The organism is Streptomyces sp. NPDC098781, from assembly GCF_044759995.1.
GTDB lineage: Bacteria > Actinomycetota > Actinomycetes > Streptomycetales > Streptomycetaceae > Streptomyces.
Genome location: NZ_JBIWAK010000006.1, coordinates 505,390 through 556,270 on the forward strand (window position 1 = coordinate 505,390; position 50,881 = coordinate 556,270).

Annotated in this window: 50 protein-coding genes and 1 rRNA gene (1 of these 51 cut by a window edge); 18 read left to right on the forward strand and 33 right to left on the reverse strand. The window is 71.5% G+C overall.

Annotation, left to right across the window (positions count from 1 at the left end):
• Positions 1-595, forward strand: partial view of a sensor histidine kinase gene (locus ACIQWG_RS26765; RefSeq protein WP_404100254.1) — the 3' portion only. Its footprint begins 587 nt before the window's first position; the window shows 595 of its 1,182 coding nt (coding positions 588-1,182); the start codon falls outside the window, past its left edge; it ends in the stop codon at positions 593-595.
• The gene (locus ACIQWG_RS26770) at positions 596-1,273 is read left to right on the forward strand and encodes a response regulator (protein ID WP_404100256.1); all 678 of its coding nucleotides are present in this window, start codon (positions 596-598) and stop codon (positions 1,271-1,273) included.
• A 48-nt stretch (positions 1,274-1,321) separates the two neighbouring features.
• Here ACIQWG_RS26770 and ACIQWG_RS26775 read toward each other — a convergent pair whose 3' ends face one another.
• Positions 1,322-1,798 (reverse strand): hypothetical protein, encoded by a 477-nt coding sequence (locus tag ACIQWG_RS26775; RefSeq protein ID WP_404100258.1) that lies wholly within the window; start codon positions 1,796-1,798, stop codon positions 1,322-1,324.
• A 255-nt stretch (positions 1,799-2,053) separates the two neighbouring features.
• Here ACIQWG_RS26775 and ACIQWG_RS26780 point away from each other — a divergent pair, with 255 nt between their 5' ends.
• Positions 2,054-3,115, forward strand: a complete 1,062-nt coding sequence (locus ACIQWG_RS26780; RefSeq protein WP_404100260.1) for a PucR family transcriptional regulator — start codon at positions 2,054-2,056, stop codon at positions 3,113-3,115.
• A 52-nt stretch (positions 3,116-3,167) separates the two neighbouring features.
• On the opposite strand, the gene ACIQWG_RS26785 is transcribed toward ACIQWG_RS26780, so the two are convergent.
• The 4 genes from ACIQWG_RS26785 to ACIQWG_RS26800 form a co-directional block, all read right to left on the reverse strand.
• Complete coding sequence (locus tag ACIQWG_RS26785; protein ID WP_404100262.1) at positions 3,168-4,706, reverse strand: flotillin family protein; 1,539 nt, start codon at positions 4,704-4,706, stop codon at positions 3,168-3,170.
• A gap of 64 nt (positions 4,707-4,770) precedes the next feature.
• Complete coding sequence (locus ACIQWG_RS26790; protein WP_404100264.1) at positions 4,771-5,280, reverse strand: hypothetical protein; 510 nt, start codon at positions 5,278-5,280, stop codon at positions 4,771-4,773.
• A gap of 95 nt (positions 5,281-5,375) precedes the next feature.
• A complete protein-coding gene (locus tag ACIQWG_RS26795) occupies positions 5,376-6,056 on the reverse strand; it encodes an NAD(P)-dependent oxidoreductase (RefSeq protein ID WP_404100266.1) in 681 nt (226 codons plus the stop codon).
• A gap of 8 nt (positions 6,057-6,064) precedes the next feature.
• On the reverse strand, positions 6,065-7,093 hold the full coding sequence (locus ACIQWG_RS26800) for an EamA family transporter (RefSeq protein ID WP_404100268.1): 1,029 nt from the start codon (positions 7,091-7,093) through the stop codon (positions 6,065-6,067).
• A 79-nt stretch (positions 7,094-7,172) separates the two neighbouring features.
• On the opposite strand from ACIQWG_RS26800, the gene ACIQWG_RS26805 reads away from it, so the two are divergent.
• Both ACIQWG_RS26805 and ACIQWG_RS26810 read left to right on the forward strand, forming a co-directional pair.
• Entirely contained in the window at positions 7,173-8,072 is a 900-nt protein-coding gene (locus ACIQWG_RS26805) for a LysR family transcriptional regulator (RefSeq protein ID WP_404100382.1), read from the forward strand.
• Positions 8,073-8,110: 38 nt separating this feature from the next.
• Entirely contained in the window at positions 8,111-8,716 is a 606-nt protein-coding gene (locus tag ACIQWG_RS26810) for an ABATE domain-containing protein (protein ID WP_404100270.1), read from the forward strand.
• A 267-nt stretch (positions 8,717-8,983) separates the two neighbouring features.
• Here ACIQWG_RS26810 and ACIQWG_RS26815 read toward each other — a convergent pair whose 3' ends face one another.
• The 6 genes from ACIQWG_RS26815 to ACIQWG_RS26840 all read right to left on the reverse strand — a co-directional run bounded on the left by ACIQWG_RS26815 (position 8,984) and on the right by ACIQWG_RS26840 (position 15,085).
• Positions 8,984-10,249: an ArgE/DapE family deacylase gene (locus ACIQWG_RS26815; RefSeq protein WP_404100272.1), complete on the reverse strand. Its 1,266-nt coding sequence runs from the start codon at positions 10,247-10,249 to the stop codon at positions 8,984-8,986.
• A gap of 151 nt (positions 10,250-10,400) precedes the next feature.
• Positions 10,401-11,831 (reverse strand): ATP-binding protein, encoded by a 1,431-nt coding sequence (locus tag ACIQWG_RS26820; protein ID WP_404100274.1) that lies wholly within the window; start codon positions 11,829-11,831, stop codon positions 10,401-10,403.
• Positions 11,832-12,551: a response regulator transcription factor gene (locus ACIQWG_RS26825; protein ID WP_404100276.1), complete on the reverse strand. Its 720-nt coding sequence runs from the start codon at positions 12,549-12,551 to the stop codon at positions 11,832-11,834.
• A 142-nt stretch (positions 12,552-12,693) separates the two neighbouring features.
• Positions 12,694-13,293 carry an FMN reductase gene (locus tag ACIQWG_RS26830; RefSeq protein ID WP_404100278.1) on the reverse strand — a complete coding sequence of 200 codons (600 nt, stop codon included), beginning with the start codon at positions 13,291-13,293 and terminating at the stop codon, positions 12,694-12,696.
• Positions 13,290-14,375 carry an LLM class flavin-dependent oxidoreductase gene (locus ACIQWG_RS26835; protein WP_404100280.1) on the reverse strand — a complete coding sequence of 362 codons (1,086 nt, stop codon included), beginning with the start codon at positions 14,373-14,375 and terminating at the stop codon, positions 13,290-13,292. Before ACIQWG_RS26835 ends, ACIQWG_RS26830 begins: the two co-directional genes overlap by 4 nt.
• A 116-nt stretch (positions 14,376-14,491) precedes the next feature.
• The gene (locus tag ACIQWG_RS26840; protein WP_404100282.1) at positions 14,492-15,085 is read right to left on the reverse strand and encodes a TIGR03086 family metal-binding protein; all 594 of its coding nucleotides are present in this window, start codon (positions 15,083-15,085) and stop codon (positions 14,492-14,494) included.
• Positions 15,086-15,147: 62 nt separating this feature from the next.
• Here ACIQWG_RS26840 and ACIQWG_RS26845 point away from each other — a divergent pair, with 62 nt between their 5' ends.
• Positions 15,148-15,963 carry a DUF6597 domain-containing transcriptional factor gene (locus tag ACIQWG_RS26845; RefSeq protein ID WP_404100284.1) on the forward strand — a complete coding sequence of 272 codons (816 nt, stop codon included), beginning with the start codon at positions 15,148-15,150 and terminating at the stop codon, positions 15,961-15,963.
• 37 nt (positions 15,964-16,000) lie between these two features.
• On the opposite strand, the gene ACIQWG_RS26850 is transcribed toward ACIQWG_RS26845, so the two are convergent.
• A complete protein-coding gene (locus ACIQWG_RS26850; protein ID WP_404100286.1) occupies positions 16,001-16,474 on the reverse strand; it encodes a hypothetical protein in 474 nt (157 codons plus the stop codon).
• Positions 16,475-16,485: 11 nt separating this feature from the next.
• Complete coding sequence (locus ACIQWG_RS26855; RefSeq protein ID WP_404100384.1) at positions 16,486-16,869, reverse strand: nuclear transport factor 2 family protein; 384 nt, start codon at positions 16,867-16,869, stop codon at positions 16,486-16,488.
• Between the two features lie 241 nt (positions 16,870-17,110).
• Between ACIQWG_RS26855 and ACIQWG_RS26860 the strand changes: the two genes are divergently transcribed.
• Positions 17,111-17,887: an SDR family NAD(P)-dependent oxidoreductase gene (locus tag ACIQWG_RS26860; RefSeq protein WP_404100288.1), complete on the forward strand. Its 777-nt coding sequence runs from the start codon at positions 17,111-17,113 to the stop codon at positions 17,885-17,887.
• 3 nt (positions 17,888-17,890) lie between these two features.
• Here ACIQWG_RS26860 and ACIQWG_RS26865 read toward each other — a convergent pair whose 3' ends face one another.
• Positions 17,891-19,084, reverse strand: a complete 1,194-nt coding sequence (locus ACIQWG_RS26865; protein ID WP_404100290.1) for an RtcB family protein — start codon at positions 19,082-19,084, stop codon at positions 17,891-17,893.
• Positions 19,085-19,299: 215 nt separating this feature from the next.
• On the opposite strand from ACIQWG_RS26865, the gene ACIQWG_RS26870 reads away from it, so the two are divergent.
• The 3 genes from ACIQWG_RS26870 (at position 19,300) to ACIQWG_RS26880 (ending at position 22,664) form a co-directional block, all read left to right on the forward strand.
• Complete coding sequence (locus ACIQWG_RS26870) at positions 19,300-20,166, forward strand: DUF3558 domain-containing protein (RefSeq protein ID WP_404100292.1); 867 nt, start codon at positions 19,300-19,302, stop codon at positions 20,164-20,166.
• 137 nt (positions 20,167-20,303) lie between these two features.
• A complete protein-coding gene (locus ACIQWG_RS26875; protein WP_404100294.1) occupies positions 20,304-21,182 on the forward strand; it encodes a DUF3558 family protein in 879 nt (292 codons plus the stop codon).
• A 192-nt stretch (positions 21,183-21,374) separates the two neighbouring features.
• Positions 21,375-22,664, forward strand: a complete 1,290-nt coding sequence (locus ACIQWG_RS26880; RefSeq protein WP_404100296.1) for a DUF2637 domain-containing protein — start codon at positions 21,375-21,377, stop codon at positions 22,662-22,664.
• 39 nt (positions 22,665-22,703) lie between these two features.
• On the opposite strand, the gene lysS is transcribed toward ACIQWG_RS26880, so the two are convergent.
• On the reverse strand, positions 22,704-24,446 hold the full coding sequence (lysS, locus tag ACIQWG_RS26885; protein ID WP_404100298.1) for a lysine--tRNA ligase: 1,743 nt from the start codon (positions 24,444-24,446) through the stop codon (positions 22,704-22,706).
• A gap of 147 nt (positions 24,447-24,593) precedes the next feature.
• Between lysS and argS the strand changes: the two genes are divergently transcribed.
• Complete coding sequence (gene argS, locus ACIQWG_RS26890; RefSeq protein WP_404100300.1) at positions 24,594-26,369, forward strand: arginine--tRNA ligase; 1,776 nt, start codon at positions 24,594-24,596, stop codon at positions 26,367-26,369.
• A 71-nt stretch (positions 26,370-26,440) separates the two neighbouring features.
• A complete protein-coding gene (locus ACIQWG_RS26895) occupies positions 26,441-27,238 on the forward strand; it encodes a DUF4253 domain-containing protein (protein WP_404100302.1) in 798 nt (265 codons plus the stop codon).
• A gap of 25 nt (positions 27,239-27,263) precedes the next feature.
• Here ACIQWG_RS26895 and ACIQWG_RS26900 read toward each other — a convergent pair whose 3' ends face one another.
• Both ACIQWG_RS26900 and ACIQWG_RS26905 read right to left on the reverse strand, forming a co-directional pair.
• Positions 27,264-28,094, reverse strand: coding sequence for an arylamine N-acetyltransferase (locus ACIQWG_RS26900; protein WP_404100304.1), 831 nt, complete (start codon positions 28,092-28,094; stop codon positions 27,264-27,266).
• Between the two features lie 72 nt (positions 28,095-28,166).
• Positions 28,167-29,381 carry a PLP-dependent aminotransferase family protein gene (locus tag ACIQWG_RS26905; RefSeq protein WP_404100306.1) on the reverse strand — a complete coding sequence of 405 codons (1,215 nt, stop codon included), beginning with the start codon at positions 29,379-29,381 and terminating at the stop codon, positions 28,167-28,169.
• 305 nt (positions 29,382-29,686) lie between these two features.
• On the opposite strand from ACIQWG_RS26905, the gene ACIQWG_RS26910 reads away from it, so the two are divergent.
• Positions 29,687-29,875, forward strand: coding sequence for a hypothetical protein (locus ACIQWG_RS26910; RefSeq protein WP_404100308.1), 189 nt, complete (start codon positions 29,687-29,689; stop codon positions 29,873-29,875).
• A 23-nt stretch (positions 29,876-29,898) separates the two neighbouring features.
• Here the strand turns inward: ACIQWG_RS26910 and hemB are convergent, their stop codons facing one another.
• Positions 29,899-30,897 carry a porphobilinogen synthase gene (hemB, locus tag ACIQWG_RS26915; protein WP_404100310.1) on the reverse strand — a complete coding sequence of 333 codons (999 nt, stop codon included), beginning with the start codon at positions 30,895-30,897 and terminating at the stop codon, positions 29,899-29,901.
• A 144-nt stretch (positions 30,898-31,041) separates the two neighbouring features.
• Here hemB and ACIQWG_RS26920 point away from each other — a divergent pair, with 144 nt between their 5' ends.
• Positions 31,042-32,427, forward strand: coding sequence for an FAD-binding oxidoreductase (locus ACIQWG_RS26920; protein WP_404100312.1), 1,386 nt, complete (start codon positions 31,042-31,044; stop codon positions 32,425-32,427).
• Positions 32,428-32,635: 208 nt separating this feature from the next.
• Here the strand turns inward: ACIQWG_RS26920 and ACIQWG_RS26925 are convergent, their stop codons facing one another.
• The 5 genes from ACIQWG_RS26925 to ACIQWG_RS26945 all read right to left on the reverse strand — a co-directional run bounded on the left by ACIQWG_RS26925 (position 32,636) and on the right by ACIQWG_RS26945 (position 38,376).
• Positions 32,636-34,342, reverse strand: a complete 1,707-nt coding sequence (locus ACIQWG_RS26925; RefSeq protein WP_404100314.1) for a uroporphyrinogen-III synthase — start codon at positions 34,340-34,342, stop codon at positions 32,636-32,638.
• Positions 34,339-35,298, reverse strand: coding sequence for a hydroxymethylbilane synthase (hemC, locus tag ACIQWG_RS26930; protein WP_404100316.1), 960 nt, complete (start codon positions 35,296-35,298; stop codon positions 34,339-34,341). Before hemC ends, ACIQWG_RS26925 begins: the two co-directional genes overlap by 4 nt.
• Positions 35,295-37,040, reverse strand: coding sequence for a glutamyl-tRNA reductase (locus ACIQWG_RS26935; RefSeq protein WP_404100318.1), 1,746 nt, complete (start codon positions 37,038-37,040; stop codon positions 35,295-35,297). The genes hemC and ACIQWG_RS26935 overlap by 4 nt, the downstream gene beginning before the upstream one ends.
• The gene (locus ACIQWG_RS26940) at positions 37,037-37,804 is read right to left on the reverse strand and encodes a redox-sensing transcriptional repressor Rex (protein ID WP_404100320.1); all 768 of its coding nucleotides are present in this window, start codon (positions 37,802-37,804) and stop codon (positions 37,037-37,039) included. The genes ACIQWG_RS26935 and ACIQWG_RS26940 overlap by 4 nt, the downstream gene beginning before the upstream one ends.
• A gap of 284 nt (positions 37,805-38,088) precedes the next feature.
• Positions 38,089-38,376, reverse strand: a complete 288-nt coding sequence (locus ACIQWG_RS26945) for a glutaredoxin family protein (RefSeq protein ID WP_404100322.1) — start codon at positions 38,374-38,376, stop codon at positions 38,089-38,091.
• A 131-nt stretch (positions 38,377-38,507) separates the two neighbouring features.
• Here ACIQWG_RS26945 and ACIQWG_RS26950 point away from each other — a divergent pair, with 131 nt between their 5' ends.
• From ACIQWG_RS26950 to ACIQWG_RS26960, 3 genes are all read left to right on the forward strand, one after another.
• A complete protein-coding gene (locus tag ACIQWG_RS26950) occupies positions 38,508-39,428 on the forward strand; it encodes an HAD family hydrolase (RefSeq protein ID WP_404100324.1) in 921 nt (306 codons plus the stop codon).
• A 512-nt stretch (positions 39,429-39,940) separates the two neighbouring features.
• Entirely contained in the window at positions 39,941-40,714 is a 774-nt protein-coding gene (locus ACIQWG_RS26955; RefSeq protein WP_404100326.1) for an ECF subfamily RNA polymerase sigma factor, BldN family, read from the forward strand.
• Between the two features lie 251 nt (positions 40,715-40,965).
• Entirely contained in the window at positions 40,966-42,210 is a 1,245-nt protein-coding gene (locus ACIQWG_RS26960; RefSeq protein ID WP_404100328.1) for a DUF5667 domain-containing protein, read from the forward strand.
• Positions 42,211-42,276: 66 nt separating this feature from the next.
• On the opposite strand, the gene ACIQWG_RS26965 is transcribed toward ACIQWG_RS26960, so the two are convergent.
• From ACIQWG_RS26965 to ACIQWG_RS26985, 5 genes are all read right to left on the reverse strand, one after another.
• Positions 42,277-43,338 (reverse strand): lysophospholipid acyltransferase family protein, encoded by a 1,062-nt coding sequence (locus ACIQWG_RS26965; RefSeq protein WP_404100330.1) that lies wholly within the window; start codon positions 43,336-43,338, stop codon positions 42,277-42,279.
• 14 nt (positions 43,339-43,352) lie between these two features.
• Positions 43,353-44,414 carry an NAD-dependent epimerase/dehydratase family protein gene (locus ACIQWG_RS26970; protein WP_404100332.1) on the reverse strand — a complete coding sequence of 354 codons (1,062 nt, stop codon included), beginning with the start codon at positions 44,412-44,414 and terminating at the stop codon, positions 43,353-43,355.
• 277 nt (positions 44,415-44,691) lie between these two features.
• A complete protein-coding gene (locus ACIQWG_RS26975) occupies positions 44,692-44,790 on the reverse strand; it encodes a 30S ribosomal protein bS22 (protein ID WP_003948845.1) in 99 nt (32 codons plus the stop codon).
• Positions 44,791-44,946: 156 nt separating this feature from the next.
• The gene (locus ACIQWG_RS26980; RefSeq protein ID WP_004984898.1) at positions 44,947-45,159 is read right to left on the reverse strand and encodes a helix-turn-helix domain-containing protein; all 213 of its coding nucleotides are present in this window, start codon (positions 45,157-45,159) and stop codon (positions 44,947-44,949) included.
• A gap of 129 nt (positions 45,160-45,288) precedes the next feature.
• Positions 45,289-46,104: a phosphatase gene (locus ACIQWG_RS26985; protein ID WP_404100334.1), complete on the reverse strand. Its 816-nt coding sequence runs from the start codon at positions 46,102-46,104 to the stop codon at positions 45,289-45,291.
• A 220-nt stretch (positions 46,105-46,324) separates the two neighbouring features.
• On the opposite strand from ACIQWG_RS26985, the gene ACIQWG_RS26990 reads away from it, so the two are divergent.
• On the forward strand, positions 46,325-46,771 hold the full coding sequence (locus ACIQWG_RS26990; RefSeq protein ID WP_404100336.1) for a hypothetical protein: 447 nt from the start codon (positions 46,325-46,327) through the stop codon (positions 46,769-46,771).
• A gap of 30 nt (positions 46,772-46,801) precedes the next feature.
• Here the strand turns inward: ACIQWG_RS26990 and ACIQWG_RS26995 are convergent, their stop codons facing one another.
• The 5 genes from ACIQWG_RS26995 to rrf all read right to left on the reverse strand — a co-directional run.
• Positions 46,802-47,974 carry an acetoin utilization protein AcuC gene (locus tag ACIQWG_RS26995; RefSeq protein WP_404100338.1) on the reverse strand — a complete coding sequence of 391 codons (1,173 nt, stop codon included), beginning with the start codon at positions 47,972-47,974 and terminating at the stop codon, positions 46,802-46,804.
• The gene (locus ACIQWG_RS27000; RefSeq protein WP_404100340.1) at positions 47,943-49,148 is read right to left on the reverse strand and encodes an MFS transporter; all 1,206 of its coding nucleotides are present in this window, start codon (positions 49,146-49,148) and stop codon (positions 47,943-47,945) included. Before ACIQWG_RS27000 ends, ACIQWG_RS26995 begins: the two co-directional genes overlap by 32 nt.
• Positions 49,149-49,214: 66 nt before the next feature.
• The gene (locus ACIQWG_RS27005; protein ID WP_404100342.1) at positions 49,215-49,988 is read right to left on the reverse strand and encodes a VC0807 family protein; all 774 of its coding nucleotides are present in this window, start codon (positions 49,986-49,988) and stop codon (positions 49,215-49,217) included.
• Positions 49,989-50,080: 92 nt separating this feature from the next.
• Positions 50,081-50,725, reverse strand: a complete 645-nt coding sequence (locus ACIQWG_RS27010; protein ID WP_404100386.1) for an HAD family hydrolase — start codon at positions 50,723-50,725, stop codon at positions 50,081-50,083.
• 61 nt (positions 50,726-50,786) lie between these two features.
• Positions 50,787-50,881, reverse strand: a 5S ribosomal RNA gene (rrf, locus tag ACIQWG_RS27015); the annotation flags it as partial.

A 50,881-nucleotide genomic window follows, 5' to 3' on the forward strand; every position in this document is an offset into this window, starting at 1 on the left:
CGACGTGCTCGCGCACCGGATCTCCCTCGTCGCCATGCAGGCCGGGGTGCTGGACCACCGTCGCGACCTCGGGGCCGAGGAGAGCCGCGTACTGGTCCGTGGCATCGCCGAGGGCTCCCATCAGGCCCTGGAGGAGCTACGGGATGTCCTCGGCGTGCTCCGGGCCGACCCGGGTCACCCCGAACCACCACAGCCCTCCCTCGACCGCATCCCCGACCTGGTGGCCGACGCCCACGCCTCGGGACTGGACGTCACGCTCGCCGACGCGGTGACGGGCACACCGCCCGACGTCGTGGGGCGGACCGGCTACCGGGTCGTCCAGGAGGGACTGACCAACGCCGCCAAACACGCTCCGGGCGCACACATACGCATCACCCTCGACGGAACGGTGGGCGGCACACTGGAGGTCGGAGTGCGCAACGGCCCGGCCACCGCGAGCGTGCGACCACCGGCATCGGGCTTCGGGCTGCTCGGCCTCGCCGAACGCGTCGACCTGGCCGGCGGAGAGCTCAGCCATCACCCCACGGCCGACGACGGATACGCCCTCACCGCACGACTGCCCTGGCCCCGCCCCGGCCACGAGAGGAGAGCGTGAGTGGACAGCGAGCGGAAGCCGGTGCGGGTGGTCGTCGTCGACGACGAACAGCTGGTGCGGATGGCGCTGCGGCTCGTCATCGACGGCGAACCGGACCTGACCGTCGTCGCGGAGGCCGCCGACGGTGACGCGGCCATCGCCGTGGTGGACGAGCAGCGGCCGGACGTGGTGCTGATGGACGTGCGGATGCCCGGCCGTGACGGTCTCAGCGCGACCCGGGAACTCCTCGGCCGGCCGACGCCGCCGAGGGTGCTGATCCTGACCACGTTCGACTCCGACGATCTCGTGCTCGGCGCCCTGCGCGCCGGGGCCCTCGGGTTCGTCCTCAAGGACACCCAGCCGCCGCGGCTGCTCGACGCCGTGCGGACCGTCGCCGAGGGCAATCCCGTGCTCTCCCCGGCGGCCACGGCACGGGTGATCGCCGCCGCCACCGGCCCGCAGTCCTCGCACGCCCGTGACACGTCTCGCGAAGCCGCACGCGAACAGCTGTCCCGGCTGACCGAGCGGGAACTCGAAACCGCCCGGGCCATCGCGGACGGACTGGGCAACCCCCAGATCGCCCAGCGGCTGCGCATCAGCGTCGCGACCGTCAAGGCACACACGAGCGGCCTGTTCGCCAAGTTGGCCGTCGAGAACCGGGTACAGATCGCACTCCTCGTCCGCGACGCCGAGGGCTGACCCCGCCCAGAGCGGCGCCGCCCGCGAGTTCGGGCTGTCGCGGCGCCCTCACCGGCACCGAGCGGTGTCCCCTGACCGAGCCCCCCTCGACCGAGCCCCCGTCATGCCCCGCCCGAGTCGCACCCCGTTCCCTCCGCGCGCCGCACCGGGCCGGTCCGGCCCGTCGGTCGCCCCGGCCGGACGTCCCCGGCGATGCAGTGCCCGCGCCGCCAGCCGTGTCAGCCACCAGGCGACCAGCAGCGAGGCGAGCGGGAGCGTCAGCCGCAGTACGCCGGACGTGGGCCCCGAGGGCAGGGCGACGGCCAGGACGCTCGTGGTGCCGACGCTGAGGGACCAGGAGGTCGCCGTCAGCAGGGAGAGGGCGACGGCGACCGGGATTCCGCCCAGGCCCAGGCGGCCCAGGTCCGCGTCCTCGTCGAAGCTGCCCACCGGGGCGAGACCCACGGCGACCAGGAGCCAGAAGCACCCGACCACCACGAGGGCCGCGGTGAGCAGGAGCGTCGGCAGACCCGTGGCGGCTGCCATGAGCGTCCGCACGTCCCGTCCCCCTCCGTCGCGGCGGGCGCCCGAGCCCCCCGTCCTTGCTCCACCACTCGGGTTTCCGGTGCCGGGCCTCTGCCGGGGTCCGGCACCGGAACCATCCGTGGTGCTCCCCGCAAGGGATGATGCACGGCCGACGGCGGCTCGCGCATTGCCGGTTCCCGGCAGGGTTCATTAGGGTCTGGATGCCGGGGAGTGTTAAGAACGCGTCAATAGGGCGTCAGGAGCAACGGGGGCAGGGTGGGCGAGTCGGACGTGGCCGCGCGGTATCTGGACGGGTACGCGGAGATCCTGGCCCAGGTCTCCGCGACCGGGCGGCGTCTCACCCGGGACGAGGTCGACGGACGCCGAGCCCTCGGTGAGCAGGCTGCCGCGGAGGGCGGTCACAGCCTGCGCGGCCTCGTACGGCAGCACCTCGCCGCCACCCGCGCCGACTGGCCCGGCGGCGCCGGTTCCACCGACTGTGTCCTGGCCGCCGTGGAACAGGCCGTCGACGCCTTCGCCGAAGGCTACGAGCGGGCGCAGCGGATGGCCGTACGCGAAGAGGAGGCCGCCCGGCGGGAGTTCATCGACGACCTGCTCTACGGCCGCAGCGACCTGGGGCGGCTGGCCGAACGCGCCGAGCGTTTCGGCCTGGTGCTGTCGCGGGCGCACGCCGTCGCCGTGGCCGAGGGACCGGAGGCCTACGACGACACGGCACCGGTCACCCGCCGGGTCGAGGCGGCGCTGATAGCCCGGTTCGGCGACCGGCGGATCCTGCTCGCCACCAAGAACGGGCAGTTGGTCTGTATCGCCCCCGGCGACGAGGACGACGTCCTCACCCACTTCGCCAAGCAGGCGCACGCCGCGACGGACGGCAGCCGGGTGGCCGTCGGCAGGCCCCAGCCCGGTGCCGGCGGCGTGGTGCACTCCTACGAGGAGGCGCTCAGCGCGCTGGAACTCGCCCGCCGTCTGGGCCTGGACGAGCCCGTGGTGCGCGCAGCCGACCTGCTGGTCTACCCGGTCCTCACCCGCGACCGGCAGGCCATGGCCGACCTGGTGCTCAGCGCGCTCGGGCCGTTGCGCGGCGCCCGGGGCGGCGCGGAGCCGCTGCTGCGGACGCTGGAGGTGTACTTCGACTCCGGCTGTACGGCGGCCGAGGCCGCCCGCCGGCTGGCGCTCAGCGTGCGCGCCCTGACCTACCGGCTGGAGCGCATACACCAGCTGACCGGCGCCAACCCGGCCGATCCGATGCACCGCTACACCCTTCAGACCGCCGTCATCGGGGCACGGTTGCTGGACTGGCCGGCGCAGGAGCTCTGAACGGGAGCGGGGCCGGGCCCGCGTGGGACCCGGCCCGTGCTGCACTCCGCCGTCAACCGGTGATCTCCACCTTCCCGTTGAGCGGAGCCACCGGCTCCACCGGCGCCTCCGTCGGCGTGGCACCGGTGCGTCGCGTGACCCCCTTCAGCAGTTCGGCGAGGTCGACGCCCGTGGTGGCTCCGAGGAGTTCCATGCCCTGGGCGACGTTGTCCGCGACGGCCCGCGGGATGCGGCCCGCTCCGTCGGTGGAGATGACGGTCATCTTCTCCACCGCGCTGAGCGGCTCGGACGCCTTCGCCACCACCTGCGGCAGCACCTCGACCAGCATCTGGAGGATGGCCGCGTCGCCGTACTGTCCGAACGCGTCGGCCTTCTTGCGCATCGCCTCGGCCTCGGCCGCGCCCTTCGCGCCGATCGCCGCCGCGTCGGCCTCGCCCTCCAGCCGTACCGCCTCGGCGATCGCCGCACGCCGGGACCGCTCGGCCTCACCCTGCTTCAGACCCTCGACGGCCTCCGCCTCGGCCAGCGCGCTGCGCCGCTGCTTCTCGCCCTCACCGGTCAGCCGTGCCCGCTCGGCCTCCGCCTGGGCGTCGGCGATGCCCGCCGACTTCTCGGCCTCGGCCTGCTTGACCCGCGCCACCCGCCTGGCCTCGGCCTCCTGTTCGGCGGCGTACCGCTTGGCGTCGGCGGGCTTGCGGACCTGGGTGTCGAGCTGGCGGTCGGTCAGCGCGGCCTGCCGCTCGGCGACCTTCTCCTGCTCGGCGAGGATGTCCTGCTGCCGGGCGGCCTCGGCCAGCGGACCCGCGGCGGCCGCACGGGCCGCGGCCTCGTCGGTCTCGGCCTTGATCTCGGCCTGCTTGAGCGCGAAGGTCCGCTGGGCGACGGCGATCTCCTCCTCGGCCTTGAGCCGGGCCTGCTCGGCGGCCCGCCGGGCCACGGCCTCGGCGATGTCGGCCTCCTGCTTGGCGCGGGCCGCCTCCGGACGTCCCAGGTCCTCCAGGTAGGAGCCCTCGGTGGTGATGTCCTGGATCTGGAAGGCGTCCAGCACCAGGCCCTGCCCGGACAGGCTGGCCTCCGCCTCCTCGGCGACCTGGCCGGCGAACGCGGCCCGGTCGCGGATGACGTCCTCCACCGACATCCGTCCCACGATGGCGCGCAGGGCGCCGGACAGCACTTCCTGGGTGAAGCCGACGATCCCGTCCTGCTGCATCAGGAACCGCTGCGCGGCGGCGCGGATCGAGTCCTCGGTGCCGCCGACCTTGACGATCGCCACACCGTCCAGGTTGGCCTTGACCCCGCGCAGGGTGACCGCGCCGCGCACCGCGACCGGGATGTGCCGGGAGGACAGGTCGAGCGTGAACTTCTGCTGCACGAAGGGCACGACGAACACTCCGCCGCCGACCACGACCTTCTGCCCGCTGTTGTCGGTGAAGACGCGGCCGGTCTCGGGATCGGTGGCCTTCTTGCCCCGCCGGCCGGTGACGATGAACGCCTGGCTGGGACCCGCGACCTTGTAGCGGGTGACGACGACGAGCGCCAGCAGGACGAGGAGTACGACGACTCCCACGACGGCGATGACGACAGGACTCATGGCAGTGCCCCCGAATCACGTACGAAGAAAGGAAGGTCGAGCAGAGAGGGAGGGAGGCCGGGGCTCAGCGGTCCACCGGCCGCACCACGACCGAGGTGGCGGACGGCACGGCCTCCACCCAGACCTCGGCGCCGCGGGCCACCGGCCCGGCGCTGCGGGCGGCGAACTTCACCGGCTGGCCCGCCAGTCGGAGCAGCACCTCGCCGTAGCCGTCCGCCGGGATGGCGGTGACCACGTTGCCCGCGGCGCCCACCAGGTGGTTCCCGTTCGGGGTGAGTGCCGTCTGGTCACGCATCAGGACGCGGCTGAACCGGTACGTCAGCCAGGCCGTCCCCAGCCCGCACACGGCCCCCGCCGTGGTGGCGGCCACGGGGCCCGCGCCCGCCGCCCCGGTGGCGATGGCGCCGCCGAAGCCGGTCATCGCCAGGAACCCGGCGACGACCGGCAGCGACAGCCACCCGTCCAGGGCACCGCCCAGCGCACCGTCGAGCGCGCCGTCCAGCACCCCGTCGAAGACCAGCGACAGGGCGAGCAGCGCGACCCCCGTTATGCCCAGTCCAAGAAACCAGACCATGTGCGCCGTCCCCCTCTCACCCGCCGCCGACCTCCGACTTGTTGGGATCGTGACATGTCATGGGCAAGTGTTTCACTGCCGGATTCCGGCAATCTTTACGCGTCTTTAATGCCGGGTCGCCGCGTGTGGACGACCGTGAAGTGCCGCTCGCCGCCCGGGTTCTCCACTTCGTCGACCACCGCCACGGCCAGGTCCTCCGCACTGATCCAGGAACGGCCGTCGGACCCCGTGAGCAGGGTGTCGGTGCCGCGCCGGTAGCGGCCGGTCCGGGGGCCGGGTTCGAGCACGGCCGGCGGGCTCAGACAGACCCAGTCGGCGTCCGCGTGGTCCTGGCAGATCCCCAACTGGGCCGTGCCGGCGAGCGCCACCGCCCGGTGCTCGTCCGGTACGTACGTCGGGTCGTGGGCCACCAGCAGGTCGGCGGCGCCGGGGCTGCGCAGGGCTCCGGCGCCGCCCACCACGAGCACGCGGGCGCCCAGCCGCGCGGCGGCGTCCAGCACCGTGCGGGTGGCGCCCACCAGGAACTCCCGGTCGGCCGGGAAGGACCGCACGGCCAGCACGACGGCGTCCGCGGCGCCGGTCGGGGCGGGCCCCGCGAGGGCCTCACCCACGGCCGCCGGGTCGGTCACGTCGACCGCGACCGGCGTCACGTTCGCGCGCGTCCTCGCCTCCCCGGGCCTACGGGACAGGGCGAGCGTCCGATGCCCGCGCCCGGCCGCCTCGGCGCTCACCCGGCTGCCGACCATTCCCGTGGCGCCGAGCACGGCGATCGTCATGGCCCTCTTCACCGAACCCGCCCCTCCCGAACCCGCCGCCCCTCCCGAACCCGTACGTCGCCGATCCGTACGTCGCCGACTCCCCCACCGTGCGCCTCACTTCGCCGCGCCCGCCGGCCGGCCACGAGCACCCGCAAGCGGCCCTTCGGGATCTCGAACTGCGCCACCAGCATCGAGGCCAGCGCGAGCAGGAACCCGAACGACTGCGGCAGGCTGAGCGATTCGCCCAGGCCGATGCCGATGACCGTCGCGACCAGCGGCGACAGCAGCACCAGCGGAGCCGACGCGCCCACCGAAAGCCTGCCGATGCCCCGGAACCACAGCGTGTACGCGACCAGGCCGCCCACGCTGCCGAGCCACAGATAGCCGGCCGCCGCCCCGGCGTCGATCCGCTGCGGCACCCCCTCGACCGCCAGGGTGAGCGGCAGCAACAGGAAGCCACCGACGGCCAGTTGCCAACCGGCGAGGGCCAGCGGGCCGACCCCCGGGGGCCGCCCCCAGCGCTTGGTCAGGACGGTCCCGGCGGCCATGGCGCTCGTACCGCCGAGCCCGGCGAGCACCCCGGCGGTGTCCAGCCGGGCCTCGGGACCGAGCACCACCAGTGCGACGCCGGCCAGCCCGAGCACACCCCAGGTCCAGCGCCAGACCGTCGGCCGGACGTGGAGCGCCGCGATGGCCAGCCCGGCGACGAGGAGCGGCTGGGCGGCGCCGAGGGTGGCGGCGACCCCGCCGGGGAGTCGTTCGGCCGCGAGGAACAGCAGCGGGAACAGGGTGCCGATGTTGAGCGCGCCGAGCACCCCCGCCTTCCACCACCAGTCGCCGCGCGGCAGCACACGGGTGATCGCCAGCGCGAGCAGCCCGGCGGGCAGGGCACGCATCAGTCCGGCGAACATCGGATGCCCGGCGGGCAGGAGTTCCGTGGTCACGGCGTAGGTGGTGCCCCAGGCCGCGGGGGCGAGCGCGGTCAGCGCGACGGTGGCCATCGGCTGCGCGTACGTCCGCGGCGGGCCCGGTGCCCGCTCGGTCGAAGGATGCATGTGAAGCAGTCTCCGCGGACCACCACCATGACTCCAACGCATGGTTGTCATCACAGCCATGAACGACAACGATGGATGCGTGGATCTCCAGCAGATGCGCTACGTCGTCGCCGTCGCCGAAACCCGTAACTTCACGCGCGCCGCGGAGCGCTGCTTCGTGGTGCAGTCGTCCCTCAGCCACCGGATCGCCGGTCTGGAACGGGAGCTCGGCGTCAAGCTGTTCGCCCGCTCCAGCCGCCGCGTCGAACTGACCGGCGCCGGGGAGGCGTTCGTGGCCGCCGCGCGCGAGTGCCTGGCCGCCGCCGACCGCGCGGTCGCCGACGCCGCCGCCGCGACCGGGGTGGTGCGCGGCCGGCTCGCCGTCGGTGTGATCGTGACGACGGCCGCCGTGGACGTGCCCGATCTGCTCCAGCGGTATCGGGCGCGCTACCCGGACGTCCATGTGGTGCTGCGGTCCGGGCGCAGCGACGAACTGGCCGCGGCGGTCCGGGACGGTGAGCTGGACATCGCCTTCCTCGGGCTGCCCGAGGGCGAACGGCCGTCCGGTGTGGAGGCCCTCGTCCTCGACCACGACGAGCACGCGCTGGTCGTGTCGGCCGGGCACCGGCTCGCCGGAGCCTCCCGGGTGACGTTGCGGGAGATCGCCGAGGAGACCTTCGTCGACTTCGCGGCCGGGACGCCCGCCCGCGCCCAGTCCGACCGGGCCTTCGCCGCGGCGGGTCTGGTCCGTGACGTCGCCTACGAGGCCGGTGTCGTCGAGCTGATCTCCCGGCTGGTCGCCCGCGGGCTCGGCATCGCGCTGCTGCCGTCGGCGTACGCCCGCCCGCTGGCCGCCGGCGACCCCGAACTGGAGCTGGTCCGCGTGCTCGACGGCCCGCACCGGCTGGAGTACCTGGTGTGGAGCCGGTTCAACCCCACCCCGGCGACCCGGGCGATGCTGGACGTCCTCGGCGTCGCCCGCGGGTCAGCGGCGTCCTGACCGCCGTACCCGTCTCACGGACCCCCGCCCTCCGTACCATGAGAGCCATGACCGAGACCGTCGAGCCACCGCTGCCCCCCGCGCCGGGCGCGGCACAGTACCCGTCGCTCGCGCTGGTCAACAGCGTCATCGCGCTGCCGGGCGGTCAGTACGTCGACCTCCTCGGCACCCCGGCGGCGGCCAACCGGTGGCTCGTCGGACTCGGGCTCGCTCCCGTCGACGCCGGGATGCGGGAGATGTGCGCGGCGCAGCTGCGGTCGCTGCGGGAACAGCTCCGGTCGCTGTTCGACTCACGGGTCGCCGCGCTGCCGGCGCTGCCCGCGGCCCTGACCGCCGTGAACGACGCGCTGACCCGGGTGCCCACGGCCCCGCTGCTGCGGTGGGACGACCAGGACGGCCCGTACCGCGCGGCCCCGCACCCCACCACCGAGATCGTCGACCACGCCCTGGCGACCCTCGCCGCCGACGCCGCCGGCCTGCTCACCTCCCCGGACGCCGCACGCCTCACCGCCTGTGGTTCCGCTCCCTGCAACCGCTATCTGCTCCGGCACGGCCGCCGCCACTGGTGCTCCACCCGCTGCGGCGACCGGGCCCGCGCGGCCCGCGCCTACGCCCGGCGCACCCGGCCTACGGCGGCGGACTGACGGCACGCGATCGCGGTCCACGGCGGTGCGTCCTCGGTGACCACCAGCCAGGCGGCTGGGCGGCAAACGCCGGGAGAGGCCCCGGAGTTCGCGGACGCGGGGGAGCTCGACGGGCTCAGGCGCCGTCGAGCTGGGCCAGGTCCGTCGGCACGAGCGTCGTGGAGGCCGGCAGGGCGCGGAGTGTACGGAGCCGGGGTCCAACAGTGAACGTCTTCACGGGACTTCATACGGACGAGCACAGGACCCTCTCAAGGGCCGCCGCTCACCTCACTTCACGCCGACCGTCCGCAGCACCGTCACAGCCAACGTCCGTGCCACCTCCGCCACTTCGGCGACCGACACCCGCTCCCGCGCGCTGTGCGCCACCCGGATGTCCCCCGGCCCGTACTGAAGGGTCGGGATCCCCTCCCCGGCGTACAGCCGTAGATCACTGCCGTACGGCGCCCCGCACTCCCGCATGTCCGCGGTTCCCCCGGTGTCGGCGCGGGCGCCCCGGATCACGTCGGGCAGCGGATGCCCCTCGGGCATCCGGCCGCTCGCGAACTGCCCGCCCGGCCAGGTCACGGTCGCCGGACGGGCACGCAGCCAGGGGTCGTCGGCGCACGCCTCGGCGACGACGCGTTCGAACGCCGCGCGTGCCTCGGCCGGGTCCTCCCCGAGCCGCACCCCCAACCGCCCCTCCGCGACCAGCAGATCGGGCACGCTGCTCGCCCAGTCCCCGGCGCGCACGGTCCCCACCGACAGGGCGTACGGGATGGGGTGCCCGGCCATCAGCGGATGCGCGTCCCGGTTGCGGTCGGTCTCCAGCCGGGCCAGCGCCCGGTGCAGCGGCAGATACGCGTCCACGGCGCTGACACCCTGGTCGCGTGCGCTGCCGTGGGCCGCCTTGCCGGGCACGGCCAGGCGGAAGGTCAGGGCGCCGGCGTTGGCGGTGACGAGGGCGCCGTCGGTCGGTTCGGTGATGACGCAGACGTCGCCGCGGTGGCCGCGCCGCAGGGTGCCGAAGGCGCCGAGCCCGCCGTCCTCCTCGCCGACCACGAAGTGCACACCGATCCGCCCGCGCAGCCGCACGCCGGCGGCCCGTATCGCGCTGAGCGCGGCGAGGTGGGCCACCAGCCCGGCCTTCATGTCACAGGCGCCCCGCGCGTGCACGACGTCGCCGCGCACCCGTGGCACGAACGGATCGCCGTCCCAGGCGTCGAGGTCCCCCGGCGGTACGACGTCCACATGCCCCTGCATCACGAAGGCCGGCCCGTCACCGCCGTCCGGCGTCACCCCGACCAGCCCCCAGGCCTCCTCCCGCTCCACCTCCGTTCCCGGGAATCCGGGATCCGCGCGCAACGCGTCGAGATCCATCGACCACAGGTCGACGTCCAGCCCGAGCCGCTCCAGCCGCCTTGCCAGCAGATGCTGCAACTCCGACTCGGCCGCGCTCCCGGTCACACTCGGCACGGCGATCAACTCCACCAGCGCCCGCCCGATCCCGGCCTCGTCGATCCCGGCCAGCACGGCGCTCTCCACACCACTGAGCACGATGACGCCCCTCCCTTCAGACAGCGCAGGCAACTGCGCGACAAGCCACAACGAAACCCGCACACTCCGCCCCCTACCCACCCCCGACAGGGGCGCGGGGAACTGCGCGACAAGCCACGACGAGAGCCGCACCTGCGAGACCCGCGTCCGCTCAGCCGGCCCCACCCACCGTGAACCCGATCGCCGTCCCCCCGCCCTCCCGCCGGAAGGCGAACGGCGCGCCGCCGTGCGCCAGTGCCACCTCGCGCACGATCGACAGCCCCAGCCCGGACCCCGGCAGGGAACGCGCGTCGGCGGCGCGGTAGAAGCGGTCGAAGACCCGGATCAGGTCGTCCTCGGCGATTCCGGGGCCCCGGTCGAGCACCTCGACGCGGACCGTGCCGGGGCGGGCGGGGCCGGCGATGTTGATCTCGATGGGCGCGGTGCCGTCCCGGTCGAACTTGGCCGCGTTCTCCACGAGGTTGGTGACCGCCCGTTGCAGCATCCCCGGCCGCCCGTCCGTGGTGGTGTCGCCGCTCGCCCGGACCAGGATCCGCCGTCCCGTACGCCGCCGTGCGAGCCCCGCGACCTCCTCGGCGACGTCGGCGACGTCCACCCGCTGGGCCGGCTCGGTGTCGGACTGCCCGGCCGCCAGATCGACCAACTCGTTGACCAGGTCGGTCAGTTCGCGCGCCTCCTGACCCAGGTCGGCCACCAGCTCGTCCCGGGCGCCCGGCGGCAGCTCGTCGATGCGGCGCAGCAGGGAGATGTTCGTACGCAGGGAGGTCAGCGGGGTCCGCAGTTCATGGCCCGCGTCCTGCACCAGCCGCCGCTGGTCCTCCTCCGACTGGGCGAGCCGCCCCAGCATCCGGTCGAAGGCCCGGCCGAGACGGCCCACCTCGTCGTATCCGGTGACCGGCACCTGGATGCCCAGCCGGCGGGTGCGGGCGACGTCCTCGGCGGCGTCGGTGAGGACGACCAGGCGGCGGGTGATGCGCCGGGCCAGCCACCAGCCGAACAGCCCCGCGAGCGTCACCACGGCCGCCATCAGCAGCAGCGTCCGCTGCTGGAGTGCCCGCAGCAGGTCCTCGGTGTCGCTGAACTCCTGGGCGATCTGCACCGCGCCCCGTCCGCCGCCGAGCGCCACGGTCGCGACCCGGTAGACGTCACTGCCGACGTCGACGTCCTTGTGCTGGACCATCCGCCCGGCGGTCCCGTCGGCCGCGATCCGCCGGTCGTCGGCCCTGACCGGCAGCCCCGGGCGGCCCGGGTCGACGATCGCGCCGTCGGGGCCCAGCACCTGCACATCGGTCCGGGCGGGCCGTACGAGATCGTGGCCGGGCGCGGAGGAGGAGAAGTCCTGCGGCTGCATCGGCCGCTGCCGCACCTCACCGCGCAGATCCTGCACGACCTCGTCGAACACGGACTCCTGGTCCACCCGCACCAGCCGGGCGGCGGCGGTGTACGACAGCAGCCCGACCAGCAGGGTGACCACGGCGGTCACGGCCGCGAAGGACACGGCGAAGGTGCTGCGCAGCGAGACCAGACCGGTCCGCCGCCCCGTCAGCAGCCGCGCGAGCCTACGGCGGGCCGGGCCGCCCACTCAGTCCTCCCGGAGCACGTAACCCACCCCGCGCACCGTGTGGATCAGCTGCGGCGCGCCCGGTTCGTCGAGCTTGCGCCGCAGGTAGCCGACGTAGACGGCGAGGTTCTTGGAGCCGGGGCCGAAGTCGTAGCCCCAGATCCGGTCGTAGATCGTGGCGTGGTCGAGGACTATGCCGGCGTTGCGCGCCAGCAGCTCCAGCAGCTCGAACTCGGTGCGGGTCAGCTCCAGCTCCCGCGCGCCCCGCCAGGCCCGCCGCGCCTGCGGGTCCATCCGCAGCCCGGCCGCCTCGATCAGCCGGCCGGACGGCTCGGGGGCCTGCCTGGGTACGTCGACGGGGGCGCCGTTCGTCTCGCTGGTGCGGCGCAGCAGGGCGCGCAGCCGGGCGAAGACCTCCTCGACGTCGAAGGGCTTGACCACGTAGTCGTCGGCGCCCGCGTCCAGGCCGGCGATGCGGTCCTGGGTCTCCACGAGCGCCGTGAGCATCAGGATCGGGGTGCGGTCGCCCTCGGCGCGCAGCACCCGGCAGACCTGGAGGCCGTCGATGCCGGGCATCATCACGTCCAGCACCAGCACGTCCGGGGGCGTGCGATGGGCCTGCGCCAGCGCCTCCACCCCGTCGGCGACCGCGGTGACCTGGTAGCCCTCCAGGGTCAGCGCGCGCTCCAGGGCGTTGCGGATGGCGCGGTCGTCTTCGGCGAGGAGAACAGTCTGGGACACGCCCTCAGTGTGCCAAGGCCTCCGGCGGTTCGGTCGTGTGAGCGAGCTTCCGATCACCCTTCTTACTGGGATCTCACCGTCACGTGGCCGTCCTGGGGGCTCCGCCCCCAGGACCCCCCTTTCGGCCCGAACGGCCTCGTCCTCAATCGCCGGACGGGCCGGCGAGCGCCGCCAACTGCTCGGTGAAGGGCACCACCGTGAGCTCGCCCGCGGCGGCCGTCCTGACTCCCGACATGCCCCGCATCAGGCCCGTCAGCTCACCCGCGGCCCGCTCGATCCGTCCGTCCAGCCCCTCGGCGCCCCAGTCCTCCGAGGCGGCGTACACGCCGGTCGGGACGACCACGGCCCGCAGATAGGCGAAGAGCGGACGCAGCGCGTGCTCCAGGACCAGCGAGTGCCGGGCCGTGCCGCCGGTCGCGGCGATCAGCACCGGCAGGCCCGCCAGCGCGTCCTGCTCGATCACGTCGAAGAACGACTTGAACAGTCCGCTGTACGACGCCGAGAACACCGGCGTGACGACGATCAGCCCGTCCGCCGAGGTCACGGCGTCGATCGCGGCGGCCAGCCGGCGGCCGGGGAAGCCGTTGGTGAAGTTGTGCGCGATCTCCACGGCGAGGTCGCGCAGCTCGACGACCTCGACCTCGACGGGGCCCTGCCCGGCCACCGCGGCCGCCAGCCGGTCGCCCAGCAGCCGGGTGGAGGACGGGACGCTCAGTCCCGCGGACACGACGACGAGCTTCATGCGACGGTCACCTCCTGGGCGGCCTTGAGGGAAGCGTGGGTGGGGGCCTCGGGGACGCCGGCCGGACGGCCCTTCGCGAACTCCTCGCGCAGCACCGGCACGACCTCCTCGCCGAGCAGGTCGAGCTGCTCCAGGACGGTCTTCAGCGGCAGTCCGGCGTGGTCCATCAGGAACAGCTGGCGCTGGTAGTCACCGGCGTAGTCGCGGAAGGCCAGGGTCTTCTCGATCACCTGCTGCGGGGAGCCGACGGTCAGCGGGGTCTGGTCCATGAAGTCCTCGAGGGACGGGCCGTTGCCGTAGACCGGTGCCACGTCGAAGTACGGGCGGAACTCGCGGATCGCGTCCTGGGAGTTCTTCCGCATGAACACCTGCCCGCCGAGGCCGACGATCGCCTGCTCGGGCGTGCCGTGGCCGTAGTGGGCGTACCGGGACCGGTACAGCTCGATCATCTGCTTGGTGTGGTCGGCCGGCCAGAAGATGTTGTTGTGGAAGAAGCCGTCGCCGTAGTACGCGGCCTGCTCGGCGATCTCCGGCGAGCGGATGGAACCGTGCCAGACGAACGGCGTCACGCCGTCCAGCGGCCGGGGCGTGGACGTGAAGCCCTGGAGGGGCGTACGGAACTTGCCCTCCCAGTTCACGACGTCCTCGCGCCACAGCCGGTGCAGCAGGGCGTAGTTCTCGATGGCGAGGTTGATGCCCTGCCGGATGTCCTGGCCGAACCAGGGGTAGACCGGCCCGGTGTTGCCGCGGCCCATCATCAGGTCCATGCGGCCGTCGGCCAGGTGCTGGAGCATCGCGAAGTCCTCCGCGATCTTCACCGGGTCGTTGGTGGTGATCAGCGTGGTGGACGTGGAGAGCACCAGCTTCTCCGTCCGCGCCGCGATGTAGCCGAGCATCGTCGTCGGCGACGACGGCACGAACGGCGGGTTGTGGTGCTCACCGGTGGCGAAGACGTCGAGCCCGACCTCCTCGGCCTTCAGCGCGATCGCGACCATGGCCTTGATGCGCTCACGCTCGGTCGGCGTACGGCCCGAGGTGGGGTCCGGCGTCACATCGCCGACGCTGAAGATCCCGAACTGCATGGTCGCTCATCCTCCAGGTTGTTGACGGTTCAACTATACCCGGAGAACGGAGACCCAGGCCGGACTATTCCCGGCCTGACCGGACTGCCCCGCCGACTACCGCCGACTACCGCCGACTACCGCCAGTAAGGATCCCTCCCGGTCAGAGCGATCAGCCGCTCGAACGCCGACGCCCCCTCCGGCTCCGGCGCCGGCTCCCCGAACACCCCCATCTTCCTGGCCGTCGGTGCCAGCTGGTCCACCGCGCCGGTCAGCTCCGCCACGACCGCCTCGTCGGCCCCCGGGTACTCCTGGCCCGTCGCCCGCGCCAGGTCCCACACGTGCACCGTCAGATCGAGCAGCGCCATCGAGCCGACCAGCCGCGCGGGCATGTCCATCGCGCCGGTCGTCCCCTCCTCGGCACCGGGCGCGGACCAGGCCGCCACCAGCCGGTCCGCCTCGCCCGCGAGCCGCTCACGCCACTCGGGGCTCTCGGCGACCCGGTCGGGGGTGGTGTCGCCGAAGTCCGACGCCTCCTTCGCGGCCAGCCGCTGGAACTGCACGATCACCTGGAAGAGGTGATTGACCAGCGCCCGCACGTCGTACTCCGCACAGGGCGTGGGCGCGGCGAGCGCGGCGTCGGGAATGCCCCGCACCACCGGAACCGCCCGCTCCCGCGCCATGCCCAACAGCTCACCGATGCCGTTCGTCTTCACAGGGTTCGTGTCCATGCCTCGACCGTAGGGACATCCACGGCCGCGCTTCTTGAACAAACGCGACGTACGATCCGCCCATGGAGGCACCGCGCCACGACACCCGCGGGATCGTCGACCCGTCCGGGCTGCTGAACCACGTGCGCTTCCGCCGCCAGGAGCCCGCCGAGGCCCTGCGCCGGTATGTCGAGTGGTACTGGCTCATCGACTGGGACCTCCCCGCGCCCTACGCCTCCCACGTCGTACCGCACCCGGCGGTCAACCTCACCTTCCAGTGGGACGAGGACGAGGGATCGCCGTATGCCGAGGTCACGGGCGTCGCGCTCGGCCTCTACACCAGGAAGCTGACCGGACGGGGCCGGGTCTGCGGGGTGAAGTTCCGGCCGGGCGGCTTCCGGCCGTACGCCCCGCACGAACCGGTCTCCCGCTGGACGGGCCGCGCGCTGCCCGCCACCGAGGTGTTCCCGGCGGCCACGGCCGAGGCCGCCCACGCGATCGTCACCCCCGCCGACGACACCGCCCGGGTGACCGCCCTGGACGCCTTCCTGCTGGCCCTGCCCCACGACCCCGACCCCCAGGCCGACCTCGCCACGAGCCTGGTCCAGCGCATCCGCGCCGACCGCACGGTCCGCCGCGTCGGCGACTTCGCCGAGGCACAGGGCCTGTCGGTACGGGCGGTGCAGCGGCTGTTCTCGACGTACGTCGGCGTCAGCCCCAAGTGGGTCCTCCTGCGCTACCGCATCCACGAGGCCCTGGAACTGGCCGGCACCCGCCACGACGTCGACTGGGCCGCCCTCGCCACCGAACTCGGCTACGCCGACCAGGCCCATCTGGTACGGGACTTCACGGCGACGGTGGGCGTGTCGCCGACGGCGTACGCGCAGGGCGTGCAGTGACTCGTCGAGCACGGGCCGACCGGTCGGCCGCCGCGCCTCAGAAGTAGTACTTGTCCCCGCTGTCGAGCACCAGCACCCGCTGCCGCTCGCTCCGCCGCCGCTCGGCCACCGCCCCGTCGTTCCCCACCGTGTCGAACTCCAGCAGCACCTCCGACGGCGCGTCCCGCAGCCGTACCCGCAGGCCGAGCCGCTCACCGACGCCGTCGGCCTCCAGCGCCCCGACCCGGCAGGTCACCGCCCGCTCCCCCGCCGGCGCGCACCCGGCCGGCAGCGACTGCCGCTCCGCCAGCGGCTCGGACCAGCGGATCCGCACGGTCGACTCCGGCACGGCGACGAGACCGTGGTTGTGCGGTGTGAACCGTACGCCGACCCGCCCGCCGATCATGTCGGCCGAGCCGTGATAGGCGAGCTCCGCCTCAGGACCGCCCGGCGCCCCGGCGGCCGGAGCCACCCCGCCGACCGCCGTCACCACAGCCGCAGCACACACCGCAGCAACCCTCATCCGCCGCATACGCCCGCTCCTCACTCCACGTGGTCGTACGCATGTATCCCACGCGAGGCGGCGGACAGGCGCCCTCCAACAGGTGACAGTGGCGGCTCAGCCGGCCTCGTCGGGCAGCAGTCCCAGCCGGCCCAGGAACTCCATCTCGTCGAAGTAGAGCCGGTAGTCGGCCGGTAGTCGACGATCTGTCCGCTGTCGTCGACGGTGGCGAAGTCCACCCCGCGGATGCTGATCTCCTTCTGTGCCGGAGGCAGCGTCCGGCCGTCGGGCAACTGGATCGGCCCGGTGTTCCGGCCGCTGAAGACGCCCTCGTCGATGGCGGTGTCGCCGACCTCGTACGCGTGCACCGACTCGTAGGTGCCGTCCGGGACCGACTGGGACATCTGCCGCCAGTACTCGGCGATGTCGTCCCGCCCGTGGAGCTCCCCGCCGTCCGGGGTGACGGCGACCGCGTCCTTACGCGTAGAGCTCGGCGAGGGTCCCGGAGTCCCCCGCGGTGATCGCCGCGGTGAGCCGGTCCATCACTTCACGTGCCTGTCCCATGATCCACCTCCTGCTGTGAGGATCACCCATCTCATCGTCCCCCGCACCGCCCGCCTATCCTGGCCGGACAGTCTCCGGACCCGACCCGCACGAGGAGCAGCCATGGCCACCGCCGCACCGTCCGCCGCCTCCCGCATCGCCGTCATCACCGGTGCGAGCAGCGGAATCGGCGCCGCCACGGCCCGGCAGCTCGCCGCGGCCGGCTACCGGGTCGTGCTGACCGCCCGCCGCAAGGACCGCATCGAGGCGCTCGCCGAGGAGATCAACGCGGCCGGCCACTCGGCGGCGGCCTACCAGCTGGACGTGACGGACCGGGCCGCGGTCGACGAGTTCGCCACCGCGTTCAAGGCGGTCGGCGTGCTCGTGAACAACGCGGGGGGCGCGCTCGGCGCCGACCCGGTCGCGACCGGCGACCCGGCCGACTGGCGCACGATGTACGAGACGAACGTCATCGGCACCCTGAACCTCACCCAGGCCCTGCTCCCCAAGCTGGAGGCGAGCGGCGACGGCACGGTGGTCGTCGTCTCCTCCACGGCCGGGCACGGCACGTACGAGGGCGGCGGTGGCTATGTCGCCGCCAAGCACGGCGCCCATGTCCTCGCCGAGACCCTCCGCCTGGAGATCGTCGGCCGCCCGGTCCGCGTCATCGAGATCGCGCCCGGCATGGTGAAGACGGACGAGTTCGCCCTCACCCGCTTCGGCGGCGACGAGGACAAGGCGTCGAAGGTCTACGCGGGCGTGGCCGAACCGCTGACGGCCGAGGACGTGGCGGAGACCATCACCTGGACGGTGACCCGCCCCAGCCACGTCAACATCGACCTCCTGGTCGTCCGCCCGCGCGCCCAGGCGTCCAACACCAAGGTGCACCGGGAGCTGTGAGGGTCAGCCCTTCACACAGACGACCTGCTTCAGCTTCGCGACGACCTCCACGAGGTCCCGCTGCTGGTCGATGACCTGCTCGATCGGCTTGTAGGCGCCGGGGATCTCGTCCACGACACCGGAGTCCTTACGGCACTCCACGCCCCGCGTCTGCTCCTCCAGGTCCTTCGTCGAGAAGCGGCGCTTGGCGGCGTTCCGGCTCATCCGCCGACCCGCGCCGTGCGAGGCCGAGTTGAAGGACTTGGCGTTGCCGAGGCCCTTCACGATGTACGAACCCGTGCCCATGGAGCCCGGGATGATGCCGTACTCGCCGGAGCCGGCCCGGATCGCGCCCTTGCGGGTCACGAGCAGGTCCATACCGTCGTAGCGCTCCTCCGCCACGTAGTTGTGGTGCGCGCTGATCTCGGGCTCGAAGGTCGGCTTCGCCTTCCTGAACTCCTTGCGGATGACGTCCTTCAGGAGCCCCATCATGATCGTGCGGTTGTACCGGGCGTACTCCTGCGCCCAGAACAGGTCGTTGCGGTACGCCGCCATCTGCGGCGTGTCCGCCACGAAGACGGCGAGGTCACGGTCGACCAGGTTCTGGTTGTGCGGAAGCTTCTGGGCCACGCCGATGTGGAACTCGGCCAGTTCCTTGCCGATGTTGCGGGAACCGGAGTGCAGCATCAGCCAGACGGAACCGGTCGTGTCCGTGCACACTTCGACGAAGTGGTTGCCCGATCCGAGCGTTCCCATCTGCTTCCCGGCCCGCTCCTGACGGAATTTGACCGCGTCCGCGATCCCGTCGAACCGCCCCCAGAAGTCGTCCCACGCGGCCGTACCGAACCCGTGCAGCCGTCCGGGGTCGACGGGGTCGTCGTGCATACCGCGCCCCACCGGAATCGCCTGCTCGATCTTCGACCGCAGCCGCGACAGATCACCCGGCAGGTCGTTCGCCGTCAGCGACGTCCTGACGGCCGACATGCCGCACCCGATGTCCACCCCCACCGCCGCGGGACACACGGCCCCCCGCATCGCGATGACGGACCCGACCGTCGCGCCCTTGCCGTAGTGCACATCCGGCATCACGGCGAGGCCCTTGATCCACGGCAGCGTCGCGACGTTCCGCAGCTGCTGGAGCGCCCCGTCCTCGACCGTCGCCGGGTCGGTCCACATACGGATCGGAACCTTCGCGCCCGGCATCTCCACGTACGACATAACGCCCTCATTCCCCCGGAAAACACATACAAGTCTGAAATCGCAAAACCGGTGCCAGGGTCGATGAAAAGGGACAACGGACCGGCGTCCACGGCAGTGCGTGCGATACACATTGTCTCCAGTGGGCGCCCCCGCGCGGCAAGCGAATAACCAGCGGGGACGCTGAAGACCGGCAACCGACCGACCCCACCCCCACCGTCGAGAGGAGCCTGACCGTGCAGCGGAAGGCCTACGTATCCGGCGTCGCCGCGCTCCTCGCGGCGTTGCTGGCCGGCTGCACCGGCAGCTCCGACACCACCGGCACGGCCGACGACTCCAACCCCGACGACTCCGGTACGGCGGTCGCCACGGCCGAGCCGGGCCGCTACCGCACGCTGCCCGAGCCGTGCGGGGTGATCGACGAGGAGACGCTCGACTCGCTGCTGCCGGGCATCCGGGAGATCACGGACGCCGAGCAGCGCGAGAAGGCGTACGAGGGCACACCGACGCTCACCTACGACACCGACCGCAAGGTCGGCTGCCGCTGGAAGGTCGAGTCGGCCGACGCCACCGACCATCTCTTCGTCGACTTCGAGCGCGTCGTGTCGTACGCCGGCGCGGTCAGTGACGACAGCGAGGCGGAGCAGCTCTTCGCGACCCGGCAGGAGGCGGCGGACCTGCCCGAGCCGGCGAGCACCTCCTCCGTCGACGAGAGCTCCGGGTCCGCCGACCCCAGCGGCTCTCCGTCCTCCTCGCCCTCGAACTCCGCGTCCCCGTCCGTTTCGTCCTCCACCTCCACCTCCCCCTCGGCCTCGACGTCCCCGTCCACGTCCGCCTCCACCGACGGCGCGACCCCGGCCGAACTCCAGCCCCGCGTCCTGGAGGACCTCGGCGACGAGGCCTTCATCGACGACGCGCTCGGCAGCTCGGGTTCGACGGCCCAGCAGCGCACGGTGACTGTGGCGTTCCGCACGTCCAACGTGATCGTGACCATCCAGTACGAGGAGCAGCCGGCCACCGTCGGCACGGTCCCGGACAGCGAGGAAATGCAGGACAGGGCCCAGAAACTGGCCGCACAACTGGCGGACGCGCTGGGGGACTAGCGCCTCCCCCTCGCCTCTCCACGCCCCATTGCGACGTAACCGAAACGAGACCACACACCTTCTTCACCGCGTACCGTGGCCCCTCGGACCCGATCCGACCGCAGGAACCACGAGTGTCAGCCATGAGTGAAGGAACCATGCAGCGAGCAGCAGAGCGAAGCCGGCGTGACCGACATGACCAGCGCGAGCGGCGGGCGAGGGGCCTGCGCCGCGCCCTCGTCTGCGCGGCAGCCGTGCCGGTGATGCTGGTCGCCGCCGGGTGCTCGTCGGACTCCGGCTCGCAGGAGAAGGCCGCCGACAGCGGCCCGCAGGCCTCGAAGTCGCCGTCGGGGAGCGCGTCGCCGACCGTGCAGGCGGCCGCGTACAAGTCGCTGCCGGAGCCGTGCAAGGTACTGGCGAAGAAGACGCTGGAGGACCTGGTCCCGGAGGCCAAGTCCGGCAAGACGGGCTCTTCCGAGGACACGGCCACACGCGGCTCGTGCTCCTGGAGCAGCCTCGACAACAACGGTGTGAAGGGCTCGCAGTTCCGCTGGCTCAACATCTCCCTGCTGCGCTTCGAGTCCGAGGTCTCCCGCGGCTCGGGCGACGAGCGGGCGAGCGAGTACTACGAGACCCAGCTGCGGGACGCGAGGTCGGTGTCCGGCGCGAAGAACACGAAGTCGGACCAGGTCGCCGGGGTGGGCGACGAGGCGACGGCGGTGCGCTACGACCTGAAGAAGAAGGAGGGCTCCTTCAAGCAGGAGACGGTCGTGGCCCGGGTCGAGAACGTCGTCGTGACGCTCGACTACAACGGCGCCGGTCTCGCCGGCGAGAAGACCCCGAGCGCGGACGCCCTGAACAAGCTCGCGCAGAAGGCGGCCAAGGAGGTCGTGGCCGCGGTGGCGAAGGCCAACGGCGGCGGCGACGCGGGCACGCCGAGCAGCGCCCCCTCGAAGTCGGCGTCGAAGTCTCCCTCGAAGAGCCCGTCGAAGGCGGCGAGCGCCTCCCCCTCCAAGTCAGCGGCAAAGAAGAGCTGACCGTCACACCGGCTCACGGCCGGGTCACAACGCGCAGCTCAGCCACGCCCTTTGGGCGAGCCCGTCCCGTCCTGGGGCCGGGCTCGCGCCGTACCGGGAGTACGCCCGCCGTACGGATGTGCCACCCTGTTGCGCGCAACAACACGCAAGGGGAGGGGAATACGAGTGGCCGGGCCACCGCAGCTGACTCGGATGCACCGCGTTCTCATCGGCGTGGTCGTGTTCGGCGCCGTGATCATCGCCGGCATCGGCTTCGCCGGTTCCTACGCAGCCGTCCGAGAGCTGGCCATCAAGAAGGGCTTCGGGGACTTCAGTTATGTCTTCCCGATAGGCATCGACGCGGGCATCTGCGTCCTGCTCGCCCTGGACCTGCTCCTGACGTGGATCCGTATCCCGTTCCCCCTGCTGCGCCAGACCGCCTGGCTGCTGACGGCGGCGACGATCGCCTTCAACGGCGCGGCCGCCTGGCCGGACCCGCTGGGCGTCGGCATGCACGCCGTGATCCCGGTCCTGTTCGTGGTGGCGGTCGAGGCGGCCCGCCACGCGATCGGCCGCATAGCGGACATCACGGCCGACAAGCACATGGAGGGCGTCCGGCTCACCCGCTGGCTCCTCTCCCCCCTGCCGACCTTCCTCCTGTGGCGCCGTATGAAGCTGTGGGAGCTGCGCTCCTACGAGCAGGTCATCAAGCTGGAGCAGGAGCGTCTGGTGTACCAGGCGCGCCTGCGTTCCCGGTTCGGCCGCGCCTGGCGGCGCAAGGCCCCGGTGGAGTCGCTGATGCCGCTGCGCCTGGCGAAGTACGGCGTTCCGCTGGCGGACACGGCTCCGGCCGGGCTGGCGGCGGCGGGCATCGAGCCGGCGTTGCTGCCGCCGGTACGGAAGCAGGCGCTGGACGCCGCGCCGGCGGCCGACGCGGGGGCGCCCGTCCCCGCCGCGGTCGGCCGTGCCGCCGAGCCGGTGCCGGTCCCCCGGCAGGCGGGGCCTGCGGACGAGCGGCGGCCCGAGCCGGCCGGCCCCCCGCAGGCCTTGCCGCAGGAGAACGTGCAGGACTGGTTCAACACCCCGCGGACCGTGGAGTACCAGGGCGCCTACAACCCCCAGTACAACCCGCAGGACCACTATCAGGAGTGGTACTCGGAGCAGGAGCAGGCCGAGCAGTACCGCGACCAGTTCGAGGAGGAGCCGCCCGTCCAGGAGCCCTCCCCGGAGGACACCGGCACCTTTCCGATCCCGGTGACCGGCAACCGCACCCGCCAGCTCGGCGAGGGCGGCGGCCCGCCGGAGCGCCCGGACCCAACGGAGGAGGACTACTACCAGGTCTTCCGTCAGTCGATCGACGGCAGTTTCCCCACGCCCCGCGTCCTCGGCGACAACATCCAGGCGACGTACGGCTCGACTCTGAGCGTGAGCGAGCTGAAGAACCTCACGGAACGCTTCCAGGCCCGCTTCAACACCGAGCTGGAAGAAGACCACATCGCATGAGAAAGGGGCCCTCCGAGAAGGGCCCCTTCGTCGTACCTCTTACTCGCCGAGCAGGCGCCGCACCCGCTCCTGGCCCACGGCCAGCAACAGGGTGGGCAGCCGCGGACCCGTGTCCCGTCCCACCAGCAGGTGGTAGAGCAGGGCGAAGAACGTCCGCTGGGCGGTCTTGATCTCGGCGGGCAGCTCCTTGGGCGTGGCGTCCGCGGAGAACCCGGCCTGCACCTTGGGCACGCCGTAGACGAGGTGGGTCAGCCCGTCCAGCGACCAGTGCTCGGCGAGTCCGTCGAGCAGCAGCCGCAGGGACTGCTGGGACGCCTCGTCGAGGGACTTCAGCAGCTCGGCGTCGGGCTCGGCGCGCACGATGGTCCGCTGGTCGGCGGGCACCTGCGTGTTGATCCACGCCTCGGCCTTGTCGTACCGGGGACGGGCCTCGTCCAGCGTGGCCAGCGGGTTCTCCGGGTCCAGCTCGGAGAGGATCCGCAGCGCCTGGTCGGCGTGGCCGGCGGTGATGTCGGCGACCGACGCGAGCGTCCGGTACGGCAGCGGCCGGGGCGTGCGCGGCAGCTCGCCGCCGGCCGTGCGCACGGCACGCGAGTGCGCGGCGACGTCCGCCGGCAGCGCGGAACCGTCGGCCACCTTGGCGTCCAGCTTGTCCCACTCGTCGTAGAGCCGCTGGATCTCCTGGTCGAAGGCGATCTTGAAGGACTGGTTGGGCCTGCGGCGGGCGTAGAGCCAGCGAAGGAGCTGCGGCTCCATGATCTTCAGCGCGTCGGCCGGGGTGGGCACCCCGCCCCGCGAGGACGACATCTTCGCCATCCCGGAGATCCCCACGAAGGCGTACATCGGGCCGATCGGCTGCGCGCCGCCGAAGATCCCGACGATCTGCCCGCCGACCTGGAAGCTGGAACCGGGCGAGGAGTGGTCGACGCCGCTGGGCTCGAAGACGACGCCCTCGAAGGCCCACCGCATCGGCCAGTCGACCTTCCAGACCAGCTTGCCGCGGTTGAACTCGCTCAGCCGGACGGTCTCGGAGAAGCCGCACTCGTCGCAGGTGTACGTCAGCTCGGTGGTGTCGTCGACGTACGAGGTGACGGTGGTGAGGTCCTTCTCGCAGTTGCCGCAGTAGGGCTTGTACGGGAAGTACCCGGCGGAGCCGGAGCTGCCGTCGTCCTCGCCGGCCGCGCCGGAGCCCTCGGCGGCCTCCAGCTCGGCCTCGTCGACCGGCTTCTGCGACTTCTTGGCGCCGCCCTTGGCCTTGGTGCGGTACTGGGCGAGCACGGCGTCGATGTCGCCGCGGTGCTTCATGGCATGCAGGATCTGCTCGCGGTACACCCCGGAGGTGTACTGCGCGGTCTGGCTGATCCCGTCGAACTCCACGCCGAGCTCGGCGAGCGCCTCGACCATCGCCGCCTTGAAGTGCTCGGCCCAGTTCGGGTACGCCGACCCCTTGGGCGCCGGCACGGAGGTCAGCGGCTTGCCGATGTGCGCGGCCCAGGTCTCGTCGACTCCGGCGACACCGGCCGGCACCTTGCGGTAGCGGTCGTAGTCGTCCCAGGAGATCAGATGCCGGACCTGGCGCCCGCGCCGCCGGATCTCGTCGGCGACGAGGTGCGGGGTCATGACCTCGCGCAGGTTGCCCAGGTGGATCGGTCCGGACGGGGAGAGACCCGACGCGACGACGACCGGTTTGCCCGGGGCCCGACGCTCCGACTCCTCGATGACCTCATCCGCGAAACGGGAGACCCAGTCGGTGGTCTCGGTGCTCTGAGCCACGATCGGCACGTCCTTCTTTCTCCAGGGCAGCCGTACGGTCAACGGCTGGCGCCCCCATTCTCCCAGGCGACCCCGCTTCCGCGAAAACCGCTTTACCCCCCGTGGGATACTGACCGTGTCTATCTGCACCCACGAGGAGAACGGGCACCCACTCCTATGGCCTCGGTCACGTCGCTCACCGATCTCGTCAACCAGCGCCTCACGGACGCTCTCTCGGCCACGCTGCCGGAGGCGGACGCGGACCCGCTGCTGCGACGTAGCGACCGGGCCGACTTCCAGGCGAACGGCATTCTCGCGCTCGCCAAGAAGGCGAAGGCCAACCCTCGTGAGCTGGCGACGCAGGTCGTCTCCCAGGTCGTCACCGGTGATGTGATCAAGGACATCGAGGTCTCGGGCCCCGGCTTCCTGAACGTGACGATCACCGACCGGGCGATCACCGACAACCTCGCCGCCCGGTACGCCGACACGGACCGCCTCGGGGTACCCCGGGCGGACCGGCCCGGCACCACGGTGATCGACTACGCCCAGCCGAACGTGGCCAAGGAGATGCACGTCGGCCACCTGCGCTCCGCGGTGATCGGCGACTCGGTCGTCCAGCTCCTGGAGTTCGCCGGCGAGACCGTCGTACGGCGGCACCACATCGGCGACTGGGGCACCCAGTTCGGCATGCTCATCCAGTACCTGGACGAGCACCCGCACGAGCTGGACCACGAGGCGGGCGAGGACCTCCAGGAGTCCGGCCAGGCGGCGATGTCGAACCTCGACCGGCTGTACAAGGCCGCGCGGCGCAAGTTCGACGCCGACGACGAGTTCAAGACCCGCGCCCGGCGCCGGGTGGTCGACCTCCAGGCGGGCGAGCCGCACACCCTCGCCATGTGGCAGAAGTTCGTGGACGAGTCGAAGATCTACTTCTTCTCCGTCTTCGACAAGCTGGACATGGAGATCGACGACGCCGACATCGTCGGGGAGTCCGGCTACAACGACATGCTCGCGGAGACCTGCCGCCTCCTTGAGGAGTCGGGCGTCGCGGTGCGCTCCGAGGGTGCGCTGTGCGTGTTCTTCGACGACGTCAAGGGCCCGGACGGCAACCCGGTCCCGCTGATCGTGCAGAAGTCGGACGGCGGCTACGGCTACGCGGCCACCGACCTGTCGGCGATCCGGGACAGGGTCTTCAACCTGAAGGCGAACAGCCTGATCTACGTGGTGGACGCCCGCCAGTCGCTGCACTTCAAGATGGTCTTCGAGACAGCGCGCAGGGCGGGCTGGCTCAACGACGACGTGAAGGCGTACCAGCTGGCCTTCGGCACGGTCCTCGGCAAGGACGGCAAGCCGTTCAAGACCCGTGAGGGCGAGACCGTCCGGCTGGTGGACCTGCTGGACGAGGCGGTCGACCGCGCCACGGCCGTCGTACGGGAGAAGGACACCCAGGGTCAGCTGTCCGAGGAGGAGATCGCCGAGCGGGGCGCCCAGGTGGGCATCGGCGCGGTGAAGTACGCGGACCTGTCGACGTCGGCGAACCGCGACTACAAGTTCGACCTGGACCAGATGGTCTCGCTGAACGGCGACACCTCCGTCTACCTCCAGTACGCGTACGCCCGTATCCAGTCGATCCTGCGCAAGGCGGGAGAGGTACGGCCGGCCGCGCACCCGGAGCTGGAGCTGCACGAGGCCGAGCGGGCCCTGGGTCTGCACGTCGACGCGTTCGCGGAGACGGTCGCCGAGGCGGCGGCGGAGTACGCCCCGCACAAGATGACGGCGTATCTGTACCAGCTGGCGTCGCTGTTCACGACGTTCTACGACAAGTGCCCGGTGATCAAGCCGGAGCCGCCGAAGGATGTCGCGGAGAACCGTCTGTTCCTGTGCGACGTGACGGCCCGCACCCTGCGCCAGGGCATGGCCCTGCTGGGCATCCGGACGCCCGAGCGACTCTGAACCCCTGAGCCCGGGGCTCGGACCCGCTCGGGCGGGGCGCGTTGTCAGTGGCTGCCCCTACAGTCACGGGCATGGCGACTCTTCCGAACCCGCTGCCGAAGCTCACGACCGACCCCACGGGCACCTCCCTGGGCCTTCGACTCCCGCCCGGGAGGCTCGTGGACGCCACCGACGAAGGCCGCTGGCACGAGCCGCTGCTGTGGCTCGCGGACGAGCCGGCGGTCCCCGGTTCCTGGGCGGCTCTGGAACCGGCCCGCCGCACGGCCGGCCTGCTGCCGGTCGTCATCGAGGCGAGCGGGAGCCAAGGCGGGCCCGAGGAGTGGGAGTTGATGCCCGGGGAGATGTCGTACCCGGGCGATCACGACGCGGACGAGGTGCTGGCGGAGCTCTGGGAGGAGTACGCGGCCGGGGAGACGGGACAGGAGTGGCCGGGCCTCGCCGACGCCCCCACCGCCGCCGCGGATGACCCGGACACGGTGGCCACCGACATCGCGGACTCCCTGCTGGAGCCGGGCGGCCCCTTGAAGGACCCCCGTGTCGCTCTTGTCCCGGCCCGCCGCAGCGCGGACGTTCCGGCGGCGATCGGCTGGACGGGACCGGTCAACCACGAGGGCGACACCGCTCGCCTGTGCGCGGTGCTCCGCTCCTGGGAGGACCGCTTCGGCATACGGGTGGTGGCGCTCGGCTTCGACCACCTCCTCGTCTCCGTGGCGTTCCCGCCGGCCACCCTGGCCGAGGCGGAGGCCGTCGCCGCCGAGCACTTCGCGTTCTGCCCCGACAACCTCCTCCAGAGCGACGACACCACCGTCCGCGCCTACGCCGAGAACCGCCTCCTGAACCAGCCCGCCTGGCACTTCTGGTGGGACTGACCGGTGGCTGACGGGCCGCCCGGCCTCAGATCAGCAGCGTCATCCCGTCCGGTACGTCGATCCCGAACTCCTCGTCCAGCAGCCGCCGCGCCTCCGCTTCCCCCGTCACCTCCCGCTCGACGACCGTCCCGTCCACCCGCGTCTCGGTGAGCAGCCGGCCGTTGAGGAGGAGGTGGCGGTCGGCGCTGACGCGCTGGACGTAGACGCGCTGGGTGAACGGCGAGCGCGGATTGGTGCCGATGTGCCAGTTGACGACCTCGAAGTCGGGCTGCACGAAGGGCTCCAGCGTGAAGGCGTACTGGTCCGCCCAGTCGCCCTTCACCCGGTCGTGGGCCTGGAGCACCCACAGCGGGAGCGGCCCGTCGTGCGGCACATGGACGAGCCGGTGCCGGCGTTCCGCGTCCCGGAACTCCACACCGGCCGTCAACGGCACCGGCTCCAGCAGCGCCCCGATCGCGCCGAAGCCGACGTCCGCGAGATACGGCTGCGGGTCGCCCGGAGCCTCGACGAGCAGCGCCATGTGGGTGCGCGGCCGGCTCCCGATCCGGTCGGCTCCGACCGCGACCCGCGCGCCCAGCCCGGTCACCTTGAAGCCGAGCGCGACCAGGGCGCCCGCGAGGAGCGTGTTGTGCTCGTAGCAGTAGCCGCCGCGCCTGCTGTGCACCATCTTGGCCATCAGGTCGGCCAGGTCCAGGGAGGGGGCGATGCGCCGCAGGGCGTCCAGGTTCTCGAAGGGGATGCCCCGCGTGTGCGCCAGATGCACGCCCCGCAGTGTGGCCGGATCGGCCCGCCGCTCCCCCTCCCAGCCGATGTGCCGGAGATAGCCGTCGAGGTCGAACCGCAAGGTGTCGGACATGTCCTCCAGCCTAGGAAAGTCCGCTCCGGCCCGTCCGCGGTCCGTGGCCCGAACCGCCCTGGACCGTTCGCCCTAGGACCACGACCGCAGCCCCCGGCCCAGCCGCCGCAGCCCCTCCTCGATCTCCGGCGGCGTCTGCGTCACGAAGCACAGCCGCAGCGTCGACCGGTCCGGCTCGCCGGCGTAGAAGGGCGCGCCGGGGACGTAGGCGACATCGTGCCGCACCACCTCGGGCAGCAGGGCCGTGGCGTCGTAGGACTCCGGGAGCCGGACCCAGACGAACATGCCGCCCTCGGGCCGGTTCCAGACCGCCCCCTCCGGGAGAGCGCCGGGCAGCCCCGCCAGCATGGCGTCTCGGCGTTCGCGGTAGACGTCCCGCACGCGGGCCACATGGGGGTCGAGGGCGTCCAGGCAGCGGGCGGCGGCGAGTTGGTTGACGGTCGGGGTGTGCAGGTCGGCGGCCTGTTTGGCGACCGCGCAGGCCCGCAGCGCGGCGGCCGGCGCGCGCAGCCAGCCCAGCCGCAGCCCCGGCGCCATCACCTTGGAGAAGGAGCCGAGCAGCACCGTGCGGTCCTCGGCGCCCGGGTACGAGGCGATCCAGGGCACGGGCTCGCCCTCGTACCGCAGTTCGCTATACGGGTCGTCCTCGACGATCCACACCCCGGCGCGGGCGGCGGCCCGGGCGACGGCGGCCCGGCGCTCGGCGGGCAGGGTCCGGCCGGTCGGGTTCTGGAAGGTGGGCACGGTGTAGAAGAGCTTCGGCCGCTCCCGCACCACCAGTTCCTCCAGCGCGGCCGGATCCACCCCGTCCGCGTCGCCCGGCACGGCGACGACACGGGCTCCCGCGAGCCCGAAGACCTGAAGTGCCGCCAGATAACAGGGGTCTTCGACCAGGACCGTGTCCCCCGGGTCGAGCAGCGCGGTGGCCAGCAGCGACAGGCCCTGCTGGGAGCCGGTGGTGACGAGCAGGTCGTCGGCGTCGGTAGCGAGCCCGCGGGCTGTCATGCGGGCGGCGAGCCCGGCGCGCAGGCTCGGCTCGCCCTCGGTGGTGGAGTACTGGAGGGCGTGCGCCGGCGTCTCGGCGAGCACGTCCCGGAAGGCGGCCGCTATGCCCTCCCGGTCGAACAGTTCCGGCGCGGGCAGCCCGCCCGCGAAGTTGATGACCTCGGGACGGGCGGTGACGGCGAGGATCTCCCGCACGGGCGACCCGCCGACCGCCCCGGTCCGCGCCGCGAGCGGCGGCACGGGGGCGGTGCCAGGACGGGGCGCGGGCTCGATGACGGTCATGACACGGCTCCTCGGGCTGCGACGGCATGCGGGACGGCTCGTGACGGGCAGCCTAGAGAACTACCTGCCGCCTACAAGTGACTTTCCGGGATACGGACCCACCACCCCGTACGCGGGGAGCGTCCCCGCGCTCCGCACACCGCGAGGCGTCCCGCACCGAACCACCGGAACGCGGCATCCCCGCAGGTCAGCGAGGATCCCGCGGCTCGGGCGTCCCGAATTCGCCGTCGATGCTGGCGTGCGGGAGGGATGATCGCGCAGGCTGGTCACCGACCCCGACCCCCACGCAAGGAGAGGGCCACCCCATGCCGGCGTCCGCACCCCCCGCCCGTCACCCCCGCGCCCGGCTGCTCGCCGCCACGCTGGTGGCGGTCGCCGCGCTCGCGCTCACCGCGTGCGAGGACGGTCACGGCCTGCGCGACGAGGGCCCGTCGACCCCGACCAGCCCCACCGCCACCTCGCCCACGACACCGCCGGCGTCCGACGGCCCCTGAACCGGTGACCGCCGCCGCGGCCGCTACTGCCGACCGAGCTTCTGCGCGGCCTCGATCGCCCAGTAGGTGAGGATGTTGCGGGCGCCCGCCCGCTTGATGCCGGTCAGCGTCTCCAGGATGGCCCGGTCCCGGTCGATCCAGCCCTTCTCGGCGGCGGCCTCGACCATCGAGTACTCGCCGGAGATCTGGTAGGCGGCGACCGGCACGTCCACGGCGTCGGCGACCCGCGCCAGGATGTCGAGGTAGGGCCCGGCCGGCTTGACCATCACCATGTCGGCGCCCTCCTCCAGATCGAGGGCGAGTTCGCGCAGCGACTCCCGCGCGTTCGCCGGGTCCTGCTGATACGTCTTGCGGTCGCCCTTCAGCGACGAGCCGACGGCCTCACGGAAGGGCCCGTAGAAGGCGGAGGCGTACTTGGCGGTGTAGGCGAGGATCGCGACATCCTCCCGCCCGATCTGGTCGAGCGCGTCGCGGACGACCCCGATCTGCCCGTCCATCATCCCGCTGGGTCCTACGACATGGGCCCCGGCGTCGGCCTGGACCTGCGCCATCTCGGCGTACCGCTCCAGGGTGGCGTCGTTGTCGACGCGTCCCTCGGCGTCCAGCACCCCGCAGTGCCCGTGATCGGTGGTCTCGTCGAGGCACAGGTCGGACATGACGAGGAGGTCGTCGCCCACCTCGGCGCGCACGTCCCGGAGGGCGACCTGGAGAATCCCGTCGGGATCGGTCCCCGGCGTGCCGAGGGCGTCCTTCTTCTCCTCCTCCGGCACGCCGAACAGCATGATCCCGGAGATCCCGGCCGCCACCGCTTCCGCGGCAGCCTTCTTCAGGCTGTCCCGCGTGTGCTGGACGACACCCGGCATCGCGGCGATCGGCACCGGCTCGGCGGCACCCTCACGCACGAAGGCCGGGAGGATGAAGTCGGCGGGGTGCAGCCGGGTCTCGGCGACCATGCGCCGCATGACGGGGCTGGTCCGCAGACGCCGCGGCCGAGTACCGGGGAAGGATCCGTACGTCGTCATGCCCTCTACGCTACGCCCGCCCCGAGAGCACCTTTGCCGACTGTGCGTCGGGACGGCGCCCGGCATGCGGCGGCCCCGACCGCGGGTAATCCTGAAGGAAGCGCCCCCAGCCGATCCCTCCGTACCCGCACCGCGGAGGCCACGATGACCGCCACCCACCGCAACACTCCCGACCTCTTCGCCCTGTCCCAGATCCACGGCCCGGTCCTGCATCCCGGCGACGACGGCTACGCGGGCGAGGTCACCGGCTTCAACCTGGCCGCGCTGCACACCCCCGACGTGGTGGTGGGTGCGACCGGCGCCGACGACATCGTCACGGCACTGCGCTGGGCGACCGCCACCGGCACGCCGGTCGCGGTCCAGGCGACGGGCCACGGCGCGAACTTCCCCATCGACCACGGCCTGCTGATCAACACCTCCCGCATGACGGACGTGCACATCGACGCGGACCGGCGTGTGGCGACCGTCGGGGCGGGCGCGAAGTGGCGTCACGTCCTGGACGCGGCGGCACCGCACGGCCTCGCCCCGCTGTGCGGCAGCGCCTCGGGTGTGGGAGTGGTCGGCTACACGCTGGGCGGCGGCCTGCCGGTCGTGGGCCGCGCATACGGCTACGCGACCGACCTGGTCCGCTCCTTCCAGGTCGCCACACCCGACGGCACACTCCGCGTGTGCGACGCCGACCACGAACCGGAGCTGTTCTGGGCGCTGCGCGGCGGCAAGGGAAACGTAGGGGTGGTCACGTCCGTCACCTTCGATCTGCTGCGCCTGCCGACGATCCTGGGCGGCGGCATCTACTGCCCCGGCGAACACGCGCAGGCGCTGCTGACGACGTGGGCCGACTGGACCCGGGACGCCCCCGCGGAGATGTGCACGGCCTTCAGCCTCCTGCGCCTGCCCCCCATCCCGCAGATCCCGGAGCCCCTGCGCGGCGGCTTCTGGGCCAGGGTGGCGGTCGCGTACACGGGCGACGCGACGCAGGGCGAGAGCCTCCTGCGCCCGCTGCGTTCCGCGGCGCCGGTCACGGTCGACACGGTGGAGGAGATGCCGTACGCGGCACTGGACCGCGTCTTCATGGAACCCCAGGACCCGCTCCCCGCCCGGGAGGCCTGCACCCTCCTGCGCGAACTGGCCCCGCAGGCCCTCCGCACCTTCCTGACCCAGGTGGGCCCGGACGTCCCCGACTGCCCCCTGCTCTCGGTGGAGATCCGCCACCTGGGCGGCGCCCTGTCCCGCCCGGCCCGCGTGGCGGACGCGATCCCCGCCCGGGATGCGACCTACATGCTGGCATCGATTGGAGTCCCGGCGGCCCCACCTCAGGCAGAGGCGACGGAAAGAGCCACAGCGTCCTTGCACACGGCCATGACCCCCTACGGCACGGGCCACACCCTGATCAACATCCACGGCACCCCGGGCGACGCCCCGGACCGCGCCCGAGCCTGGACCCCGGACACCTACAACCGCCTACGCCAGACCAAGTCCACCTACGACCCAAGCAACTTGCTCCGCTTCGGCCACACGGTGGAGACATAGGAGCTCGCCTTATCAGCGCCGGTCGGCACTCCCAGCCCGTCCGGCGTTTGAGGACAAGGCCCTTTCGGGGCCGACGGGGGTCCAGGGGGCGCAGCCCCCTGGTGGGGTCGAAGGGGCGAAGCCCCTGGAGATGGGACGGGTAGGGGCGGCGGGGGCGAAACCCGTCCCGGCCCGCACCCGCACCCCCACACCAACCCCCCACAATCAACTACGTCGTGGACCGCCGCCGCCGAGCCCCCGGCCGCCGCTCACTGGGCCGAGTAACCGGATCCCCAGCCTCCACAGCCGCAGCCCTCCGCCGCAGCCCAAAGTCGGCAAGCGCCTCGGCCAACTTGTGCACAGACGGCTCCGGAGCCATCACATCCACCCGAAGCCCATGCTCCTCCGCGGTCTTCGCGGTGGCAGGACCGATACACGCGATCACCGTCACGTTGTGCGGCTTACCCGCGATCCCCACCAGATTCCGCACAGTCGACGACGACGTGAAGAGAACGGCATCGAAGCCACCCCCCTTGATCGCCTCCCGAGTCTCCGCCGGCGGCGGCGACGCCCGCACGGTCCGATAGGCCGTGACGTCGTCGACCTCCCAGCCCAGCTCGATGAGCCCGGCGACCAGAGTCTCCGTAGCGATGTCGGCCCTCGGCAGGAACACCCGGTCGATCGGGTCGAAGACGGGGTCGTAAGGAGGCCAGTCCTCCAACAGCCCCGCGGCCGACTGCTCCCCACTCGGCACGAGATCCGGCTTCACACCGAACGCGATCAGCGCCTTCGCCGTCTGCTCTCCCACCGCCGCGACCTTGATCCCGGCGAACGCACGAGCATCGAGCCCGTACTCCTCGAACTTCTCCCGAACCGCCTTGACGGCGTTCACCGAAGTGAAGGCGATCCACTCATAACGGCCCGTCACCAGGCCCTTGACCGCCCGCTCCATCTGCTGAGGCGTCCGCGGCGGCTCGACGGCGATCGTCGGCACCTCGTGCGGCACGGCCCCGTACGACCGCAACTGGTCGGAGAGCGAAGCCGCCTGCTCCTTGGTCCGCGGCACGAGCACCCGCCACCCGAAGAGCGGCTTGGACTCGAACCACGACAGCTGATCCCGCTGAGCAGCGGCAGAACGCTCACCGACCACGGCTATCACCGGCCGCCCGCCCTCGGGCGAGGGCAGCACCTTGGCCTGCTTGAGCGTCTGCGCGATCGTCCCCAGCGTCGCGGTCCACGTCCGCTGACGGGTCGTCGTACCGGCGACCGTGACCGTCAGCGGCGTATCGGGCTTGCGCCCCGCGGACACCAGCTCACCGGCGGCCGCGCCGACCGAGTCCAGCGTCGTCGAGACGACGACGGTCCCGTCGGACGCCCCGACCTCGGTCCAGCACCGGTCCGAAGCGGTGCGCGCGTCGACGAACCGCACGTCGGTGCCCTGCGCGTCCCGCAGCGGCACGCCGGCATACGCGGGCACGCCGACGGCGGCGGCGACACCCGGCACGACCTCGAACGGCACGCCCGCCGCGACGCACGCCAGCATCTCCTCGGTGGCGTACGTGTCGAGCCCGGGATCCCCGGACACCGCACGCACGACCCGCCTGCCGCTGCGCGCGGCCTCCATGACAAGATGTGCGGCATCCCGCACCGCGGGTAGCCCAGCGGTCGTTGACGCGCCGTCAACTACCGCTAGCTGAGGCGTGCCTGTGCCGGGCCCGGCGTCCCCGGAGGGACCCGTGTCCGTGTGCACTTCGGCTACGCCGACTCTGGCGTGCTTGCGCACCACGTCGAGCACCTCGTGCTCGGCGACGAGTACGTCCGCGTTCGCCAGCGCCTCTACGGCGCGCAGGGTCAGCAGCCCCGGATCCCCGGGTCCGGCACCGAGGAAGGTGACGTGCCCGTGTTCAAGGCCGGCGGGAAGGGTGGTGGGGCTCACTGTGCTCGCTCCCCCATCAGACCGGCCGCGCCCTGGGCAAGCATCTCGGTAGCGAGTTCGCGACCGAGCGCCAGCGCTTGGTCGTGCGTCTCGGGCACGGGACCGGTGGTGGACAGCTGCACCGTCCGCGAGCCGTCGGTCGTGCCGACGACGCCGCGCAGGCGCATTTCCTTGACAATCTGCCCGTCGGCCAGAAGGTCGGCCAGCGCGCCCACAGGGGCGGAGCAGCCGGCCTCCAGGGCGGCGAGCAGTGAGCGCTCCGCGGTCACGGCGACCCGAGTGAACGGGTCGTCGAGCTCGCCGAGCGCGGCGATCAGGTCCGCGTTGTCCGCGGTGCACTCGATCGCCAGTGCCCCCTGGCCGGGGGCGGGCAAAACTGTGTCGACCGACAGGAAGTCGGTCACCTCTTCGATGCGGCCGATGCGCTGCAAACCGGCCGCGGCCAGCACCACCGCGTCCAGCTCACCGTCGCGCACGTACCGGATCCGCGTGTCGACGTTCCCGCGGATCGCGACCGTCTCGAAGTCCAGCCCATGGCTGCGCGCGTACCCGTTCAGCTGGGCCATCCGGCGCGGCGAACCCGTACCGATGCGCGCGCCGCGCGGCAGGTCGGTGAGCTTCAGTGCGTCCCGGGCGACGATCACGTCGCGGGGGTCCTCGCGCTCGGGGACGGCCGCGACGGCCAGCTCCTCGGGCTGCGTGGTCGGCAGGTCCTTGAGCGAGTGCACCGCGAAGTCGACCTCGCCACGCAGCAGCGCGTCCCTCAGCGCGGTGACGAACACGCCCGTGCCGCCGATCTGCGCGAGGGCCTCGCGGGAGACATCGCCGTACGTGGTGATCTCGACGAGTTCGACGGGCCGTCCGGTCACCCGGCGCACGGCGTCCGCGACCTGCCCGGACTGGGCCATGGCGAGCTTGCTGCGCCTGGTCCCCAGCCGTAGTGCCTGCTGAGTCATCTTGGGCCTCGGTTCTTCTCGGTGCTGTCCTCGGCGCGGGAGACGGAGGCCACCGTCTCCGGGTCGAGGTCGAACAGGGTCCGCAGGGCGTCCGCGTACCCGGCGCCGCCGGGCTCGGCCGCGAGCTGCTTGACCCGCACGGTCGGCGCGTGCAGCAGCTTGTCGACCACGCGCCGCACGGTCTGCGTGATCTCGCCGCGGTGCTTGTCGTCGAGGCCCGGCAGACGGCCCTCCAGTCGGGCGATCTCGTTCGCCACGACATCGGCGGCCATCGCGCGCAGCGCGACCACGGTCGGCGTGATGTGCGCCGCCCGCAGCGCCGCCCCGAAGGCCGCGACCTCGTCGGAGACGATACGGCGGACCTGGTCGACGTCGGCCGCCATCGGAGCGTCGGCGGAGGCTTCGGCCAGCGACTCGATGTCCACCAGCCGCACGCCGGCCAGCCGGTGCACGGCCGCGTCGATGTCGCGCGGCATGGCGAGGTCGAGCAGCGACAGCGCCGGAGCCGGCCGGGGTACGTCGGCGACCGGTTCGGGCTTGCGGCGCTCGGGGATCCGGCCGACGGTGGCCGCGGTCGCGGCGAGCGCGGTGATCAGCTCGGCGTCGGCCTCGGGGCTGCGCCGGGCGGCCTCACGGCGGTCGACGGCACTGCCGGCGGCCCATGCCGCGTGCTGCTCCAGGGTGGCCGCGTCCATCCCCGCGACGGCGGCCTCGCCGAGCACAGAGAAACCTCCCTGCACGGCGGCGACGTCCAGCGGGCAGTTCTCGTCGGTGCCGACGCTGGTGGGCGGCAGCGGGGTCTGCCGTACGTCGGTGGAGTCGGCGTGCGTCCGGGGCGCGGGCGTGCCCGCCTCCGCGAAGGCGACCGGCTGACCGGTACGGCCCTCCACCGCGGCGGCGACCTCCTCGGCGCTCAGCACGAGGCCGGTCGCTCCGGTGCAGGAGACGGCGATGTCGGCACGTGTCAGCTCGACCGGCACCGAATCCATCGGTACCGCGCGGGCCAGCACGTCCGTGTCGTCGCCCTCGTCGAGGCCGTGTCCATATTGCTCGGCGAGCAGCGCGGCGAGGCGCTCGGCGCGGTCCTGGGTGCGGTTGGCGACGACGATCTCGGCGACTCCGACCCGCGCGAGCGTGGCCGCGGCCAGCGAGGACATCGAACCGGCGCCGATGACCAGGGCCTTCTTGCCGCGCGCCCAGGCGGAGACGTCCGCACCCTCGGACAGCTGCTCCAGGCCGAAGGTGACCAGGGACTGTCCGGCGCGGTCGATGCCGGTCTCGGAGTGGGCGCGCTTGCCGACCCGCAGGGCCTGCTGGAACAGGTCGTTCAGCAGCCGTCCGGCGCTGTGCAGCTCCTGCGCCTTGGCCAGGGAGTCCTTGATCTGCCCGAGGATCTGGCCCTCGCCGACGACCATGGAGTCGAGCCCGCAGGCCACCGAGAACAGGTGGTGGACGGCCCGGTCCTCGTAGTGCACATAGAGGTACGGCGTGAGCTCGTCGAGCCCCACTCCGCTGTGCTGGGCGAGCAGCGTGGACAGCTCGGCGACACCGGCGTGGAACTTGTCCACGTCGGCGTACAGCTCGATGCGGTTGCAGGTGGCCAGCACGGCGGCCTCGGTGGCCGGCTCGGCGGCGACCGTGTCCTGGAGCAGCTTGATCTGGGCGTCCGCGCTCAGCGCCGCGCGTTCCAGCACGCTGACCGGCGCGCTGCGGTGGCTCAGTCCGACGACGAGGAGACTCATGCCGGCATCACGGCGGGTACGTCCCCGTCTGGCCCCTGGTCGGCTGATGCGTCGGAATCACGGGTGACGGCGGCCGGTCCGGAGCCGTCCGAGTGGGCCTCCTCGCCGGCCTTGCGCTGCTCGTGGAAGGCGAGGATCTGCAACTCGATCGAGAGGTCGACCTTGCGCACGTCGACGCCGTCGGGGACGGTCAGCACGGTCGGCGCGAAGTTCAGGATGGAGGTCACCCCGGCGGCCACGAGCCGGTCGCAGACCGGCTGGGCGGCACCGGCGGGGGTGGCGATGACACCGATCGACACGCCGTTGTCCTGGATGATCTTCTCCAGGTCGTCGGAGTGCTGCACGGGGATGCCGGCGACGGGCTTGCCGGCCATGGACGGGTCGGCGTCGATGAGCGCGGCCACCCGGAAACCACGGGAGGCGAACCCGCCGTAGTTGGCGAGGGCGGCGCCGAGGTTACCGATACCGACGATCACAACCGGCCAGTCCTGGGTGAGGCCCAGTTCGCGGGAGATCTGGTAGACGAGATACTCGACGTCGTAGCCGACACCGCGCGTTCCGTACGACCCGAGGTACGAGAAGTCCTTGCGCAGCTTGGCGGAGTTGACCCCCGCCGCGGCCGCGAGCTCCTCGGAGGAGACCGTGGGTACCGAGCGCTCCGACAATGCGGTCAGGGCTCGGAGGTACAGCGGAAGCCGGGCGACGGTGGCCTCGGGAATCCCTCGGCTGCGGGTCGCCGGTCGGTGAGTTCGGCCAGTTGCCACGGTGCTCCTGCGGGTAGAGCGGGGCTGTAGGCGGTCACACGTCCCTACATGACCGCCCCGTCGAAAGCAGGCTATGTCTTTGTGAACGCGTGCACAAAGATGGTGTCCGATTTGCCCGCCCAACGTGACCGGGCTCACGCACGCCCGGCGCACAGGTATGGAACCGGCGCACACGCACCACCGTTCCTCAACTCTTGGGGGCAAAACCGCACACTCTCCTCTACGATCCCCGCCCCCGAGACCAAGTCGCCGTCGATCCTAAGCCGTTTCGCGAGCACTTTGGACTACCCGGTCAGTGCTTTGCGGAGGCGATCCTCGTTCACGCGCCAGAACGTGTGCTGGGCGCCGTCGACGAGGACGACGGGGATCTGTTCCCAGTACTGGTCGTGCAGTTGGGGATCCTGGTTGATGTCCTTCACCTCCCACGGAACCCCCAGTTCGCCACACACCTTCCGGACCGTGTCCTGTGCGGCATCACACAGATGACAGTCCGGTTTGCCGATGAGCGTGACCAGCCGGTCCTGCGGGGACTTGGCTGCGCCGCGACGAAAAAGGGGGCTCATGTCAGCCATTCTCGCGCGCCGGCGCCCGGAGGGTCGGCCGCTGCCCCACCACACTGTTTAACTGCGCGGTCGCGGAGAGTTCACAACCTCCAAACCTCTCCACTCCGGAAGCACCGAACAGAATGGCTATGCTCACGGTCATGGCCGCTCTTCGATGGCTCACTCCCCGTAGGCGCTCCGCCACGGCGCGAAGCGTGTTGGCTGGCGAGGCCTCGGCGGAGGCAGCGCGCAAGTCGTCGCAGGAAGCGACGGAGGTCCCCGAGGCCGAACCGGACTTCCCCGTACTCGGCGACGAGAAGGCCGCCGCGTTCTTCGACCTCGACAACACCGTGATGCAGGGCGCGGCGCTCTTCCACTTCGGGCGCGGCCTGTACAAGCGGAAGTTCTTCGAGACCCGCGACCTCGCGAGGTTCGCCTGGCAGCAGGCGTGGTTCCGGCTGGCCGGCGTCGAGGACCCGGAGCACATGCAGGACGCGCGCGACTCCGCTCTCTCCATCGTCAAGGGCCACCGCGTCGCCGAGCTCCAGTCGATCGGCGAGGAGATCTACGACGAGTACATGGCCGAGCGGATCTGGCCGGGCACCCGTGCCCTCGCCCAGGCCCACCTGGACGCGGGCCAGCGGGTCTGGCTGGTCACGGCCGCCCCCGTGGAGATCGCCCAGGTGATCGCCCGCCGCCTCGGCCTCACCGGGGCGCTGGGCACCGTGGCGGAGTCGGTGGACGGCGTCTACACCGGCAAGCTGGTCGGCGAGCCGCTGCACGGCCCGGCGAAGGCGGAGGCCGTTCGCGCCCTGGCCGCGGCGGAGGAACTGGACCTCTCCCGCTGCGCCGCCTACAGCGACTCGCACAACGACATCCCGATGCTCTCCCTGGTCGGCCACCCCTACGCCATCAACCCCGACACCAAGCTCCGCAAACACGCCCGCCAACTGGACTGGCGCCTACGCGACTACCGCACGGGCCGAAAGGCAGCGAAGGTCGGCATCCCGGCGGCTGCCGGCGTCGGCGCGGTGGCCGGCGGCACGGCAGCGGCGATCGCGCTCCACCGCCGCCGGCGGTAACGCCCGCACCCTTCACACACCACCGCCGGTCGCATCTCCCAGCCCGTCCGGCGTTTGAGGACAAGGCCCTTCAGGGGCCGACGGGGGGTCCAGGGGGCGCAGCCCCCTGGTGGGGTCGAAGGGGCAAAGCCCCTGGAGATGGGACGGGTAGGGGCGGCGGGGGCGAAAAAACCCGGGTCGGTCACAACCTGGCCACGCCCGACCACGCAGCCCAATCCGCACCTCATACCCCCACAACTCCCTGTCCAGTCCCCTTGGCTGCACACGGCCACAACACGCCCCGGAGTCAGCCGGAACGCGGACGAATTCGATCAACAATCGGTCACTCTCCGGCACTTGATCGGGCGTCAATCGGTTACAGAAGAGACGCAATCGGTGATTTGAGCAACTGGGCGTAGCAGTGCCTGCACGAAGCGTTATTCTCCTCAGACGCAAACCGGTACCTCTCCGTCGCTACGACGGGTGAACGGTTCCGCACTGCACGTGATGGAAGCTCTGCCTCTGGGAGTCCCGTGTACCCACACGTCGGGGTTGACGCCTCGGGCCTGGCTACGCTCCGCGCAACGGTCCAAGACCTGCTGCGCGGCTTCGTCCCCACCGCGTACGCCGTCCCCGCCCTCGCCGTAACCACCGCGCCCGTAGGCCCGTGCTACGCGCTCGCCGAAGGCAGCGCGGCAGTCGGCAGACGGGGACGGTCGGCCGGCACCACGACCGCTCGCCGCCCCGCGGCGGACAGCGACAGCGCTCGAATGATGGATCTAGTCGAACGCGCGCAGGCCGGCGAGGCCGACGCGTTCGGACGCCTCTACGACCAGTACAGCGACACCGTGTACCGGTACATCTACTACCGCGTCGGAGGGAAAGCCACCGCCGAGGACCTCACCAGCGAGACCTTTCTGCGCGCCCTGCGCCGCATCGGCACCTTCACCTGGCAGGGCCGCGACTTCGGGGCCTGGCTGGTCACCATCGCCCGCAACCTCGTCGCCGACCACTTCAAATCGAGCCGCTTCCGCCTTGAGGTGACCACGGGCGAGATGCTCGACGCCAACGAGGTCGAGCGCTCCCCGGAGGACTCCGTCCTGGAGTCCCTCTCCAACGCCGCACTCCTCGACGCCGTGCGACGTCTCAACCCCCAACAGCAGGAGTGCGTCACGCTCCGCTTCCTCCAGGGCCTCTCGGTCGCCGAGACGGCCCGTGTCATGGGCAAGAACGAGGGCGCCATCAAGACCCTCCAGTACCGGGCCGTCCGCACCCTCGCCCGACTGCTGCCGGACGACGCGCGCTGAGCGCGTCCAGGGCACCTGTCCAGTACGCTCCGCAACCTACAACTCACCCTCGGTGAAAGTCCGTTGACTTCGAGGTCCGTTCATCCGCCGTCCGTAACCCAAGTGCCGCGCCACTCGTTGTGCGGGATGCAGGCTCCCTGTGGTCACTCCCTGGCCGACTTCGATCACTCGATCGAGTGCATGTGGTCAGGGCGTGCAACCCTCAGGACCCCCTGGGGAGCCGACCGTCATCACGAGAGGAGGTGCCGCCAGTGATCGCGAACGTATCGGCACACCGGCGGGCGAACGCCTTCGCCCAGGCCATGGACGAGCTGACCGACCGGGGTTCGGCGGCCACGCAGCCCGAGCAGTCCGATGGAACGGCACCGGCACCGGCTGCCGCGGAACAGTCCGAGCAGGGGCGCCTGTTGGCCCTGACCGCAAGTCTCGGCGACCTGCCGAAACCCCAGCTCGACCCCGAGGTCAAGGTGGTCCAGCGGGCTCAGCTCGTGGCCGCGATGGAGGCCATGCTCCAGGAGGGCACCGCGGGCGGCGAGGCGAGCCCCGCCTTGCCCGGCCAGCGTTCGCAGCGGGGACGGGGAGCGCACCGCGCCTCCCCGCTCGGGAAGTTGCGCCCCCGGTCACGGCTCGCCAAGGGCCTCACCGCGGGCGGGCTCAGCGTCGGTGTAGCCGCCGGGGCCTTCGGCGGGGTCTCCGCCGCCAGCTCCGACGCCCTGCCCGGCGACTCCCTGTACGGCCTCAAGCGCGGCATCGAGGACTTCAAGCTCAACGTCCTGGCCGACGGCGACGACGAGCGTGGCCGCACCTACCTCGACCAGGCCTCCACCCGGCTGAGCGAGGCCCGGCGGCTGATGGAACGCGGTCGCGGCGGACAGCTCGACCACGAGTCGATGGCGGAGATCCGCCGCGCCCTGTACGGCATGCGGCACGACGCCTCCGAGGGCCACCGCCTGCTGCGCGAGGCGTACCACCGGGACCCGAACTCGCTGGGTCCCATCCAGGCGCTCTCCGCCTTCTCCCGCTCGCACCGCGTGGCCTGGGGCCACCTCCGTGAGCGGCTTCCGCTCCAGCTCGGGGACGTCGGTGACGAGGTCTCGTCGGTGTTCGACGCCATAGACGAAGAAGTCGCCCCGCTGGAGTCGCTGCTTCCGCAGCAGCCGCCCCAGAGCGGCGACGGCAAGCGGCGCGGCGGCTCGGGGTCGGCGTCCACCGGCACATCGGGCACGGACCGCTCGGCCCGCCCCAGCGCCGGCAGCAGCTCCTCCGACGGCAACCGCTCCAGCCGCCCGAGCAAGTCGGCCGAGAGCTCCGGCAGTGAGAACGAGGGCCTGCTCGGCGGAAGCACCGGCGGCCTCCTCGACCCCCCGAAGGACACCGGCAGCTCAGGCTCGTCGTCGTCCACCCCAACCCCCACCACCGAGCCTGCGGTAACCCTCCCACCCCTCCTCCCCGGCCTCCTCCCCGGCCTGGGCATCGACAGCGAGGACGCGAACTAGCCAGTACGACGATGGGGGTGCCCTCCGAGCGGAGGGCGCCCCCATCGTCGTAGAACGCTTCATGCGTCAGAAGAAAACCGACCGCCGCTGCACCAACAACTTGTACAACGTGTGCTGAATCTGCTCCCTGACCTGGTCCGTCAGGTTGAACATCAGCATCGGGTCCTCGGCCGCTTCCGGTGGATAGCCGTCCGTCGGGATCGGCTCGCCGAACTGGATCGTCCACTTCGTCGGGAGCGGGATCGCACCCAGCGGCCCCAGCCACGGGAAGGTCGGGGTCAGCGGGAAGTACGGGAAGCCCAGGAGGCGGGCCAGCGTCTTGGCGTTGCCGATCATCGGGTAGATCTCCTCCGCGCCGACGATCGAGCACGGGATGATCGGCGCGCCCTGGCGCAGAGCCGTCGAGACGAAGCCGCCGCGGCCGAAGCGCTGGAGCTTGTAGCGCTCGCTGAAGGGCTTGCCGATGCCCTTGAAGCCCTCCGGCATGACGCCGACCAACTCGCCCTGTGCGAGCAGCCGCTCCGCGTCCTCCGCGCAGGCCAGCGTATGGCCGAGCTTGCGGGCGAGTTCGTTGACCACCGGCAGGACGAAGACCAGGTCGGCGGCGAGCAGGCGCAGATGCCGGCCGGCCGGGTGGTTGTCGTGGACGGCGACCTGCATCATCAGGCCGTCCAGCGGCAGCGTGCCCGAGTGGTTGGCCACGATCAGCGCGCCACCGTCGGTCGGGATGTTCTCGATGCCCTTCACCTCGACCCGGAAGTACTTGTCGTACAACGGGCGCAGCAGCGACATCAGGACCTGGTCGGTGAGCTCCTCGTCGTAGCCGAAGTCGTCGACCTCGTAGTCCCCGGTGAGGCGGCGGCGCAGGAACGCCAGCCCGCTCGCGATGCGCCGCTCCAGGCCGCCGTTGTCGTCGTCCTGGTGCTTCACAGGGGCGGGCTCTTCCTCAGGTGTCACAGGAACATCATCCTGCGCGAAGGACCGTCCCGGGAGAGGCTGGACCTCACCCACCAGCGCGGATTCACCGCTCTTGCGCCGGCTCCCCCCGCTCCGGCGCCGCGACGGCCGCTGAACGGCGTTCCCGCGGGACCGGTCGTCGTCGAACGGAATGACCTTGGCGTCCGCCATCGTTGATGCGCTCCTCAGTTGGCGCTCTGCGTCGGGAGGTGACCGCCACCCAGGACGGGCAGCGCGGCGATCCGGTCGACGGCCCCGGCAAGGGCCTCCGGCGGCAGCAGACCCGGTCCGCGGCTGCGCGCGAACTCCGCGAAGGTCTCCGCCGTCGTGTACTTCGGCTGGAATCCGAGGGTCTCTCGCATCTGGTCCGTCGCCACCACCCGGCCGTGCGTGAGCAACCTGATCTGCTCCGGCGAGAAGTCCGACATACCCAGCGTACGCACCAGGGAGCCCGCCCAGGTGACGGCGGGCAGCAGCAGCGGCACGGTGGGCCGGCCCAGCCGCCGGGAGCACTGCGAGAGCAGCAGCACACCGTCGCCCGCGATGTTGAACGTGCCGCTGTTGAGCGTGCCCCGCGCCGGCTCGTGCGAGGCGATGCGCAGCACCTCGATCACGTCGTCCTCGTGCACGAACTGCAACCGTGGGTCGTAGCCGAGCACGGTCGGCAGCACCGGCAGCGAGAAGTACGAGGCGAGCGGAGTGTCCGCGCTCGGTCCGAGGATGTTGGCGAACCGCAGCACGCACACGGCGACATCGGGCCTGCGGCGCGCGAAGCCCCGCACATACCCCTCGACCTCGACCGCGTCCTTGGCGAAGCCGCCGCTGGGCAGGGACTTGGGCGGCGTGGTCTCGGTGAAGACGGCCGGGTCGCGGGGCGCGGACCCGTACACGTTGGTACTGGACTTGACCACGAGCCGTTTGACGGTAGGGGACTTCTGGCAGGCGCCGAGCAGCTGCATGGTCCCGATGACGTTGGTCTCCTTGACCGTGGTCCGGCTGCCGCTGCCGAGCGCGGTCCCGGTCACGTCCATGTGGACGACGGTGTCGGCGCCGCTCTCCGCCAGCACCCGCGCGATGGTGGGCTGCCGGATGTCGGCCTGGATGAAGTCGGCACCGCCCAGGTGGTGCTCGGGCGGGACCGCGTCCACGGCGACCACCCGGTCGACCTCCGGGTCACGCTGGATCCGTCGTACGAAACGGCCCCCCAGTTGACGGGCCACTCCGGTCACGAGCACGACCTTGCCCAAGATCAGCGCCTTCCTTCCAGCACTCGTACCCCTGCCGAGTTCCCCGTGTGCGGCCAACTTAGCGGGTCGATGTTGCGCTGTGATGACCGCCCAATGCACGAAGTGACGAGAAATCCCTGCGTACGACCGGATGGGTCAGCTCTTTGTCCAGGCATATGCATACGGTCGTCCCGTCCTACGCACACGGTACGGCTCCTCGCACACCGTCCCGGATACGCGTGTGGCCCCCCACCGGGTCTGGTGGGGGGCCACAATCACGCTGCTTTCGCGGCGTCGCTTACTTCTTGTTGCGACGCTGAACGCGCGTGCGCTTGAGCAGCTTGCGGTGCTTCTTCTTAGCCATCCGCTTGCGCCGCTTCTTGATAACAGAGCCCACGACTACCCTCGCTCACTTCTCATCACTCGGCGTTGGGCGCCATGGGCCCATACGACCTACGAGGGGCTAGCCTACCCGCCCGAGCGCTGAGGTCGTAATCGAGGGGACGAGGGGGAATCCTGAACAGCCCTGAGGATCCCCTCTCGCCCGTCGCTGTCAGGCGGTTTCCACCCCCACGTAGCTCTCGCGGAGATATTCGTGAACCGCTTGCTCCGGGACGCGGAATGACCGCCCCACACGGATCGCGGGCAGATGACCGCTGTGCACCAGCCGGTACACGGTCATCTTCGACACTCGCATCACCGAGGCGACTTCCGCCACGGTAAGGAACTGAACCTCGTTCAGAGGCCTCTCGCCAGCTGCAGCCATGACACACCTGAACCTTCCGCACTCGACGGCCACCGGCTTCCCCTTCCGGTGACTCTTCGTCGCTGCGTGCTCACTCCCCAATGTAGGTGCCAGTGATGCGAGTGGGGAAGAGGTGCAGCCATCGGCGACCTACTGTGACAGACACGCTCGATTGAGTACGTAGCGGGTAAGCGGCCGGTAGTAATCAGACCGCACAGCGTCATCAAGTGGAACGACGACGGACACCGACCCCTCGGCCTGCCCCACAAAGAGCGCGGGGTCATTCGTATCGGCCGGACCAATGGCCTCAAACCCCAGCTGACCTGCCCCGCAGACCCAGCCGTGATCGCCGATCACCAGCTCCGGCATGGGCCCGCCGGCCTCCGCCGCGGCCGCCAGCGCGATGCGAACCGGGAGGGGTGAGTGCGTGTGTGCGCCGGGCTCACAACCGGGGCGAGAGGCGCCGGGTTCCCGCACCAGCGCGACTCCTCGTACGTAGGCAAGGTTGTACGTGCGTAGACCGAACCGGGTCGTTATGTCGACACAGCGACCATGCGCGGGAGTGAGGACGGCACACCCCGCCGCCGACAGCGCGTCCGCCAAGGCGGCGTAGAAACCGAGCAGTCGGTGGGGGTGCCCGGTGCCGAGCAGGACAGGGGCACTGCGCTGGGCGGCTGCCGCGAGACGTTCCGCGAAGGCATCCAGAGCGGTCAGAGTCAGCTCAGGATCGATCACATCATGACCTGTGGTGTGATGCGGATCGGCCGAAACCCCGCACTTCTCCGCCATCAACGCAATCAATTCGCGCACTCCCCAGCTCCCCGCGGGATCCAGCCCGAGCAGGGCGCGCGGATCGCGAGCGGCGAAGAGCCGGTAGCTCCGCAGACTCTCCTCACGGGAGGTGGCCACGGGACCGGCCAGGTGCGCGGCGAGAAGGTGGGCGCGCAGGGCTCCGGTGGTCAGCACGTGAGCGATGGTGACGGACCAGGCGGACGCCTACGCCTGGAACCGGGGAAACACCCCACAGTTGGCGTAACGGTGATCGTGACGGCGGTGACGGAACGGCTACAGAACCGCCCACAACCGACCGATGGGCTCCCTGGTCTCACAACACGTGTGCGGCGAAAGCCAGTTGACCGACGTCCCAGACGCCTCGCACACCGACCACCACCACAGGGGGAACACCATGAAGCTGACCCGTAGAACAGCCGCCACCGCCGCGACCCTCGCCGCCCTCACCCTCGGCGGCACGCTGGCCACGACGGCCCCGGCATCGGCGGCCACCACCGCGGGCGCGTACAACGGCAAGTGCGGCGAGGGCTATTACGTCCACGACTGGACGGAGATCCGCGACTCGGCCCGCAAGACCATCGGCACCGTGTACGTCACCTACAACCGGGACACCGAGCAGCACTGCGCCGTGCTGGTCCGCACGAACCCCGGGACCCGGATGTTCATGGAGGTCACCCTGGACACCGCGCCCACCTCGGGCAAGCCCGAGCGGGACTACGGCTCCTACTCCTCCTACGCCGGCCCGGTGTACCTGGACGCGTCGCAGTCCGACGCCCAGTGCCTGGAGTGGAGCGGCACGATCGACATCTACTACGACAGTGTGCAGGGCCTCTGCTCCTAGCCGGCCGGTCCGCCCGCTGCGGGGGCGCGGCTAAGGCAGCAGCCCCCGCAGCGGGAACGCCGCCCGCCGGGCAGCCAGTACGGCCTGGTCGAGCCGGTCCGCGGGGTCGTACCCCGACTCCCAGTCCTGCCAGGACAGCGGCCACCGTCCGTCGGTCATCCGCGCCGGCGCCAGTTGCCGCGTCCGCGCGAAGACCTCCTGCCGCCAGCTCTCCGGGATCATCGCCTCGGGCTCGACCGGCCGCCCCGCGGCGATGCCCACGAGATGCGTCCACGACCGCGGTACGACCTCCACCACGGCGTATCCGCCCCCACCGAGCGCGACCCACTTGCCGTCGGCGTGCTCGTGGGCGAGGTCGTGACAGGCCACCTGCACGGCCCGCTGCGCGTCCAGCGACACCGCCAGATGCGCCAGCGGGTCCTCGAAGTGCGTGTCGGCGCCGTGCTGGGTCACCAGCACCTGCGGCCGGAAGTCCGCGATCAGCTCCGGCACCACGCCATGGAACGCCCGCAGCCACCCGGCGTCCCCGGTGCCCGCCGGCAGCGCCACGTTCACCGCCGAGCCCTCGGCGTCCGGCGCACCGGTCTCCTCCGGCCACCCCGTCTGCGGGAACAGCGTGCGGGGGTGCTCGTGCAGGGAGATCGTCAGCACCCGCGGATCGTCCCAGAACGCCGCCTGCACCCCGTCCCCGTGATGCACGTCGACATCGATGTACGCCACCCGCTCGGCACCCAGTTCCAGCAGCCGAGCGATGGCCAGCGAGGCGTCGTTGTAGATGCAGAACCCCGAGGCGCCGCCCGGCATCGCGTGGTGCAGCCCGCCCGCGAAGTTCACGGCGTGCAGTGCCTCGCCGCGCCACACGGCCTCCGCCGCCCCGACCGACTGCCCGGCGATCAACGCCGACACCTCGTGCATGCCGGCGAACGCGGGGTCGTCCAGGGTGCCGAGCCCGTACGACTGGTCCGCCGCCCTCGGCTCAGCCGAAGCCGCCTTCACGGCCTCGATGTAGTCCTCCCGGTGGACGAGCCGCAACGTGGACTCCCCGGCCGGCTTGGCCGCGACGACCTCCAGCTCCCTATCGAGCCCGAAGGCATCGACGAGTCTCCGGGTCAGGGCCAGCCGGACCGGATCCATCGGATGCTCCGGCCCGAAGTCGTAGCCCGTTACTGCCTCATCCCACATCAGCTGTGCGCGGCCGCTCATGCCCGTCACCGTATCGGTCCGGTTGAGCGGCGAACGAACGGGCGTACACAAGCGTCACCAGCACCAACACCATCGGCACAAGCATGGCCCCGCGATAGTTCCAGGCGTCCCCCAACGCCCCCACCAACGGCGAACCGATCAAAAACCCCACATAGTTGAAAACATTGAGCCGCGCGACGGCCGTATCCGAAGCCCCCGGAAACAACCGCCCGGCCGCCGCGAAGGTCTGCGGCACCAGCACGCACAACCCCACCCCGACCAGCGTGAACCCGAGCATCCCGAACCAGGCGCCCGACGCCCCGGCCACCACCGCGAACCCGGCCGCCGCCACCAGCGCCCCGCCCCGCACGACCACCACGGCCCCGAACCGGCGCACCCCGAAGTCCCCGATGGCCCGCCCCAGCAGCGTGGTCACCATGTAGACGTTGTACGGCACGGTGGCCAGTTGCTCCGAGCTCCCCAGCACATCCTGGAGGTACTTGGCGCTCCAGTTGGAGACCGTCGAGTCGCCGATGTACGCGAAGGTCATCACCAGACACAGCGGCAACAGCATCTTGAAGACAACGGGCCCACCCTCGGCCGAAGCCTCCGACGCCACCGCCGGGTCACCGACGCCACCCCCGTCGACGTACCACCGACTCCCCACCAGCGCGGCCGGCAGCAGCACCACCACGACCGGCAGATACGACACGACCAACGCCAGATCCCAGTGCGCACCCACCCAGGCCAGCGAAGCCCCCACAATCCCGCCCAAGCTGTAAGCGGCGTGAAAACTGAGCATGATGCTGCGCCCGTACGACCGCTGGAGGCTCACCCCGAGCATGTTCATCGAGGCGTCCAGCGCCCCCACGGCCAGCCCGAACGCGGCCAGGGCCACCCCCAGCTCGACCATCCGGTCGCCCGCCCCGACCCCGAGCAGCGCCAGGAGCACGACGGGTTGGGACCAGCGCAGCACCCGGCTCGGCGGTATTCGCTTCACCAGCCGCTCGGTCGTGACACTGCCGACGCCGGCGAGCACCGGCACGGCGGCGAGGAAGGCGGGCAGCAGCGCGTCGGAGACGCCGTACCGGTCCTGGATGGCCGGAATCCGGGTCACCAGCAGGGCAAACGCAACACCCTGAGCGAAGAAGCTCAACGCCAACGAGGCCCTGCCGCGCCGCAGCACATCAGTCATGGCGGCGAGCGTAGGGCCCCGGCGTACCGGTGGGTAGATCCAGCCAAAGATGAGTTTCCCTCAGCTTCAGCGGGCGGTCACGAGGTTGGGGGTGTGGCGCCCGGACTCGGCCGACTCCCACCCCACCGGCGCCTCATCGCCCTGCGCCACCGCGGCCTTTGACCCGGCGCACTTCGCCTCCGCGACGACCATGGCGGCCATCGGACCGGCGCCCAGCGCACCACTGACCAGGAAGCCCAGGCCCATGGCCACGGCCATGATCACGTTCCCGACCCACACCATGGTGTCCACCGGCAGGGTGTAGGCCCCCACGATCCGCACCACGCACTCCGCCAGCAGTACGACGCCCCACACCAGCGAGAACACCCGCTCGGCCCGCCGGAACCGAGCCGAACCGGCGTGCAACCGCGCCCAGGCCGCCTCCCGGCCCGCGTCCCCCTTCACCACCCAGGGCTTCATCCCGGCCGTCATCATCGGCTTGCCGAGCACGACGGAGACGATGATCCCGATCCCGATCGTGCTGCTGACCGCACTGTCCTTGGCGAGCATCAAGCGAGGGTCGCCGGCCACGAAGCTGAGCAGCAGCGACACGACGTTCACGAACAGGATGAGGGCGGCGAGCCCGTTGACCTCGCGCGTCCTCCACACACCCCACCCCGTCCGCACCGCCGGCACCACACTGCTGAGGCCGAGCGCCATCAGGGTGCTCATCCCGAAGCCGTTCCTGAGGATGTAGTACGCCCCGAGGGGCACCGCGACGTCGATGATCAGCGGCGCGAAGTTCCGCAGCACGCTACGGCTCCTGGTGCTCCCGCCCTTGGTGTTCCCCGTGTTCGTCATGCCCTCAGCTTCGCGGCCGGCGCCGAGCCGCCGGTAGAAACGATCGTCCAGGGCTCGACGTGACAAATGTCAGTCTCGGACCACCCTCCCCGTCACACGAGCAGGTCAGCCAACTCACCCATGTCGGAGAACAGTTGATCTGCCTCGGCGAGCCTGGCCGCAGGGGTCATCGCGGTGAACCCGTACACCTCCATCCCGGCGGCGACGGCCGCCCGCACGCCCAGCGGACTGTCCTCGACCACGACACACCGCTCCGGCGCGACCCCCATCCGCTCCGCGGCATGGAGGAACAGATCCGGCGCGGGCTTCCCCCGTCCCACATCCTCCGAGCTGAAGATCCGCGAGTCGTCGAACCACCTGTCCAACCCGGTCGTCCGATGCCCCACCCGAATCCGCTCATGACTCCCGGACGACGCCACACAGAACGGCACCCCGTCCGCCACAAGCTTCTCCAGCACGTTCCCGACGCCGGGCACGGCCTTCAACTCCCGCTCGAACGCGGCGAACACCCTCCCGTGGAAGACATCATCGAAGTCCGCGGGCAACCGTCGCCCCGTCCGCTCCCACACCAGATCATGAATCCGGTGCATCGCCGACCCCATGTACTCCCGAATGGAGTCCTCGTACGACGTCGGATGCCCCAACTCGGTGAGGTAAGCGGCAAGGAGCCGGTTCGAAATGGACTCACTGTCGACGAGTACGCCGTCATTGTCGAAGATCACCAGGTCACATCGCATACGCCTGAGCTTAAACGCAAAAAGGCCCACGCCATATGGCGTGGGCCTTTTCCTAAAATTTGTTCGGCGGTGTCCTACTCTCCCACAGGGTCCCCCCTGCAGTACCATCGGCGCTGTAAGGCTTAGCTTCCGGGTTCGGAATGTAACCGGGCGTTT

What these genes read in the sequence shown, in the direction of transcription:
- ACIQWG_RS26950 (WP_404100324.1), top strand. Translation starts at nt 38,508, where the DNA reads ATGGCCGCTCTTCGATGGCTCACTCCCCGTAGGCGCTCCGCCACGGCG.
- ACIQWG_RS26785 (WP_404100262.1), bottom strand. Translation starts at nt 4,706, where the DNA reads ATGAGTCCTGTCGTCATCGCCGTCGTGGGAGTCGTCGTACTCCTCGTC.
- ACIQWG_RS26910 (WP_404100308.1), top strand. Translation starts at nt 29,687, where the DNA reads ATGCCGGCGTCCGCACCCCCCGCCCGTCACCCCCGCGCCCGGCTGCTC.
- ACIQWG_RS27000 (WP_404100340.1), bottom strand. Translation starts at nt 49,148, where the DNA reads ATGACTGATGTGCTGCGGCGCGGCAGGGCCTCGTTGGCGTTGAGCTTC.
- ACIQWG_RS26875 (WP_404100294.1), top strand. Translation starts at nt 20,304, where the DNA reads ATGCAGCGAGCAGCAGAGCGAAGCCGGCGTGACCGACATGACCAGCGC.
- ACIQWG_RS26945 (WP_404100322.1), bottom strand. Translation starts at nt 38,376, where the DNA reads ATGGCTGACATGAGCCCCCTTTTTCGTCGCGGCGCAGCCAAGTCCCCG.
- ACIQWG_RS26880 (WP_404100296.1), top strand. Translation starts at nt 21,375, where the DNA reads ATGCACCGCGTTCTCATCGGCGTGGTCGTGTTCGGCGCCGTGATCATC.
- ACIQWG_RS26795 (WP_404100266.1), bottom strand. Translation starts at nt 6,056, where the DNA reads ATGACGATCGCCGTGCTCGGCGCCACGGGAATGGTCGGCAGCCGGGTG.
- ACIQWG_RS26990 (WP_404100336.1), top strand. Translation starts at nt 46,325, where the DNA reads ATGAAGCTGACCCGTAGAACAGCCGCCACCGCCGCGACCCTCGCCGCC.
- ACIQWG_RS26860 (WP_404100288.1), top strand. Translation starts at nt 17,111, where the DNA reads ATGGCCACCGCCGCACCGTCCGCCGCCTCCCGCATCGCCGTCATCACC.
- ACIQWG_RS26905 (WP_404100306.1), bottom strand. Translation starts at nt 29,381, where the DNA reads ATGACCGTCATCGAGCCCGCGCCCCGTCCTGGCACCGCCCCCGTGCCG.
- ACIQWG_RS26865 (WP_404100290.1), bottom strand. Translation starts at nt 19,084, where the DNA reads ATGTCGTACGTGGAGATGCCGGGCGCGAAGGTTCCGATCCGTATGTGG.
- ACIQWG_RS26775 (WP_404100258.1), bottom strand. Translation starts at nt 1,798, where the DNA reads ATGGCAGCCGCCACGGGTCTGCCGACGCTCCTGCTCACCGCGGCCCTC.
- ACIQWG_RS26965 (WP_404100330.1), bottom strand. Translation starts at nt 43,338, where the DNA reads ATGGCGGACGCCAAGGTCATTCCGTTCGACGACGACCGGTCCCGCGGG.
- ACIQWG_RS26845 (WP_404100284.1), top strand. Translation starts at nt 15,148, where the DNA reads ATGGAGGCACCGCGCCACGACACCCGCGGGATCGTCGACCCGTCCGGG.
- ACIQWG_RS26835 (WP_404100280.1), bottom strand. Translation starts at nt 14,375, where the DNA reads ATGCAGTTCGGGATCTTCAGCGTCGGCGATGTGACGCCGGACCCCACC.
- ACIQWG_RS26920 (WP_404100312.1), top strand. Translation starts at nt 31,042, where the DNA reads ATGACCGCCACCCACCGCAACACTCCCGACCTCTTCGCCCTGTCCCAG.
- ACIQWG_RS26790 (WP_404100264.1), bottom strand. Translation starts at nt 5,280, where the DNA reads ATGGTCTGGTTTCTTGGACTGGGCATAACGGGGGTCGCGCTGCTCGCC.
- ACIQWG_RS26935 (WP_404100318.1), bottom strand. Translation starts at nt 37,040, where the DNA reads ATGAGTCTCCTCGTCGTCGGACTGAGCCACCGCAGCGCGCCGGTCAGC.
- ACIQWG_RS26840 (WP_404100282.1), bottom strand. Translation starts at nt 15,085, where the DNA reads ATGGACACGAACCCTGTGAAGACGAACGGCATCGGTGAGCTGTTGGGC.
- ACIQWG_RS26895 (WP_404100302.1), top strand. Translation starts at nt 26,441, where the DNA reads ATGGCGACTCTTCCGAACCCGCTGCCGAAGCTCACGACCGACCCCACG.
- ACIQWG_RS26850 (WP_404100286.1), bottom strand. Translation starts at nt 16,474, where the DNA reads ATGCGGCGGATGAGGGTTGCTGCGGTGTGTGCTGCGGCTGTGGTGACG.
- hemB (WP_404100310.1), bottom strand. Translation starts at nt 30,897, where the DNA reads ATGACGACGTACGGATCCTTCCCCGGTACTCGGCCGCGGCGTCTGCGG.
- ACIQWG_RS26900 (WP_404100304.1), bottom strand. Translation starts at nt 28,094, where the DNA reads ATGTCCGACACCTTGCGGTTCGACCTCGACGGCTATCTCCGGCACATC.
- hemC (WP_404100316.1), bottom strand. Translation starts at nt 35,298, where the DNA reads ATGACTCAGCAGGCACTACGGCTGGGGACCAGGCGCAGCAAGCTCGCC.
- ACIQWG_RS26810 (WP_404100270.1), top strand. Translation starts at nt 8,111, where the DNA reads ATGAGAGCCATGACCGAGACCGTCGAGCCACCGCTGCCCCCCGCGCCG.
- ACIQWG_RS26830 (WP_404100278.1), bottom strand. Translation starts at nt 13,293, where the DNA reads ATGAAGCTCGTCGTCGTGTCCGCGGGACTGAGCGTCCCGTCCTCCACC.
- ACIQWG_RS26800 (WP_404100268.1), bottom strand. Translation starts at nt 7,093, where the DNA reads ATGCATCCTTCGACCGAGCGGGCACCGGGCCCGCCGCGGACGTACGCG.
- ACIQWG_RS27005 (WP_404100342.1), bottom strand. Translation starts at nt 49,988, where the DNA reads ATGACGAACACGGGGAACACCAAGGGCGGGAGCACCAGGAGCCGTAGC.
- ACIQWG_RS26980 (WP_004984898.1), bottom strand. Translation starts at nt 45,159, where the DNA reads ATGGCTGCAGCTGGCGAGAGGCCTCTGAACGAGGTTCAGTTCCTTACC.
- argS (WP_404100300.1), top strand. Translation starts at nt 24,594, where the DNA reads ATGGCCTCGGTCACGTCGCTCACCGATCTCGTCAACCAGCGCCTCACG.
- ACIQWG_RS26995 (WP_404100338.1), bottom strand. Translation starts at nt 47,974, where the DNA reads ATGAGCGGCCGCGCACAGCTGATGTGGGATGAGGCAGTAACGGGCTAC.
- ACIQWG_RS27010 (WP_404100386.1), bottom strand. Translation starts at nt 50,725, where the DNA reads ATGCGATGTGACCTGGTGATCTTCGACAATGACGGCGTACTCGTCGAC.